The organism is Mycobacterium sp. MS1601 (assembly GCF_001984215.1).
In the GTDB taxonomy this organism is placed as follows: Bacteria; Actinomycetota; Actinomycetes; order Mycobacteriales; family Mycobacteriaceae; genus Mycobacterium.
Map to the genome: position 1 here is coordinate 1,367,693 of NZ_CP019420.1, position 57,671 is coordinate 1,425,363.

A 57,671-nucleotide genomic window follows, 5' to 3' on the forward strand; every position below is an offset into this window, starting at 1 on the left:
TGTGTCCCAGGGAGCTTCGCAGTCCATCGAGGACGCCGCAGTACTCGCCGAGGAACTGGCCGCCGTCGATGCCGCCGGCGTCTCCACCGCGCTGGAGGGCTACGTCCAGCGCCGGGCCGAACGCGCCCGTGCCGTTCAGATCGCCGCGATGGACAACCGCGGAGTGTTCCACCTCCCCGACGGGGACGCACAGCGCGAGCGTGACGCAAGGATGCGCGCGGTCGCCAAGAACGTCGACAGCAAGCTCGACTGGATCTACCAGGGCACGCCGCTGGGCGGGCTCGCCGCTTCCGCCCGCTGAAACCTCCACCTTCTGAAAGGCACAACCATGAACGTTCGCAGAACCCGCGCAGCGGTTGCTCTCTTCGCCATCCCGCTGCTGATGACCGCCGCGTGCGGGTCCAGCTCCTCGGAGGAGGAGACCGCCGGCAGTGATTCCCCCGTCGTCAAGATGGACGGCGTCGTACCCGACCCCTTCGGCGTCGTGCCGGTGTTCGTCAAAGAGGAAGGGCTGGACAAGAAGTACGGCTTCACCCTCGAGTACACCGAAGGCGACCCGGCGGGCGGCACCACCCCGTTCCTGCAGGGCCAGGTACAGCTGGGCCCCGGTGACGCGGTGTCGGCGGCCATCGCCAACGGCGAAGGCCATGACACGGTCGCCTACTACCCGCTGATGTCCCAGACCGCAGGCATCATCGCCAGCGGCGCCAGCGGAATCAAGAGCCCGGAAGACCTGCGCGGCAAGCGGGTCGGCCACTTCGGCAACGACTCCGGCACCACGCAGGCCATCACGCTGACCCTCAAGGACGGCTGGAACATCGACGTCAACAAGGACCTGACGCTGGTGCAGTCCTCGCCGGAAGCCCTGCCCGCGCTGCTGGCCCAGGGCGAGGTCGACGCGATCTTCAACTTCGAGCCGTTCGGTGACCGCGCCGTCCAGATGGCCGACGGCACCCGCGTTCTCGAAGTCACCAAGTACTGGCAGGACAAGGAGGGCTGGGCACCGCCGCTGGCCATGCTGTGGTCCAACCGTAGCTGGCTCACCGAGAACCCAGAGCTGGCCAACAATGTCGTCGCCGCCTACAGCGAGGCAATGCAAACCATGATCGACGCCAACTACGAGACCTTCAAGGAAGAGCCGTACAAGTCGTTCCTGGACGCCGAGTCCGACGAGGAACTCGATCGCCTGGTGACCTACTGCCAGGATCTGCCCTGCTACACCAACTCGTGGACCGAGGAAGACGCCACCGCGATGAACGACTGGGTCAAGCGCATGGTCGACGACGGCATGCTGCCGAGCTACCCGGAGAACGCCCCGGCGGCCACCCTCGACTCGGTTCTGGCCAAATAGTCGTTCCATGTTGAGCAGACGGACCCAATCGGCCCTGTACTCGGTTGCCGGCGCCGCCTCCATCATCGCCCTGTGGGCGTTCGGCGGCGCCGGCAGCAACTTCATCGCCCCCATCGGCGAGGTGTTCGGTGAACTGCCCACGTTCCTGGCCGACCCCGACGTGTGGGCCAGCGTGGGTGAGACCTGGATGCGGGTGCTCATCTCGCTGGCGCTGGGGCTGGCGCTGGGCATCGCCGTGGCGGTGGTGATGTGGAAGTCGGATTTCTGGGGCCGTTTCGCCGGCGTGTACGTCGCGGTGTTCATCACCGTCCCGAGCACCATCACCGCGCTGATGGCGGTGTCGTTCTTCCGCAATGTCGAGCTGGGTGCGGTGGTGGTGCTGGTGGCCACCATCTTTCCGTTCGTGGCGCTGGTGGTGCTCTCCGCGCTGCGAGGAGTCGACCCTGGGCTACTGGAAATGGCCGCGTCCTACCGCTATTCGCGCTGGCAGTACGTCAGGGAGATCCTGGTGCCCCACACCGCGGGGGCGGTGATGACGGCGATCCGCAACGAGCACGCCCATCTGTGGAAGGTGGTCGTCGTGGTGGAGATCTTCCTCGTCAGCAGCGGCATGGGGTTCCAGTTCGACCGTTCGTTTTCCAAGTTCAATCTCGTTGACGTGATGCTGTGGCTGATCGTGTTCGCGGCCATTCTGCTGGCCACCGAGTACCTGGTGATCCGGCCTCTGGAGAAGAAGGCCCAGCATTGGACAGGAGTGTCGTCATGACCGTTCACCTCGAACCTCCGGCCACCGAAGAGATGAGTTTTCTCGATCTGTCGGGCATTTCGATCAACTACGGCACCAAGACCGCCGTGCGTGACATCGATCTACGGATCGGCGCAGACGAGTTCGTGTCGATCATCGGACCCAGCGGTTGCGGCAAGTCCACGCTGTTGCATGTGCTGGCCGGCCTGAAATCGCCTGCGGCGGGCCAGATCACCTACCGCTGCACGGATGTCACCGCCGACGTGGGCAAGCGGCTGCGCACCGGATACGTCTTCCAGGATCACCGGCTGCTGCCCTGGCGCAGCGTGCGGCGCAACATCGAGATCGCGATGCGCAGCGCCGGGGTGCCGAAAGAGGAGTGGGCGGGCCAGATCGAGCGGTACCTGTCGCTGCTGCAGGTGCGAGACCACATCGATGCGTTGCCGATGAACCTCTCCGGCGGGCAGCGCCAGCGTGTGTCCATTGCCAGAGCGCTGGCCGTGCGACCCGATCTGGTGCTGATGGACGAACCGTTCAGCGGCCTCGACGAGGTCACCGGTCGCACCATCCGGGTGGAACTGGACCGGATGCGGGAATCCTCGGCCACCCCGACGCTGTTCGTCACGCACTCGATTCGCGAGGCCCTGTTCTTGTCCGACCGCATCCTCGTGCTCAGCCGGGGACCGGCCACGGTGCTCAAGGAGATCACCATCGACCTGCCCCGGCCCCGCGCCTACGGCGATCCCCGCCTGGTCAAGCTGGAAGAGGAACTGGTCAACGAAGTGCTGCAGGTGTGGGAACCCACTGCGGACAACGCCCCGGAGAAAACACCGTGACCACGCTGGACACCCCGGCCGTCGCCGAGCTCACCTCGACCCCGGAGCCGAAGCGAAACATCGCGTGGGTCAAGCGGTTCGGTGCCCCGGCACTGGCGATCCTGGTGGGGCTCGGCGTCTGGGAACTGGCCAGCATCACCTCCGACGGCTGGGTGCCGTCCATTGCGGACCTCTTCGAGGCCACCGGATCGGTGTTCTCGTCCGACACGCTGGTCTCCGATCTGCTGATCACGCTGCGACGGGTGCTGCTGGTATGGGCGGGGTCGGTGGCGGTGGGCCTGATCCTGGGCGTGGCAGCGGGTTTCAGCTGGCAGTTGCGAGCGTTCCTGCGCCCTGTCCTGGCGGTGGCGCTGGCAGTGCCCGACGTCGTCTACATCATCATCGTCATCCTGATCCTCGGCACGGCGGAGAGCTCGGGCATCGTCGCGGTGATACTGGCCATCGCACCGCTGGTCATCAACGTGACCATGGCCTCGGTGCTGACCCGTGACATCCGCCTGGACGAGATGGCCGCCGCCTACAAGTTCGGGCCACTGACCTACATGCGGCACGTGCTGTGGTACCAGCTGCGCCCTGCCGCCGAGGCCGCGGCGCGGACGTCGTTCGCGTTCTCCTGGAAGCTGATCGTGCTGTTGGAGGCCATCACCTCCCCCGACGGCATCGGCGCCCGGATCATCCAGGAGTTCAAGTTCTTGCGGCCGGCCGAGATGATCGTCTACGCACTGCTTTTCACGGCTTTGATGAAGGCCGTCGAGGTGCTGGTGATCGACCGGTTCCTGCGCACCAAGCCCGGCCCGGTCGCGTGAGCTCAGCCCGTCGTCGACTCCCTGACCACCAGTTCGGTGGGCAGCGTGGTCGACGACGTCGGCAGGCCGTAGAGCACCGCCAGCAGGGTCTGCACCGCACGCACACCCATCTCCTCCATAGGGCTGCGCACCGTGGTCAGCGGGATCATCAGCTCGCCTGCCACCGGGATGTCGTTGTAACCGGCCACCGCAACGTCACGACCCGGCCTGCGGTCCAGTTCGCGCAGGGCACCCATGGCGCCGATGGCGGAGAAGTCATTGACCGCGAAGATGGCCGTCGGTGGTTTCGGTTGCGACAGCAGTTGCAGCGCGCCGGTGTGGCCGTGGTCGGCGTCGAAGCCCAGCTCCAGGATGTTGGTGGGCTTCACCTCGACACCCGCGGCCGCCAGAGCATCGACGCAGCCGTTGACACGGTCCACGCTGGTGCTGGCCCACATCGGGCCGGCAATGATGCCCACCTCGGTATGGCCAAGGGCGGCAAGGTGTTCCCCGATCTGGCGGCCGCCGCGGTAGTCGTCGCCGCACACCGACAGATAACCGGGGCTGCGGCGGGACACCAGGACAAAGCGGACCTTGCGGCGTTCCAGTTCGGCGAGGTTGGTGCCGTCCAGGTGCGCGTCACCGAGGATCAGGCCGTCCACCCGGCGGCCGAGCAACAACTCGAAACGACGGACCTGTTCGGCCGGTTCGTCGTGGGTGTTGGCCACGAAGGTCTCGTACCCGGCCTTGTCGGCCTCGGATTCGATGGCGTCGTACACCAGCGACAACACGATGTCGGTGAGATGCGGCACCAGCACCCCGAGGGCGGTGGACCGGTTGGTGGTCAGGCTCGCGGCGTTCGGGTTCGGGGTGTAACGAAGTTCCTTGGCCAGAGCCACGATTCGAGCATCGGCTGCGCTGACCTGGGCGCCTGGAGTGGCCGCGCGACGCAACGCCCGCGACACCGTGGACACGTGCACACCGGCGGCATCCGCAATCGTGCGCAACGTGACCGGACCATCGGGTGTCACCACACGCAATCCCTCCCTCAGCTGTCCCCCGCAATAGAGCACACATCATAAGCAACCGTTCGCGCAATTCGTTGCGCAAAACCCGACCCACGACGAAAGAGGAGAAATGACTGCAGATCTGACCGGCGTCGACTTGGTGAAGCTGTTCGCCCGCGAGTTCGAGCTGTGCAAGATGTCAGAAGGCGAACATGTCATCGTGCTCACCGAACCCACCAGCCGATCCGACTATGTGGCGGCCGCCTTCGGTGCCGCCCAACAGCTCGGTGCGCGTGTCGCCACCATCACCGCCCCGTCCGGCACCCCGATCCCCGAGCCAGCCACCCACACCGGCTCGGGTCCCGGGCTGCAATCCGTGCTGGACAACCGCGTCATCCAGGAGACCCTCAAGGCCGCCGACATGGTGGTGGATCTGACCCACGAGGGCTTTGTGCACGCCCCCGTGCAGTCGGAGATACTCGCAGCCGGCACCCGCATCCTGTTCGTCTGCGACGCACCGGATGTGCTGGCCCGCAACCTGCCTTCGGTCACCGACACCGCACTCGTCGAGTCGGCACGAGACCTGATCACGGCGTCGTCGGTGATGACGGTGCGCTCCGAGGCGGGCACGGACTTCACCATCGACCTGGTGGACAGCCATCCCGGCTATCAGAAGGGTTTTGTGGACCAGCCGGGCAAGTGGGATCACTGGCCGTCGACCATGGTGGTGTGCTGGCCGATGACCTCCAACGGCACCATCGTGCTGACTGCGGGCGACATCCTGCTGCCCTTCAAGGAATACGTCTCCAGCGACATCCGGCTCGACGTGGCCGACGGCCGCATCGAGGGAATCTCGGGTGGGCCGGACGCCAAACGGCTCCAGCAGTTCTTCGACGATTCCGACGACCATTGGGCGCGTTCGCTGTCGCACATGGGTTGGGGTCTGATGAAGAGCGCCAACTGGTTTGCCACCGCGATGTACTCCAAGCACGAGATCATGGGCATGGACGCCCGCGCCTTCGCAGGCAACTTCCTGTGGTCGACCGGGCCGCACCCGTTCCTCAAGCACGATTCGTTCGCCCACCTCGACATCGCCATGCGCGGGTGCACCATCGTGGTGGACGACACCCCGGTGACCAAGGATGGTCGGCTGCTGTGAGTGATCTCCTCGATCAGGACGCCTGCGCCCAGGCCACCGCGATCCAGGACGGGGTGGTCTCGGCCCGAGAGCTCGCCGAGGCCGCGATCGCGCGCATCGAAGCCGGAAATCCCGAACTGAACGCGCTGAGCTGGCAGCGGTTCGAGCAGGCCCTGCAGGACTGCGAACGGGTCAATCCCGCCGCCCCGTTCGCCGGGGTTCCGATCCTGCTCAAAGACCACCGCTGCACGGCGGCCGGTCAGGAAACCCGTTATGGAACAACTGCCTTGGCGAACACCACGGTGGCAGGCACGGTCGACAGCAACATCTACCGCGCCATCATCGACGCCGGCTTCGTGGTGCTCGGCCGCACCACGGTGCCGGAGTTCGCCACCGCCTTCGTCACCGAGTCCGAAGCCGCCGGGGTGACCCGCAACCCACGTGCCCTCGACCGCACGCCCGGCGGCTCCAGCGGCGGCGCCGCGGCGGCCGTGGCTGCCGGCTGGGTGGCCGTCGCGCACGCCACCGACGGCGGCGGCTCGATCCGCCAGCCCGCCAGCTGTTGTGGTCTGGTGGGGCTCAAGCCGTCACGCGGGCGCATCAGCATGGGACCCGAGGCCGGTGAATCCTGGGCGGGTGCCACTGTCGAGGGTGTGATCACCCGGACGGTGCGGGATGCCGCAGCGGTGACGGCCGCCCTTGCCAAGCCGTTCCTCGGCGACCCGTATTCCCTTGTCACACCGGCGCTTGCCCCCACACCCGCCACGGTGGGTCCGCTGCGGATCGGTGTCATGTCACAGCACCCGTCGGGCACCCCGTGGCCGTCCGGCGATGTCGGCGCGGTGTTCCAGAAGGTCGCCGCCGTCCTGTCCGACCGCGGACACCACCTCAGCGACGGATTCCCCGCTGCGCTCGCCGAAACCGAGTATCAGGGCCACTACGACACGATCGTCGACGTCGACGTCGAGCTGCTGTCCCGCAAGGTCGAAGCGGCGCTGGGCCGTCCGGTCGAGGACGCCGAGCTCGCGCCGCGCAATGCGCAGAAGCGCGCCCGGGCGCGGGCGCTGGATGCGCCGGCCTATCTGGAGTCCCGGTACTGGCTGGCCGGGTGGACCTACCGCCTGCAGTCGTGGTGGTCGGACGTCGATCTGCTGATGACGCCCACCATGGGTGACCTTCCAGCCTCAGCGGATGGGTCCGCCCACGACGCTGACGCCGGCATCGTGTCCCGCTCGACACAGATGATGGCGATGACGAACTTCGCGAACATCGGCGGCCTGCCCGCTATCAGCCTTCCCCTGGGCCAGACCGACGCGGGCGTGCCCATCGGTGTGCAGTTCGTCGGTCGCCCCGGCGCGGAGAACATTCTGGTGGCGCTGGCGGCGCACTTCGAAGCGGAAGGCCCCTGGGCTATTTGAGTAGTTTCGACATCCGCCGGTCAGCCAGCACCTTGCCGCCGGTCTGGCAGGTGGCACAGTACTGGAAAGACTTGTCGGCGAACGACACTTCCCGCACGGTGTCACCGCACACCGGGCAGGGCAACCCGGTGCGTGCGTGCACCCGCAGCCCGGACCGCTTCTCGCCCTTGAGGGTTGCGGCCTTCTGACCTACCGAGCGGGCCACCGCGTCGGTGAGCACCGAGATCATGGCGTTGTGCAGCGCCGACAGTTGAGCGTCGGTGAGCTTGCCCGCGGTGGCGAAGGGGGACAGCTTGGCGACGTGCAGGATCTCGTCGCTGTAGGCATTGCCGATACCGGCGATCACCGACTGGTCGGTGATCACCGATTTGATCCGGCCGGTGTTGCCGCGCAGCACCGCGGCCAGGTCGTCGGGTCCCAGCGACAGCGCATCAGGCCCCAGCGCCGCGATGCCGGGGACCTTGGTGGGGTCGTCGACCAGCCACACCGCCAGCCGCTTCTGGGTGCCTGCCTCGGTGAGGTCGAATCCCGGCGCCTCTCCTGGTGTCCCGAGGTGCACCCGCAGGGCGATCGGACCCTTGCCCGGTTTCAGCGGTGTCGCGGTCAGCTTGTCCGACCAGCGCAACCAGCCCGCCCGCGACAGATGAGTGATCAGGTGCAACTCCCCCACCTGCAGGCCCAGGTACTTGGCCCACCGATTGGCGCCGGTGACGGTGTGCCCGTACAGCGCGGTGATCGGCGGGTCGAAGGTCTTGAGCACCGAGAACGCCGAGACGTCGATGCGCCCGACCGGCAGCCCCACGGCATGGTTGCGCAGGTAGTCGGCGAGCGCTTCGACCTCAGGCAGTTCAGGCACATGTCCAGTTTGCCGACCATCTGCAACCGTTGTCATCCCTTATCCGCAAAGATGAATCGGTGCGCATTCGCCTACTCGCCGTGCCTCTGGCCGCTGCGGCCCTGTTCGCCGCCGCCCCGACGGCCGCCGCCGAACCCAGCCCGCTCTACAACCTGGTCGACGCGGTCGCCCAGCGGTTGCAGACCGCGGAGAACGTCGCGGCGTTCAAGTGGCTCAACGGCGGGCCCATCAACGACCCGCCGCGCGTGGAGGTGGTGCTGGACACCGTGGCCGCCGAGGCCACCGCCGCGCAGGTGGACGCCATGTACGTGCGGCTGGTTTTCCAGGATCAGATCAATGCCAACGAGGGCATCCAGTACACCCGGTTCGGGCAGTGGAAGCTGGATCCCGCCGTTGCTCCGGTCACCGCGGCGGATCTGTCGGCGTCCAGGGACACCATCAACCAGTTCAACAAGACGATCGTCAATGAGATTTCGCTGCAACGGGATACGTTGCTGGGTCCGACCTGTCAGCAGGCGCTGGAGGGCGCCGAGCAGGCAGTGATTCACAACCGCGGGCTGGACCCGATGTATGTGCAGGCGTTGAACGTGGCAACGGAGAATTACTGCTGACCCGCATTATCGGGCGCAAAGACTAGAACGTGTTCTAGTCTGCCTGGTATGCGTTTCACCTATGCCGAGGCCATGACCGATCCCAAGTACTACATCCCGTTGGCGAAGGCTGCCGACGAAGCCGGGTACCACGGAATGACCATCGCCGACAGCGTGGCCTACCCGGAGGTGTCGGACTCGAAGTACCCGTACACCGAGGACGGCAACCGCGAGTTCCTGGACGGCAAGGCCTTCATCGAGACCTTCGCGCTCATCGGAGCACTCTCGGCCGTCACCACCCGCCTGCAGTTCAACGTCTTCGTGCTCAAGCTGCCCATCCGCCCGCCCGCCCTGGTCGCCAAGCAGGCCGGGTCACTGGCCGCGATGTTCGACAACCGGCTGAACCTCGGCGTCGGCACCAGCCCGTGGCCCGAGGACTACGAGATCATGGGTGTGCCGTTCGCCAAGCGTGGCAAGCGGATGGACGAGTGCATCGATGTCATCCGTGGCCTCACCTCGGGCGACTACTTCTCCTACCACGGCGAGTTCTACGACTTCCCCAGCTTCAAGATGACGCCCGCGCCCACCAAGCCGCTGCCGATCCTGATCGGTGGGCACGCCGACGCCGCACTGCGGCGAGCCGCCCGCAACGACGGCTGGATGCACGGCGGTGGAGACCCGGCGGAGCTTGATCCGCTGCTGGCCAAGCTGGCCAAATACCGTGAGGAAGAAGAGCGCATCGGGCTGGCCGACGAGTTCCAGATCCACGTCATCTCGATCGACGGCTTCACTCTCGACGGCATCAAACGACTCGAGGACAAAGGCGTCACCGACGTCATCGTGGGCTTCCGGATTCCCTACATCATGGGCTCCGACACCGAGCCGCTCGAGGCCAAGATCCGCAACCTGGAGTGGTTCGCCGAGAACGTCATCGCCAAAGCGTGATTGCCCTTCTCCTCAGCGGCCTCGCCCCTCACCCGCATCGCTACCGTTCCGAGTCCAGCATCGCCATGTGCGCGGCGGGGTAACGCTCACCGGCAATCTGGTCGGCGGGCAGCGCCTTCTCCAACAGTGCGAGTTGCCCCTCGGTGAGCCTCACCTGAGCACCCAGCGCCTCTGTGAGCCGCACCCGGGTCTTGGCGCCGATCAACGGCACCACATCGTCGCCGCGGCTGGCCACCCACACGATCGCGGCCTGCGCCACGGTTACTCCGAGGTCGTCGGCCACCCCGCGCAACGCCTCCACCAGTGCCAGGTTGGCGTCCAGGTTCTCGGCCGCGAACCGTGGCGAGGCGGCACGGAAATCACGTTGTCCACCACTGGTTTTGGTCCAGTGCCCGCCGATCAGGCCGCGGGCCAGCACGCCGTAGGCGGTGATACCGATGCCGAGTTCCCGGCAGGTGGCCAGAATCTCTGTTTCGATCCCGCGCGAGGCCAGCGAGTACTCGATCTGCAGATCACTGATCGGGCGTACGGACGCCGCCCGCCGGATGGTCTCCGCACCCACCTCGGACAGGCCGATGTGGCGCACGTAGCCGGCGTCGACGAGTTCACCCAGGGCTCCGATGGTGTCCTCGATGGGCACGGTCGGGTCCAGCCGGGCAGGCCGGTAGATGTCCACATGGTCGGTGCCCAGGCGCTGCAGCGAGTACGACAACGAGGTCTTCACAGCCGCAGGGCGCCCGTCGAAGCCGATGAACGCGCCGTCGGGCGCCACCTGGCCACCGAACTTGACGCTTAGCTGATAGGTCTCCCGGGGGACCCCGCGCAGGGCCTCGGCGAGCAGCATTTCGTTGTGTCCCATGCCGTAGAAGTCGCCCGTGTCGAGCAGTGTGATGCCGGCCTCCAGTGCGGCATGGACGGTGTTGATGCTCTCGTCCCGATCGGCGGCACCGTAGGCGCCGGACATACCCATGCAGCCCAGACCCATCGCCGACGTCGAGAGTGAACCCAGTTTCTTCGTTTCCATGCCAGCCAGTGTTCGACGATGTCGGCCCGGCAACTAGGACGCGCGCAACCAGGGATCTCGAGTCCCTGTCTGGAACCGCGCTGTCCGGCGACAATTGCTTGTATGGATGGGCTCATGGACCGTGTTGCGCTGGCTGATTTCCTGCGCCGCCGCCGCGAGGCCATCCAGCCGGCCGAGGTGGGTCTGCCTGACGGGGTGCGCCGCCGCACCGCGGGGTTGCGCCGTGAGGAGGTGGCTCAGCTGACCGGGATGTCGGTGGACTACTACGGCCGCCTGGAGCAGGCCCGCAGCACACAACCCTCACCACAGATGCTGCGTGCTCTGGCCCGGGCACTGCGGCTGTCCGACGACGAGACCGCTCATCTGTACCGGCTGGCCGGACATGCCGTGCCCGACCGGACGGGACCGTCCACCCACGTGCGGCCCGCACTGCTGTTCGTGCTGGACCAGATGCGCGACGCTGCCGCCTTCGTCTGCTCGGACACCTATCTGGTGCTGGCGCAAAACGACGTGGCCAGACTTCTGATGGGTGATCTGGTTTCCGACGACACCAGCTTCCGGGCCAGCCTGGCCTGGCAGTGGTTCACCGATCCGGCGGCCCGCACGAACGTGCCCCTCGAGCGGTGCGGCGAGCACAGTCAGATCACCGTCGCCGATCTGCGGATGGCGTGGGCGCGCCGCCGCGGTGACGCCGACATGACCGAGTTGATCGACAACCTGCTGGCCCACAGTGCCGAGTTCGCGCAGCTGTGGGAGCGCCATGAGGTGGCGGCGCGGCGGCTACAGCAGAAGTCGTTCGTCACCAAGGTCGGACCCATCACGCTGGACTGCGAGGTGTTGGCCACCGACCACAACCAGACCTTGGTGGTGCTCACCCCGCCCGCGGGGTCCACGGCGTTGGACGATCTGCGGCTGTTGCGGGTGGTCGGCCAGCAGGCGGTGGATCAGCGCTGATCGACGACGCGGGGAAAGAAGTCGCCGACGTCCGCCGGCCCGCTTCGAACACCACCCCGGCGTCGCCGGTGTCCAGATCCACAGCCGCCACGGCACGACATCGCGCGGCGTCGCTTGATTTCGACGCTGCGACCTCCTAATTTGCTTTGAAGCAACCGGTTGAACATCCAGCCGCCTTCTTTTTCCGAGTTTCACGAAGGACGACTGGATGCCATACGGTGATGACCCCGCGTCGTTTGCGGCTGGGTCACCGCAGCTCCGCGCGGGCTGGTTCCGCTACTTCCAGGATGATCGCCGCTGGGAATGGTCACCGGATTCGCAGCCTGATGACCGTGAACGCGTGACCCGCCTCCTCGACGGCCACCGCACCGTCGACCAGCCGTTCAACACCCGAGACCGCGTCATCGATACAGGTGGCGATGTCCACGACGTCACGATCGTGGGCTATCCCCTGAGCCATCTCGCCGGAGAGCCGGGAACCCAGGGGTTCTACATGGACCTGACGGCCAGAGACGCCATCCGCCAGCAGACCATCAGCGCAGCCGTGGCCGAGATCGCCGAGAACCGCTCGGCCATCGAACAGGCCAAGGGAATGCTGATGCTGATCTACCGCCTGGATGCCGACCGTGCCTTCGCGCTGCTGAAATGGCGTTCACAGGAGACGAACACCCGATTGCGGAATCTGGCCGCCCAGCTGACGACGGACTTCCTGGCGATGGATTATGACGACACCCTGCCCACCCGAGCCCAGTTCGACGAGATTCTGCTGACGGCACATCTGCGTATCCCCGGCACCGGGTAGCCGCCTGCGCGCTACGGTTTTCGCGTGCCCGGATACTCAGAACTGTTCCAAGCCAGCATCACCGACCCCGCGGCATTCTGGGCGAAGGCCGCCGAGGCCGTCACGTGGACCCGTGCCCCGCAGCGCGTCCTCGACGACACCGACCCGCCCAACTACCGCTGGTTTCCCGACGGCGAGCTCAACACCTGCGCCAACGCACTGGATCGCCACGTCGCCGACGGCCGCGGTGACCAGCCCGCCCTGATCTACGACTCCCCCGTCACCGGCACCAAACGGGTGTACACCTATTCCGAACTCCTGGATGAGACAGCACGTTTCGCCGGGGTCCTGCGGGGACTCGGTGTCGGCGAGGGCGACCGCGTGGTGGTGTACCTGCCGATGATCCCCGAAGCGGTCATCACCATGCTGGCGTGCGCGCGCCTCGGGGCGGTGCACTCAGTGGTGTTCGGCGGGTTCGCTCCGCACGAATTGGCGGTGCGCATCGACGACGCCCGGCCCACCGTCGTCGTCACTGCCTCGTGCGGTATCGAGCCCACCCGCACCGTGGAGTACAAGCCGATGATCGACGCCGCCATCGCGCGTTCGGCCCATCCGCCGCAGCACTGTGTGGTGGTGCAGCGCGACCACCACCGCTGCGACCTGATCGACGGGCGGGATCTCGACTATGCGGCCCTGATGGCATCGGCCGAGCCGGTGGACCCGGTGCCGGTAGCCGCCACCGCCCCCCTCTATGTGCTGTACACCTCGGGTACCACCGGCAAACCCAAGGGCATCGTCCGCGACAACGGCGGTCATGCCGTGGCGTTGCTGTGGACCATGCGCCACATCTACGACGTCGCGCCCGGCGAGGTGTTCTGGGCGGCCTCGGATGTCGGTTGGGTGGTGGGACACTCCTACATCGTTTACGCACCACTGCTTCTGGGTGCGACGACGGTGTTGTACGAGGGCAAGCCCGTCGGGACACCGGACCCCGGCGCCTTCTGGCGGGTGATCACCGAACACCGGGTCAAGGTGCTGTTCACCGCACCGACGGCCATCCGCGCCATCCGCAAGGAGGACCCCACCGGTGCATTTGTGGCGCAGTATGACCGGGCATCGCTGAAGTACCTGTTCGTGGCCGGAGAGCGGCTGGATCCCGACACCTTGCACTGGGCGGCCGAGAAACTCGGCATCCCGGTGATCGACCACTGGTGGCAGACCGAGACCGGATGGCCCATTTCCGCCAATCCCATGGGTGTGCAACAGTTTCCGGTCAAGGCCGGTTCGTCGACTCTCCCCATGCCGGGGTATGACGTCCATGTCCTCGACCACGAAGGCAACAACTGTGCACCCGGCACCGAGGGCGACGTCTGCATCCGGCTACCGCTGCCACCGGGCACGTTGCAGGGCATCTGGGGTGACGAGGTCCGCTACCAGAAGTCCTACCTGAGCGAGCATCCCGGCTTCTATCTGACCGGTGACGGCGGCTTCATCGATGACGACGGCTACCTCTTTGTGATGGGGCGCATCGACGACGTGATCAACGTCGCCGGACACCGCATGTCGACGGGTTCCATCGAAGAGGTGCTGGCCACCCATCCGGCCGTGGCCGAGTGCGCGGTGATCGGGGTGCCCGACGAGATCAAAGGCCAGGTGCCACGCGGGCTGGTGGTGCTCAAGGCGGGTGCGTCAGCCGACAACCTGGCCGAGGAACTGATCGCCTCGGTGCGCGCGGAGATCGGTGCCGTGGCGACGTTCCGACTGGTGGACGTGGTGCCGGCGCTGCCCAAGACACGCTCGGGCAAGATCCTGCGAAAGACGTTGCGTGGTATCGCCGCCGGCAAGGACGAGCCGGTACCGTCCACCATCGAGGACCCCACGGTGCTCGACGTCCTCACCACCATCCTGCGGGGTTGAGCTGGCAGTCACATCTTCGTGTAGCGAGCCATCGCGAAGCTGAACAAGCCGTAGGTGATGATGCCCACCGCGGCCGCGTTCACCAGCACCGGGCCGAACGGTTGAGCGGCAAGGCTTTTCAACGCACCGTCCAGCCCGGTCGCCCGACTGGGATCGGAGGTTGCCGCTGCCACCACCACCGCCACCCCGGTGCCGACAATGGCCAGGCCCTTGCCGATGTAGCCCACCGTCCCCAGTTGGCGCACCAACGAACTCGACGTGCCCTTGAGGTCGTCGAGGAAGTTGCGGGTAGCACCTTTGAAGATGTGGTAGCCGCCGACCGCGACGATGACGAGTCCGGCGAGAATGAGAGCGATTGTGCCGCCCGTGGTCTGCAGCAGCCGCGCGCTCATCGTCGAATTCTGTTCGCTGGCCGATTCTCCCGTTCCCCTGGCAAAGCCGAACGTGGACCAGGCCAGGGCGAAGTAGACCGCGGCAAGACCGAGAGCCTTGAGGCGGTCGGAAACCTCCAACAGGGTGCGTTGCGATTTGGGATCGGTGGAGCGGCCCAACACCGTCTCAGCCAGTCGCCACAGCGCCATCGCCAGAAAGCCGCCCGCCGCGACCCAGAGGGCGATACCGCCGCCGCGCCTGGCGGCCACCTCCGCCAACGCACCGGACTGGTCGACATCGCCGCCGGCACCCTGTGCCACCCGGACGGCGAGGTAACCGATGGCGATGTGCAACAGACCGCTCACCACGTACCCGAACCGGGCGAACCGCTCGAAGGCACCGTTCTGCACCATGTCGGCCACGGAGTCGTCAACCATCGCCGTCGATCCTATTGAAGATTGCAGACCATGACCGTCACCACGCTTGCGCACCGGGATGTCGGTCCGGCCGGCGCTCACCTGGCCGCCTATCCTCGACGGGTGACAATGGACGACCCCGTGATCATCCACACCGACGGCGGGTGCAGACCCAATCCCGGCCCCGGCGGCTGGGGAGCGGTGCTGCGCCAGCGTCATCACGTCCGCGAGATGTGCGGCGGCGACCCCGGCGAGACCAGCAACAACCGGATGGAGCTGACAGCGCCCATCATGGCCTTGGAAGCGCTGAAAAGGCCTGTGAAAGTGCATCTTTACACCGACAGCACCTACGTGCGCAACGGCATCACCAAGTGGGTGCACGGCTGGGAGCGCAATGGCTGGATGACGGCGGCCAAGCAGCCGGTCAAGAACGTCGACCTCTGGAAACGTCTGCAGGAAGCCTGCAGCCGTCACGACGTCGAATGGTTCTGGGTCAAGGGCCACTCGGGCGTCGGCGACAACGAACTCGCCGATCAGCTGGCGACGCGGGGACTGCAGGAGGCGGCCGGCGCCGGGGTGTGACAATCGAAGGGTGTCCGGTCCCCACCCCGCTGAGCTCACCGACCTCCAAGGGCTCGATGTTCTGGGCGACGAGGAGTTCAACGCTCTGCACGTCCTGTGCCGGGCTATGCACGTCGCCGACGCCAACCTCGACCAGACCCTGTCGGCCATCCTGGGATCGGCGACATCAGTCATCACCCACGCCGACCATGCCGGCCTCAACCTGCTGGTCCGTGGCCGCTTCGAGCCCCAGGCCACCGTCGGCTCCGCACCGGATCCGCTGGATGCTCTGCAGCAGCGCACAGGTGTGGGTCCGTGTATCGACGCATCACGTGACCAGACCGGCATCGATGTCGACGACATGGCCGACGAGTCACGCTGGCCTGATTTCACCGCCGAGGCACTTCGCCTCGGTGTGCATGCGATCTTCTGCGTACCGCTGTGGGTCGACCACCGGCGGATGGGTTCGCTGAGCCTCTACGCCGAGAAACCACGGGCATTCGACGACACCGCCAAGCGCCTGGCCGCGCTGTATGCCACCCACGCCGCGATCGCGCTGCTCGAAGCCCAGCGCACCGATCAACTGCGCCGGGCGTTGGCCAGCCGGGACGTCATCGGACAAGCCAAGGGCATCCTGATGGCACAGCGCCGCATCACCGCCGATCAGGCGTTCACCCTGCTTGCCCAAGCATCTCGAGCCACCGACGCCAAGGTCGTGGACATAGCCGAACACGTCGCGGCCACCGGAGCGCTACCCGAAGCGAAGAACTGACGTTAGGTTGCGCCCGCACCGGGTACAGACCGCCTACTGGGAAACACCACGCCAGCCCCGCGGGTGCCCGGCTTCACCCTTTTTGAGAGTTGGCAATGCCTCCTGCACGCAAACCCGATCAAGCGACCCCCACCGACAACGATCAGCGAACTCAACGCGGTACTGCGCTGACCACCGCACAAGGTCTACGACTACCTGACACCGACCACTCACTGAAAGCCGGCCCGCGAGGGCCGTCGCTGCTCGAGGATTTCCACCTGCGGGAAAAGATCACCCACTTCGATCACGAGCGCATTCCAGAACGGGTGGTGCATGCCCGTGGCGCCGCCGCGCACGGGGTCTTCGAGTCCTACGGAACCGCCACCCCCTACACACGGGCGGGCTTCCTCGGTCGCAAGGGCACCAAAACCGATGTGTTCTGCCGCTTTTCGACGGTACTGGGGTCACGCGGTTCGGCCGACACCGTGCGGGACACCCGGGGCTTCGCCGTGAAGTTCTACACCGCAGAAGGCAACTTCGACCTGGTCGGCAACAACATCCCGGTCTTCTTCATCCAGGACGGGATCAAGTTCCCCGACGTCATCCATGCGGCAAAACCTCATCCCGATCGGGAGATCCCCCAGGCTCAATCGGCGCACGACACCTTCTGGGACTTCGTCTCCTTACACACCGAAGCCACACATCACGTGCTGTGGAACATGAGCGACCGAGGTATCCCGCGCTCCTACCGCACCATGGAGGGGTTCGGCGTCCACACGTTCCGGCTCTCCAACCGGAGAGGTAGGACAGTCCTGGCGAAGTTCCACTGGAAGCCCGTGGCCGGTGTGCACTCCCTGGTCTGGGAGGAAGCACAGATCGCGGCGGGGTGCGACCCGGACTTTCACCGGCGCGACATGGCCGACGGAATCGAGGCCGGCGCCGCGTTCGAGTACGAGCTCGGCATCCAGGTGATGCCCGACGACGGCACCGACTCGTTCGAAGGCATCGACCTGTTGGATCCGACCAAGCTGGTCCCCGAGGAACTGGCACCCGTGGAGATGCTCGGCAAGCTGACGCTCAATCGCAACCCCACCAACTACTTCGCCGAGACCGAACAGGTGGCATTCCATACCGGCAACTTCGTTCCCGGTATCGAACCGACCAATGACCCACTGATGCAAGCCCGCCTGTTCTCCTATCTGGACACACAGTTGACCAGGCTGGGCGGCCCGAACTTCACCCAGCTGCCGATCAACCAGCCGCGGTGCCCGGTCAACGACATGCTGCGCGACGGCATGCACCAGAGCCTGATTCACACCGGTGTGGCACCGTACCGACCGAACAGCATCGACGGCGGCGAACCTGACGTGGTGGGCGCCGATGACGGCGGGTTTGTCCCGACACCGCGCCGAATCGAGGGTGCCGCCGAGCGCGCACAACCGACGTCGTTCGACGATCACTTCACTCAGCCGGCGATGTTCTACCGCAGCCTGTCCGACGTCGAGAAGTTGCACATCGTCGAGGCCTTCACCTTCGAGCTCGGCAAGTGCTACGAGCAGGCGATCAAAGAACGCACCCTCGGTGTCCTGGCCAACGTGGACGCGGATCTGTGTGTGCAGGTGGCCGCCGGTTTGGGCCTGTCTGCCCCGAAAGGCAGCCCTCCGCAGGATGTTCCGCTGTCACCCGCGTTGTCCCAGGTGTATCGGCAGCCGGGTCCGGTGACCGGGCGCCAGGTGGCCATCGTCGCCGACGCGGGCGCCGACCTCGCCGGCGTCGCAAAGCTGATGAAGGCCGCGCAGGCGCAGGCGGTGGTACCGCTGTTGACGGCCCCTCACGGTGGCGTACTGAAGTCGGGTCGGCGCAGCGAAACCGTCGAACGCACCTACCTGACCGTGCGGTCCGTCGAATTCGATGCCGTTGTCGTGGCGTCGGGCACCACTGCGGGAGACGTCAAGTTGAACCTCTTGCTGCAGGAGGCTTTTCGACATTGCAAACCGATCGCGGCGTGGGGCGACGCCGTGGCGGTGCTGGAGGCGGCCGGCATTGCCGCGGATGCACCCGGTGTCATCACAGCCGGCTCGGTGGACAAGGCTTTCACCGGACGGCTGATCACCGCGCTGGGCTTGCATCGGGTCTGGGACCGGTCCCCTGTGGTGATGGCTTCGCAGTGACGTCGCTGCGACATGTCGAAGTGGTGGTACCGGCGCGCGACGAGGAAGAGCACGTCCAGGGCTGCCTGTCGTCCATCCGGGCGGCGACTCACCTGTTGCGAAGTTTGCACCCCACCGTCTCGACCGGTGTGACGGTGGTGCTCGATTCATGCGCCGACAGCACAGCAGAGATCGTCAGACAGCTCGAAATACACAGCGTTGCCGGTGAATTCGGCTCCGTTGGCGCAGCCCGCCGAGCCGGCATCGCAGACGCGCTGATACGAGCAGACATCCACACCGACTCGCTCTGGCTCGCCAACACCGATGCCGACACCCTGGTGCCCGACACCTGGCTGTTGACGCAACTCCAGCTCGCCGACAACGGTGCCGATGCCGTCATCGGCACCGTCACCCCGGCCGGACTCGAGCCGGAGATCCATCGACTGTGGCGCGAGAAGCACTGTCTGACAGAAGGGCACGGCCATGTCCACGGCGCAAATCTCGGTCTGCGAGCCAGCGTCTACGCCGCCGCCGGCGGATTTGCCGATCTCACCGTGCACGAGGACCGGGACCTGGTGCGCAGGGTGAGGGCGGTGACGCCGCGATGGGTCGCCACCCACCGCACCACCGTGACCACATCGGGGCGTACACACTCGCGTGTCGATGGTGGATTCGCCAGCTATGTCGCCGATCTGGCCCGGGATTCCACGTGCGTGTAGCGATTCTCGGGCCGTCGCGCCACCCCGTCGGTGAGCCCTACCAGGGCGGACAGGAGCGCTTCACCGCAGACCTGGCCCGCGGCCTGAGTCGGCGCGGGCACCACGTCGAACTGTATGCGCGCACCGGCACCGACACCTCGGTGGCCGAATGTGTTCACCTGATGCCCGAACTTCCTCCGTTGTCCGAGATCACCTCGGGCGATCCCACGCTGCCCGAACCCAGCTTTCTGCACGACCAGACATTTTATGTGTCCGCTCTCCGAGAGATCCTTCGCCGCAACGATTTCGACGCGGTGCTGAACGAGAGCCTGCACCAACTGCCCCTGGCGATGAGTCCCCTGCTCGACGTGCCGATGGTGACCACCCTGCACACACCTCCCTTTGCCTGGCTGGAGCTGGGCGCATGGCTCTCCGGCGAGCATGCTCAGTTCGTCGCGGTCAGCGAGGCGGTGCGCCGCCAGTGGGCCGGTGTCGCCCCGGCCAGGGTGATCCACAACGGCGTCGACCCGGACCGGTTTCCCGTCGGCCGCGGTGGCACGGCCTTGGCCTGGGTGGGACGGCTGACTCCGGAGAAGGGTGCGGACCTGGCCATCCGGATCGCCGCCCGGACCGGGCGGCAGCTGCGCATCGCCGGGCCGGTCAGCGATCCCGCCTGGTTCGATGCGGTCATCCGGCCTGCGCTCGGTGCCCGGGTGACCTATGTGGGCGCACTCGGTGGTGTCGAGCTGGCGTCGCTGTACGCCAGTAGTGCGGCCACCTTGGTGACACCACGATGGGAAGAGCCGTTCTGTCTCGTCGCGGTGGAATCGCAGATGTGCGGAACACCGGTGGTCGGCATACGTCGCGGCGGACTGCCCGAAGTGGTCGACGGTGTGGGTGGCCGACTCGTGCCGACGGCGGGCGATGGTATCGGCGGGCTCGCCGAGGCTGTCGAGGCCGTGGTGTCGAACAACCGTGACGTGATCGCCCAGCGTGCGCGACGCGATTTCTCGTTGAACCGGATGGTCGCGGACTACGAACAGTTGCTGTTCGCACTCGGAGCCCATCCCACCGCGGCACTGGTGGAGCGGCTTCGAGCGTGATCGGCTACTACGTGCATCATCACGGGCGCGGGCACGTCACCCGCGCGTTGGCCATCAGCATGCACGTCGACGAGGACATCGTGTTCATGTCGTCGCTGCCGCGCCCGGCGGGAATCCGCCCGCGCGATCGCTGGGTTCGCCTGCCCATGGATGGCCCTGCCGCAGAGGATGACGCCAGTGACCCCGATGCTCGTGGTCACCTGCACTGGGCGCCTCTTCGCGTCGACGGACTGATCCGACGGTCCGCCGAACTGCTGAGCACCCTCACGCAGGCTCGGGTACGGCGTCTCGTCGTCGACGTCTCGGTCGAAATCGCGGTGCTGGCAAGGACGGCAGGTGTTCCGGTCACGATCATGGCGATGCCGGGAAATCGCGCGGATGCCCCGCATCAACTGGCGTACGGCCTCGCCGATCAGATCATCGCGCCGTGGTCCGACGAGGTGTATCAGCCGCGGTGGCTGGCCGATCATGCCGAGCGCACCCACTTTGTGGGAGCCATCAGCAGGTTCGACGGCCAAGCACCCGGCCGGCGAAACACCGACGGCGCCGACGCCGTCCTGTTGATCGGCGCCGGCGGCGCCGACGTCCCGGCCGATGCCGTCGAGCAATTGCAGGTCGCACTGCCGCGGTACCGGTGGGTGGGTCTCGGCGGTAGGGCATGGATCGACGATCCCTGGGCCATACTGCGTTCGGCAGCGGTGATCGTGACGCACGCAGGCCAGAATGCATTGGCTGATGCGGCGATGTCCGGTGCCGCCACCATGGTGTTGCCTCAACACCGGCCGTTCGGCGAACAGCACGCGTCGGCGTCCGCGCTGGCGCGCGCCGGCGTGGTGGTCTCCGTCGATCACTGGCCGGTGCCGCATGCTTGGCCCGGACTGCTCGATGTGACACTCGATCTCGATCCGGACAGCTGGCACAAGGTCCGAGTCGTGGGAGCCGCCGCCCGTGCGGCACGGGTACTCGCGGCATGACCAGGAGCGCGGTGATCACCGTGGCCCACGGCCGCCACGCCCATCTGGCCTGCCAGGAAGCCGGACTGTCTCGCATGCACGGCAAGCCTGACACGCGCCTGATCGTCGCCCTCGATGATCCGCATATTCGCAGTGTGGCCCACCCAGGGAGCACTGTCGTCGAATGTGACTCGAAGACAGATGCTTTGGCCATCGCGCGGGCGCGCAACAGAGGAGCACACCACGCTCTCGACGGCGGCGCGGAGGTGTTGATCTTCCTTGACGTCGACTGTATTCCGTCGTCATCTCTGGTCGACGACTATCTCGAGGCCCACCGCCGCGCCGGCGGGAACACCTTGCTGTGCGGCCCGGTCACCTATCTGGCGCCGTCCCCCGGCGGTTACGCCCTCGACAGCATCGAGGAATTGACGGACCCGCACCCCGCGCGCCCGTTACCCGCACCGGGTGAACTGATGGCGGGCACCGACTACGACCTGTTCTGGTCGCTGAGCTTCGCAGTCTCCTCGCAGACATGGACCCGGCTCGGTGGATTCTGTGAGGAGTACACCGGTTACGGCGGTGAGGACACCGACTTTGCCGCCATGGCGCAAGCCGCCGGCGTCCCGCTGACGTGGATGGGCGGCGGCCACGCCTATCACCAATACCACCCGGTGTCGAATCCACCGGTCGAGCACCTTCACGACATCGTGGCCAATTCCGCTGTGTTCCGGCGGCGTTGGGGCCGGTGGCCCATGGCGGGGTGGCTGGACTGCTTCGAACGCGACGGCCTGCTGGTGCGCGACGGGGATCAGATCATCGCACGGTAGGTCAGCAGTCAGCGCACTCCGTAGAACGCGATCTGCAGGCAAGCGTCGATGTGCTCCGGTTCCAGCGACATGCCGTGCAACAACCGGTACTCGATGAACCCGTAGAGCACGTCACGCAGTGTCGTCACATCGGCGTCGGCACGTATTTCACCCCGGGCCTGAGCCAGCTCCACCCGGGCACTGAACTGGTTGATACTGGGTTCGATGATCTGGTCGAAGACGGCCTGCATCAGATCGGCGTCGGACTGGCAGGCGGCGATCAGCCCTTGATAGGCCGGGCCGAACCCGGTGGTGGTGACGACCTCCAGGATCTCGGTCATCTGGGCTCGCAGGTCGGCGACGAGATCGCCGGTGTCGGGGAAGGCGACCACAATGTCGAGGCTCTGGGTCGCGGCCTCGAGGATCACTGCGCCTTTGGAGGGCCACCACCGGTAGATCGTCTGCTTGCCCACACACGCCCGCCGTGCGATCGCCTCGATCGACACGTTCTCGTAGCCGGCCTCACCGATCAGCGAAATGCACGCGTCGAGAATGGCTCGCCGCGACTGCTCATTGCGCCTCCCGGGGTCTGGAGGGTTGGCAGACATGACAAAAACCCTAAGAGAAACCGTGCGACATTCAAAACGATCCGGTCCGTCTTGACGCGAGACGGACCGATTCGTATCGTAATTGTGATGACCAGTTCTCCGGTGGACCGCGGATGGCCGTCATTGCGCGTTGACGAGTGGGAATCGACTCGCCGAACACTGCACATGTGGACCCAGATCGTCGGCAAGGTGCGACTGGCACACGCGCCGCTGGTCAATCATTGGTGGCAAGCGCCGCTGTATGTCTCCCCGCGAGGCTTGACGACGTCGGCCATCCCCGTGGACACACGGCTTTTCGACATGGAGTTCGACTTCATCGACCATGTGCTGGCGGTGCGGGTCAGCGACGGCGGCTCCGGGCGCCTGGATCTGCGCGAGCGATCCGTTGCGCAATTTCACGACGACACGTTCGCGCTACTCGACCGCCTGGGCATCTCGACGCGAATCACCAAGCAGCCCAACGAAGTCGACCCCGCCGTCCCGTTCGCCGAGGATCCGCACCTGGGTTACGATCCTGCCGCCGCCCATACCTTCTGGCAGCAGCTGGTGCAGGCTGACCGGGTGATCGGACGATTCCGTTCCGGGTTCGCCGGCAAAGTCAGTCCGGTGCACTTCTTCTGGGGTTCCTTCGACATGGCGTGCACCCGCTTCTCTGGCCGCCCCGCGCCCCGCCATCCCGGCGGAACGCCGAACTGCGGTGACTGGGTGATGGTCGAGGCCTACTCCCACGAACTGAGCAGTTGCGGATTCTGGCCCGGCGGCGGCGACGAGGGCGCGTTCTACTCGTATGCCTATCCCGAGCCGGAGGGGTTCGCCGACTTCCCCGGCCGCCCCGACGGCGTGTTCTACCACCCCGAATTTCGGCAGTTCCTACTACCGTACGAAACTGCCCGCGCAGCAGCAGATCCGGATCAGTGCGTGATGGACTTCCTCGAGTTCACCTACAGTGCGGCTGCCGATCTGGCGAACTGGGACCGTGCTGCACTGGACATCAACCCCAACCGGTGGAAGACGGCCTGAATCGGGCCACCGAGAAAACCCTACCGCGGCGGGTCACCGCGCCAGCTGAAGCTGTTGACGTACTTGCCCATGTCAAGTGCCAGTTGAAGATTGGCGCCCGACGGTTTACCGGAACCGAAGTCCGGTCCGAAGGCGCGGTACGGCCCCACCGCGCCCGCTACCAACGCCAGGTCGTTCTTGACCGCCACCATCACGATGATGCGCATCCGAGTGGAACTGCTCATCGCGCCCTGAGGCCAGACATCGGCAGCCAGCCCGTACCCGGGTTGATAGCCGACCATGGTGTTCGGTATCTCGTAGGCAATCTTGTTGTCCGGGTAAGTCTGGTTCAACAGATCGTAAGCGACCTCCCGCGCGGTGCGTCCGCCCGCAGGGCGGCTGACCAGTTGCATGGTGCCGCCGTCACCGGCCTGCAGCACCGCGGTGACGCCGTCGTCATGCTGGGTGACGGCATAGGCAGATCCCGCCGCCGGGTAGGACACCGAGAATCCTCCGTCGAGGGAGGTGAACCGGGGATTGACCTCCACCGCGCGGCTCATCGGCGGGCTGCCGCATTCCGGCGGGCAGATGTACTTGGGGGCCGGACGGGAGATCAGGCCGGACACCCCCACCAACCCGCCGGCGACCACGACAATCGCAACCCCGATCACCAGCGCCACGGTGCGGAACTGCGTCGTCGTCGTCGTGGGAGCCGACTCGAAGGTGCCGGAATGGATCGAGTAACCGGGCACCAGACCAACTTTGATGTGACCGGTCGGAGGTTCCTGGGAGATCTGGATCGGGCGTTCGTCGCGCCGGGATCGGCGAGACTCCCGTGAACACGCCCGCATGGCCGCGCCGCAGTTGGCGCAGAACGGCGCATCGGGCACCACGTGGTTGCACTCGATGCACAGGATGGGCTCGTCGATGCGGATTTCGTCCTGTGCTTCGTGCAGCAGCGCCAGATGCAACCCTATCCGCAGTGCGAACAGCGCCAGCGCGGTGAGTGACAGGTGCACTGCCAGTTGCCAGAACTGAGGCAGGTGGGCGACGTCGATCACGCCCAGCGATGCGTAGATCACGATCACCACGATCGCGACCAACACGAGCACACCCCGGACGAATCCGCGATGTTGGTGCTGTTTGGTCGGCGGTCGGGTGAACCAGAGCGCCGTGCCGATGAGGCCTCCGACGGCGGCGGCGGTCAGCGGCATCGCGATCCCACGGATCCCGGCCTCGACCAGGAGACCGTCCAGCGGGCGCACGCGGTTGACCAGGCCGGTGGTGAATTGCGGTGCCAGCCGGGTCAGCGTGGCGGCCGCGGTGAAGGTCAGGGCGCCCAGCGCGCCGATGGCGTAGCCGTCCAACGACTCCCGGTTACCGCCTCGCCAGGTGAACCGCGCTGCCAGGGCCGGAACCAACATCAGCAGCATGCTGCCCACCGGCACCCCGATCCCGTCACGCAGAATCCGTTCGCCCGCGATGCCCGCACCCAGTGGCACTCCATACGCGCGGGCCACAGCGGCCCCGGTCAGCACCGCCCACCCGACGCCAAGCAGAATCCCCGACGAGGTCGTCAGCACCAACGTGCTGCGCGGAATGTCCTGGGATACCCCGGATTCCCGGAGGTACAAGACAAACAGCAGCGGCAGGCCCAGCGACGCCACGGCGATCAGCGCCGCGGGCATCCGCAGGACGGTCACGACAGTCAGGGCGGCCGCCAGCAATCCGAGGCCCATCAGGAACACCCTGCGGGCTCGCGGTGTCAGGTGCGGGAACAGTGAACTCGTCAACGACGGGGTGAGCAGTCGCTGCCCGGAAGCGGCGCTGAAGGCGCGTGCGCGCAACCAGTGCGGGCCGTCCCCGCCGTGGTGCTCAGCCAGCGGCACGCCGCACTGACCGCAGAACTCGCCCGCCGGGACATCCATCTGGCAGACCTGGCATTCCATCATGCCCGGGGCACTCATCAAGCCTGCACCCTCTGCGCAATCGCGATGTTGCGGACCAGATTGTCGACATCCGGGGTCCCGAGTCCGGTCACCAGGTCATAGCCGGGGCCGGCGCTGTCGACGGCGTTGCCTCCCAACGTGATATCGCGGTAGGCGGGTCGCGGCGCACCCTGGGCGATGAGATAGAGCAGCGGGTTGATGTCGCCGATCAGATAGCCACCGTTCTCCAGCAGAAACTGGTCCATCAGGGCGGTCAACCCTGCCCAGATCGGTGCGGACTGTGAGGTGCCACCACCGACGAGCACTTGACCGTCGAGCACGATTTTCATGCCGGTGAACGGGTCTGCCACCGCCGAGATATCCGGAGTCATACGTTTGCCGGTATTGCGCTCCGGTGGCACGGCTTCCGCGGCAACACGTTGCCAAGGCGGCAAGTCGAACAGCGCCGAGAGACCACCGCTGGTGCCCTGGGACAGCGGCACGTCGAACCAGGTCTGCTCCGACACCCATTGCCCGGCGGCGTCGGTGGACAACGTGGTGCCGCCGACACTGGTCATTTCCGGAATCGATGCCACGGATCCGAGGCCGGCGTCCTGCTCGCCCGGAGGAGACGACCAGTCCTGACCACCACGGCATTCCATGCCGGCCAGGTCGCCGCTGGCGCTGAAGGCGGTGGTGCCCTTCGCCTGGGCGGCACGCACTGCCGAGCGGACGGGAGCCAGATCGGCAGCAGTCAGCAACTTGTCGCACCCCCAGCCGATGGAGAAGCTCCACACCGCACCGGGGTATCGGCGATCGGTGTCCTCGAGCATCTCACCGATCTTGCGGTAGCCCCCACCGTCCTCGACGGTGGGATTGGCATTCACCACGACCTTGCGGGCATCGGGTGCAATGGCATGGACCAGTTGAAGATCCATAGACAGCTCGCTGCGGATTTCGTCGGGCACCCCGCCGACGACCTCAGGTACCAAGGGCGGCAACGCGAACATGGTGGTGAAGGCATCCAGGTCGGATTGGCGGAATCCGTCGAACGCGAAGATCACCACGGTGATCCCCTTGCCGGTGAAGCCACCGCGAGCCAGATCGTCGCCGTTGTAGGCGCGCAACAGCCCCTCCGGTGACAATCCGCCGTCGGGTACTGCACGAGGGAAGACATCGGGCCGCATCATCTGGCGCGGTGTGTAACTGAGGATTCGGCCCAGCTCGAACACCTCGGCACGAAGGTGCTCGGGCACCACCGGCTGATGGGGTGAGGCGTAGAAGAGCTGGCCTCGCCGCCCGCGGTAATCCCGCACGGATACACCGAAGGCCCGTTCCACGGCGACCGGTGGCCCCTCGACCACCGCCCAATCGTCACCGGGGCGCCACCGAACCGACAGGGATTGGCCTTTCGCCCAATCCATCAGCCTCGTGGGCTCGGACGCATGGGTCAGTGCGGCGGTGAACTCGATGCTCTCTTCACGCGCCGGCCCCAGGTCGGTGGACGCCTCCAGCAACGAGGCGTAGGGACCCCCGATCAGCTGGCCGTCGGTGCGGGGCTCGCCCACGGACAGACCGATGGCCGCGAGCCCCGCACCAACGAGGACCAAGGCGATCAACGAGCGAAAGGGCGCCGTCCTCATCGCCTTGCCCCTCACCAGTGGATTAGTCGCCGGGAGAGGGATGCTGCAGCGTCGGCTGCGGCGCCACCACCGGCGGCGTGAAGACACCCGAGACGTTCGGGTTGGGCATGTTCTCCGTGGGGCTTACCGTCGGCTCCGACGTGGTCGTCGTGGTCGTGGTCGTGGTGGTGGTGGTGGTCGACTCCTCTGGGGTGCTGCTCTCACTGCTGCACGCCGCGGTGAAGCCGATCATCGCGAGGATCGCACCCCCACCGATAGCCGCCGCAAGGCGGCGACCCGGACGATTCAGTGGCCGCTCGAGGTCGGTCTTCGACATGCTGGATTCTCCTTCGGCAAGGCACAGGTAAAAGCGGCGTGCTGGACCGCAGACCCGAAGCGGGGCACCACAAGTACGTTACGAGTCGGTCCGTCTCGCGTCAAGGCAGAGCGTGACGTTCGAGCGCGACGACAGTCAACCTGCTTATGGACGGCCGCTGAGGCCCGCGCCGAAGATCGACAGTCATGTTGTCATCCCCCTCAGCAGAAGCCCAGACCCGGTTCGTCGACGGGCCGAGCGCACGCTTCGCCTACCGCCGGTTCGGCGCACACTCGGACGTCCCGCTTGTGCTCGCCTTGCGCTTCCGCGGAACGATGGACCACTGGGATCCTGCGTTCCTCGACGAGTTGGCCTCCGAGCGCGACGTGATCATCTTCGACAACATCGGCCACAGCAAAACCACTGGCACCGCACCGACCACGATGGATGCACTCGCGGGCGGTCTCGTCGAATTTGTCGACGCACTGGGTCTTTCCGAAATCGACCTGCTGGGATGGTCGCTCGGCGGCATCGTGGTCCAGGCGGCCACCCTGCAACGTCCCGACCTGGTGCGCCGACTGGTGATCGCAGGCAGTTCTCCCGGCGGTGGTGTTCCCGGTATGCCGCAACCGGATCCCACGGTCTGGCAGGTGGCCACCAAACCGGTCAACGACGACGACGATTTCCTGTACCTCTTCTTCCCGGAGGACGGCGACGGGCACGCACTCGGAGTGAAGTCGCTGAGCCGACTGGCCTCCCGCACCCAAGCCGACGATCACGCTCCGGTGTCGCCGGAGACCATGCAGGCGCAGCTGGCCGTCATCGCGTCGACCGGCTCGAGCGTGTGGGATCGCTTGGGCGAGGTGCGGATTCCGGTCCTGGTGGCCAACGGCGCACATGACCGCATGATCGACGCCTACGCCACCTACGCGATGGCCGGCCGTCTACCCGACGCCAAGGCGATCCTCTACAGCGACGCAGGTCACGGCTTCCTGTTCCAGCACATCGACGATTTCACCGCGGAGGTTCTCACCTTCCTGTTGTAGCCGCGAAGTCGAGGACCACCCGGAAACGCGCGCGGCCCGACATCATGCGCTCATAGGCGGCCGGCGCGTCGGCGAACGGGAGCGGCTCGATCATCGGTGCGATCTGATGGGTGAGCGCAAAATCCAGGTTGTCCTCGTTCTCGATGGCCGATCCGGTCAGGCTCCCCACCACGCTGCGACCACCGAAGATCAGATCCGAACTCTGCACGGGAATCGGCTCGGGCGAGGCGCCCACCACCACCAGCCTGCCGCGCGGACGCAGCCCTGCGACCAGCCCCGCCATGGACGATCCGTTGGCCGCGGTGGCGACCACCGCGGTGGCCCCACCGAGGTCACGCAGAGCCTGGGCGGTGTCCTCGACCGAACTGTCGATGTAGTGATCGGCGCCCAGACTGCGCGCCAGCGCGGCCTTCTCGGTGCCGCGGGCGATAGCGGCGACGCGGTAACCCATCGCCTTGGCGTAGTGGACCCCGAGGTGCCCCAGCCCACCGATCCCCTGCACCGCCACCAGGGTGTTCAGCGGCGCCTGCCCGGTACGCAACGCGTTGAACACCGTCACTCCGGCACACAAGAGCGGCGCGGCGGTCAGCGCGTCGAAGCCGTCGGGGACCCGCACCAATCCGGACGCCCTGGCGTACACCATCTCGGCGTAACCGCCGTCGACCGTGGTGCCCGGCAGGGGCTGATCCGTGCAGTTCACGAAATCGCCGTAGCGGCAGAACTCGCACTGCCCGCACTGGCCTCCCAGGAAACCCAACCCGACGCGGTCGCCCACCTGCCAGCGCCCGTCGACACCAGGCCCTACCGCATCGATGGTCCCGACCACTTCGTGGCCGGGGACCATCGGCTGCGTCGGATCCTCCCGTTGTCCCTCGACGGCCAGCACATCGCTGTGGCAGACGCCGCACGCCAGGGTGCGGATACGCACCTGGCCGTCTGCAGGGTCGCAGACGTCCAACTCCACCATCTCGAAGTTCCGCTGCCCGGTGACCTGATAGGCCCGATATGTGCTCACGCCATCACGACACCAGCTGATGGGTCACCGCGGTATCGGCATCCTGACCAGTCTTGCGGAGCCGGGCATCACCGCGCGTCCCCCGGGTCCATCTCAGTCACGTGACCTATGCCCGGACCGGCGCCCCCAGCACATCCCGCAATTGGTTGCGGCTGGTGATACCCAGCTTGGGGAAGATCTTGTACAGGTGCGCCGCCACAGTCCGGTGGGATACGTATATCCGGTCGGCGATCTGGCGGTTGCTCAGCCCTTGCGCGGCCATCCGGGCTATCTGCAGTTCCTGCGGCGTCAACTCTGCTCCACGATCGTCGACAGCGGACTGACCCGCTAGCTGCACTCCGGCCGCACGCAGTTCGGCACGGGTGCGCTCGGCGAAGGGCAGGGCTCCTCGGGCCTCGAATGTCCGCAGAGCCGGGGACAACTGAGCACGGGCGTCGACGATGCGACGCCGGCGCCGTAACCACTCCCCGAAACACAGTTGGGTACGCGCGTACTCCAGTGGCGCGTCTGCCGCCGCCCCGCACTGGAGCGCAGCACGGAAATGGTGCTCGGTCTCGCGGGGGTCATTCGACACCAGCGCCCGGCCTCGGTGCACCAGCATCGTGATGTGTTCCGAACCCAGTGTCGCCGCCTGCGAGGCAATCTCCTCGATGAGGTGACCTATCGTGTCGCCGCGCCCGGTCCCGGCCGCGGCCTCGGCCAGATCCGCGATGGCCCACCGGCGCGCGCCGCGGTCGCGCGTCATCTGTGCGAGTTCGGTGAACGCCTCGGCGTGATCACGTCTCACCAACCCCGACACCCCGCCGGCCCAGGCCAGATCGTCTGTCCACATCAGCGGCGTGTCACTGGGCAGATGCTGTCGCGCCACAGCCAGAGCCTGCTCCGCCGACCGCAATTCACCCTTCCACGCGTGGATACGGCACAGCAGGGCGGCCGCGGCGCCGACGCTGACGTCCAGGTTGGCGTCGGTGGCGATACGCAGTGCACCCTGTGCGCTGATCGTCGCCTCCTGAAGGTGTCCGGCAATGATCTGCGCCCGCGCCGCCCCGCGCAGCGCCTCGCACTCGATGGTGGGCGCTCCCACCTCGTGGGCCACGCGGATGGCGTCATCCCAACAGTCCTGCGCCACTGCCAGATCGGACACCGACTCCGCGGCCAGACCCATGGACATCAAGGCGGTGAGGTCGCCGTCCACCCGGGCACGCAGGTCACCGGCACGGGCCCGGAAGTCGCTGGCGTACTTGGTGTCGTCGACGGTGGCCAACGCGATGTCGACGCCGGGGTCGGCCAGCGGAGCCAGCGCGTGCAGGCTCTCGGCCACCGCATGCCGGTCCTGCTCGTTCATCCCGTGCATCCGACACTGGGCAGCCGCGGCACCGAGTAGCCGAACCTGTTGCTCTCGTGCGCCTTCTGCGCCGAGTCGGTTCGCCAAGGCCACCAGGTCCAGCACCCTGGGCGCCGCGACACCCGTGCTGATACCCATGGTGAAGCGGGCAAACGCGAGTTCGAACAGATCCATGGTGTCGGCGGCCAGCGGTTCCACTTCGTCCAGGATGTCCAGGGCATCGGCCGTCAACCCCGCCCGGTAGGCAGGCAGGATCGCTGCCACCAGTCGCCGCACCCTGGGTTCCGGTGAGGGCGTCAACACCGCGGCACGCCGCAACGCCGTCGCCGCCTCGTCATTGGCACCTCGACGTTGTGCATGGCCGGCCACGGCTTCCAGCTCGGCGGCAATGGTCTCGTCGGGACCATAGGCTGCCGCCGCACGCTGCCACACCGCACGCGTCGGGTCGGTGGCCGCCTCGGCGAGAGCCCGATGGAACGCCGATCGCTGCGACAGTGCCGACGACCGGTAGGCAACCGACCGGATCAGTGGATGACGCACGCGCACAACGCCGTTACCGAGGACGATCAACTCGCTGCGCTCCAACGGATCCAGATCGTCCTCGCTGAGCCCGATTGTCTGGGCCGCATCGATCAGCTCGGTCAAAGAAACGTCATCGCCTGCTGAGATCAGGGACAGGAGCCGGCAGCTGGCTTCCGGCAAGGACTCCAACTGCTCGAGAAAGATCCGCTCGAGGCGACGGGTGGTCGGCAACGGCGCCGTGCTGGCCAGCACACTCTGTTCGCCCGCCGCGACCACCGCCTTGGTCAACTCGGCGATCGCCAGCGGATTACCGCCGGCAGCCATGAGGATTCGACGCTGCGTCACCTCGCCGAGGCTGGGCTCCCCCGTGGCTGCCACCGCCTCGGTCAGCAGCGCACGCGAGGTCACGTCGTCGACGGGCCCGAGCGGGAAGCGCGACAACGCGACCAGTCGTGTCGGTGCGCCGTCGGAGCCAGGCCGGTTGGCGCACAGCAACATCACCGGCGCAGTCGCCAAGCGGCGTCCGACGAAGGTCAGTACATGCAGGGATGAGCCATCCAACCACTGAGCGTCATCGACGATGAGAATCAGTGGCCGGTGTGCCGCGGCCTCTTCGATCAGGCCGAGCATCGCCACGCCGATCGACAACGGATCGGGGGGCGGATAGGCCGCCATCCCGAATGCCGCCAGCAACGCTTTGCGCTGATGGGTCGGCAACGCCTCGGCGTGGTTCATCAGCGGGTGCACCAGTTCGTGGACGGCGGCGTAACCCACCTTGGTCTGGCACTGCACTCCGGCACACGACAGGACGGCGAACCCGGCATCATCGGCCCACTGCGCGACGGCATCGAGCATCGTCGTCTTGCCGACGCCGGCTTCACCTTCGATGACAAACGCGCAGCCCTCATGGGTGATGCTGGAGGCCGCCGACGTCAGTGATGCGAACTCGTGGGTGCGGCCGATCAACGGCGCCACACGCCCGTGTCCCCGGGTCATGGACTGACCCTAGCACCCCTGAGTAGGATAATCCTATCCAGAAGATCGGGAGCTGCATGAAGAAGAAGCTGAACGACGACTGCCCCATCGCGCGTGCCATGGCAGTGCTGGGTGAACGATGGTCCATGCTGATCCTGCGCGAGGCCATGCAGGGACGGTCCCGGTTCTCCGACTTCCGCAGCGAACTCGGCGTGGCGCCCGACATTCTGAGCAGTCGGCTTTCGGCACTGGTTGCCGCGGGCGTCTTCGAGGTCGTCGACTACCAGGAGCCCGGTGACCGGCGGCGCCAACGTTACGAACTGACCGAGGCCGGTCACGAGGCCAGCACAATCCTTGTCGCGCTGGGACAGTGGGGCCGGACCCATCTGCCGTCGGACACCGACAGTGGCTACCGTTTCGTCGAGACCGCCAGCGGCAAGCCGGTGCGGGCGGTGTTGAGCCGCCGCGACGGCCGGATCATCGAACCCACCGAGGTGCTGCTGGCACCGCGCCCCGGTGAAACAGTCAGCCAACCTATACCGCCCGACGCACCCAACTGAGAACCTGAGCGCCATGAGCACCCTGGTTGACGAGGTCTTGGATGCATACGGCGGAATGGCGCGGTGGAGGAACGTGGAGACCATCCGCGCACACAAGCGGTTCGGCGGTGCCATCTGGTATCTGAAGCAGGTCACCGGCATTGTCGACGAGGGTGAGATCACCGTCTGGATCCAGCAGCAGCACACCTCGCTGCACCCCTTCACCGCCGCTGATCGCAGCAGCGACTACCGGCCACAGCGCGTGGCGATCGAAACCCTGGACGGCGGATGCGTCGACAAGCTCGACGACCCGCGCTCGTCATTCGCAGGCCACGATCTGCACACACCTTGGACTGCACTGCAATTGGCGTACTTCACCGGCTACGCCATGTGGACCTACCTGGCCGAGCCGCTGAATCTCACCCTGCCCGGCGTCACCCTCACCGAGGGGTCGACGTGGACGGAGGACAATCAGAGCTGGCGTCGGCTCCACGTCGACTACCCGCCGGACATCGCCACCCACTGCCCGTCACAGGTGCTCTACATCGACCAACAGGGCTTGATCCGGCGGCGGGACTACCAGGTGGACATCGCCGGCCAATCACCTGCGGCACACTATGTCTCGGACTTCGTGACCGTCGACGGCATTGTTGTTCCAGCCAGGCGGATGATCTACGTGCGCGACGAGTCCGGGCACCCCGTACTCGATCAGCTGGTGGTCTCCATCGAGCTGACGGACATACAGGTCGGGTGACACCGGCGAGTCCTGACGGCGTGCACCTTGTTGCAGCTACCGCAGTTACTCCCACGCCACCTCTGACGGCTCCTTGTCCGGCCGCAGTCCCCGCCAGCTCGGCTGCCGCAGGCGACCGTCGGAGGTCCGCTCGCTGTAGCGCACCTCCCCCACGTACACCGGGTCCACGAAGGTGACACCCCGGGCGTCGGGGCCGACGAGCTCTGTACTGAACGGGGATTCATCAACGGGAGTGAGCATCTTCTTGAGCTTGGTCAGGTCTTTTTCGGTGAATCCGGTGCCGACGCGGCCGGCGAAATCCAGCCCGTCGTCACCGGGAACCCCCATCAGCAGCGCGCCGATGCCACTGGACCGGCCGCCCTCGCCCTGGCGCCAACCGCCGATCACCACCTCCTGGGTGTTCCACAGCTTGTCCTTGATCCACGACGCCGACCGCCGCCCCGGTTGATACGTCGAGTCCTTCTTCTTGGCCACCACCCCTTCGAAGCGGTGTGCGCGCGCATACTCCAGCGCTTGCGACCCGTCGCCGGGAAGCTGTTCGGGGACGATCAGGTCGGTGCCGTCGGCGAAGGCCTCCAGTAGACGACGGCGGTCGGAGTACTTGGCGCGCAACAGGGATCGACCATCCAACAACAACAGGTCGAAGGCCCAGAACTCGATGCGGGTGGAGCGCGCCCGGTTCTGCAACTCTCCGAAACTCGGCACCCCGGTGGAGTCGAGTGCCACCACCTCGCCGTCGAGCACCACATGATGGTCGGCGAGGTCGGCGGCAAGAGACTGCAATTGGGGGAACTCACCGGTGACATCACGGCCGCTGCGGAACCTCAATCTCAGTGTCCCGTGGTCGGCTTCCACCAGCAGCCGGTAGCCGTCCCACTTGCCCTCGAACCCCCAGGTGCCGGATTTCAACTTCGCCACCGATCCATGGCTGGCGAGCATCGGGGCGAAGTCGCCGATTCCTGGCTGGGCCTGCTCCTTCATCCGGTGGGCGATCCAGTTCTTGCCGTCGGTCTGGATCAGCGCGTACCGGCCGGTGATCTTGCTGCCGTGCAGCGTGACGATGACTTCACCCTTTTCATGACCCTTACCGCCCTTGCCGATCGGCCCTCCGTCGACGCCGGCATCCCGGAACTTCTCCGCCTCGTAGGTTCCGGAATCCCAGATGATCACCTTGCCGCCGCCGTACTCGCCTCGCGGGATGTCCCCTTCGAAGGTGGCGTACTCGAGCGGATGGTCTTCGGTGTGGACGGCCAGATGGTTCACCGACGGCGTCTCCGGCAGGTTCTTCGGCACGGCCCAGGACACCAGCACACCGCCGCGTTCCAGTCGGAAGTCGTAGTGTAGCCGCCGCGCATGGTGTTCCTGGATGACGAATGTATTGTCTTTGCCCACTCCAGGTTTCGATGAGGGCACCGGCTCCGGCGTCTTCTCGGCGTCGCGCATGGTGCGGTAGGTGGTGAGCTTGTCGGCCACCGGTGCGTCGGGATCCAGGGCCTCCAGAAGGTCACCGTCGGAGGCGACACGAGCGAGCACCTCGTCGAACGTGAGGTGCTCCAGGGATTCCGGGGCGTCCAGTTCCTCCCAGGTGCGCGGCGCCGCGACCGTCGGCCGCTCGCGGCCGCGCAGCGAATAGGGGGCGATGGTGGTCTTCGACCCGCTGTTCTGGCTCCAGTCCAGGAACACCTTGCCGGCGCGTTGACTCTTGCTCATCGACGAGGTGACCTTCTTTGGCATCACCTGTTCCAGCTGCTGTGCAACACGTTTGGCCAGCACCACCGCACCGCGCGAGGACACCGGGTCCGCGAACCGCGCGTACAGGTGCATGCCCTTGCTGCCGCTGGTCAGCGGGTAAACCGTCAGGCCGACGTCGGCCATCAGGTCACGCACTGCGCGAGCCACCTCGCACAACTGGCTCATCGGTACGTCGTCGCCGGGGTCCAGGTCGAATACCAGCCGGGTCGCCGGTCCCGCCACCCCGGATTCGAAACGCCATTGCGGTACATGCACTTCCAAAGCCGCCTGCTGCGCGATCCAGGCGAGCGACTCCTGGCTGTCGATGATCGGGTACGTGATGCTGCCGGACCCGTGTTTCACGGTGCCCCGCGAGAGCCAGTCCGGCGCGCTGGAGGCCAGCTGCTTTTCGAAGAACGACGGTTGTTCCACACCGTTGGGCCAGCGCTTGCGGGTGGCGGCCCGGCCCGCGGTGTGCGCAACCATCACCTCGGCGATCGCGACGTAGTAGTCGAAGACCTCGGCCTTGGTCGTTCCGGTCTGCGGATAGAGCACCTTGTCGGCATTTGTCAGCCGGACACGTCCCAAGCGCTCCATGACAGCACGGTATACCCGTTGTCGATCACCCCACCCGGATCACCCGGTGGGCCACCCTGGCCACTGCTTCCTCATCGTGGCTGATGAACAACACGCTCACACCTGCAGAGGTCAGACGACGCAGCAGATCCAGAATGTCGTCGCGGCTGTCGTGGTCCAGTGAGGAGGTGATCTCGTCGCAGATCAGCAACCGCGGCCCCGGAGCCAACGCGCGGGCCAGTGCCACTCGCTGTGCCTGCCCGCCGGACAGTGTGCCCGTCCGCCGGGTGAGCAGTGCCGGTTCGAGGCCGACCAGCTCCGTCAACCGTCGTGCCGCACTTGCCCGGCGGTCCCGGGACATGCCGGGCACCAGCCGCAGAGCGTGGTTCAGTTCCACTGCGACGGTGCAGCGGGGATTCAGTGAGCGACGGGGATTCTGGAACACCAGCGCGATGGCGCGCAGCTGATCGGGCGTGCGGGCCGATGCTGCAGGCGCCAGCTCCACGCCGCCGAGCAGGATGCGGCCGGATGCCGGGCGGTGCAGTCCGGCCAGGCAGCGCGCCAGGGTGGACTTGCCGGTGCCCGACCTGCCTACCAGGGCGACACATTCGCCGCGCCCGATGCCGAGCGTCAGACCGTCGAGGGCCGGAACGCGCCCGTACCCGATCGTCAGATGGTCGGCGAGCAAGGTTGGTTCCACAGTCGGGTCCAGCCGCGCGGGAGCCGGACGAGGGGTGAGCGTGGCGGGCTCCCCGGAGGTGAGTCGGCCGCCGCGGACCGTGACGACCTCGTCGACGAGGCAGCGCACCGCTGCCAGATCGTGGGTGATGACGACGAACGTCGCACCGGTTGCGGCACGCAGCTTCGCCAGCGTGGCGACAAGAACCTCGGCGGTCGCGCTGTCCAGACCGGTGGTCGGTTCGTCGAGCACCACCACCGCCGGATCGCCGATCAACGCCATCGCAAGGAGCACTCGCTGCTGCTGTCCACCGGAGAGCTGATGGGGATACCGGCGCCGGAACTGCCGGTCGGTGGGCAGATCCACGTCACGCAGCGCAGTACTGATCTCTGCATGGCCCCGCCTTCCGTACACCCGTTGCACCTCCCGGAAGGCAGTCTCGATCCGTAACGCCGGATTCAGTCCCGTCGCCGGGTCTTGCGGCACATACCCCACAGCGCGGCGATGCGCGGCCGGAAGGCGAACAGTCCCTTGCAAACTCAGCCCCGGTGCAACGGCACCCAGCATCGCAAGTGCCAGGGTGGTCTTGCCCGCTCCGGAGGGGCCCACCAGCGCGATGCTCCCGCCCGCGGCCACGTCGAGGTTCACCTCATCGAGGATCCGTCTGCCGCCGGGAGCAGTGACGGTGACATCCTGCATGTGCAGACCGCCGTCGTGTTCGGTCCGGTTGTGTTGTGACACAGTCGCAGAGCTGCCCACCGGTGATCCCCCAACCTGGTCGGCAAGCAGGTTGACCCCCACAACCAGCGTCGTGATGAGCAGTGCGGGAACCAGCACGCTCAGCGGGGCGATACCGATTCCCGAATGGTTCTCGGCCACCATCAACGCCCAGTCCGGTGCCGGTTGAGCAGTGCCGAGCCCGAGGAAACTACTGGCTGTCACCACGGCGACGGTGGCCGACAACCGGATGCCGGCGTCGGCGATCAGCACCGGACGCAGATTGGGCAGGATCTGGCGGGTCGCGATGCGCCACGTGCTCTCGCCGCGCGCCTGCGCGGCCTCGACGAACCCGGTTGACATCAGTTCGATGGTGGCGGTCCGCACTATCCGCGCCACCCATGGGGTGGACACGATGGCCGTCGCGCACATGATCGCCAGTGGCCCCTTACCGACCGCCGCGGCCATCACCGCCACCAGGAGGAACCAGGGCAATACGATGATGACGTCGACCGGTCGCATCAGCCAGCCGTCGGCGCGGCGGCGCATTCCGGCGGTCAAGCCGATCACCACACCCAGCGCGTAGGAGGCGGTGAGCGCCGTCGCCGCGAGGACGATCAATCGGTGGCCACCGTGGAGCACGCGTGACAGGACGTCTCGGCCCACAAAATCGGTGCCGAGCAGGTGGCGCGCGGACGGTGTCTGGAACGGCATGCCGTGGGCCTCGGTGGGTGAATACGGCGCCAGCATCGGCCCCAACGCCACCAGCACACCCAGGGCCACAAGCATCAGCGCCGCGAAGCTCACTGGGATACGGCTCACCGCCGCAACACATTCCGGCCGGATGGGGTGAGCAGCATCGCCACGATATCGGCGATCAGATAGGCGAACACGCCGAAGGCGGCCAGCAGTACCGCTGCAGATTGCACGAACGGCAGGTCACGACCCGAGATGGCCCTCAGCAGTTCGTGTGCCAGGCCGGGGTAGGCGAAGAGCACCTCCACGATGGCGATCCCACCCACCAGCCCCACCACGGCTCCAGCCAGGGGGTGCAGGGCCGCCGACAGCGCGTTGGGTGCCGCGTGGCGCAACACCAGTCGCCGCTCGGGTATGCCGTTGATCCGGGCAGCCGTGATGTAGTCGCTGCTCATCACCTCGCCCATCTGAGCGCGGGCCACCCGGATGGGATGGGGCGCAAGGCCGCAGAGCAGACACAGTACCGGCAGCACCAGGATCTCCGGCCGCTCCAGGGGGCTGGTGCCTCGGGGTACCAGCGAGACAGCAGGGAACCAGCCGAGTCCCAGCGCCAACCACGAGATGCACAACACTCCGATGACAAACGGCGGCACCGACTCCGCGGACAGGGCCACCGAACTGACCACCTTGTCCAAGCGGGTTCCCGGGCGTGCGCCCGCCGCCAGTCCCAGGGTCACCGACAGCGGGATCAGGATCGCGACGGTGACCGCCGCCAGCACCATGGAGTTGCCCAACAGCGGGGCGATGATCTCCGACACCGGTCGTTGTGACAGCAACGAGACCCCGAGATCACCGCCGGCCAGTCCGGCCGCCCATTCGGCGAATCTCTCCAAAGCCGGACGGTCGAGCCCCAATTCAGCCCTCAACATCTCGAGTTGGCGGGGATCGGGCTGTCCGGCTCCCTGCCGGGACAGCAGGATGGTGGCCGCATCGCCCGGCAGCAGTTCGAACAACCAGAACACCGCGGCGGCGACGATCACCACCACCAGCAGCGCGCCGGCCATCCGACGGGCGAGATAACGAGCCACGGGCGCGTCAGCCGCGCAGACGGGTCACTGGAGCACCCAGCTGGTGGAGAAGTTGGCCCAGTCACCGGTGCCCGGCACGCCGTCGCGGATCCCTTGCACATGGTTGCGGACCGCGGTCGGCTGCAGCGCGAAGGTGTGCAGGATGTAGCCGCCTTCGTTCCAGAGCTGTTCCTGCAGTTGGGCGTAGAGCTCCGCCCTGCGTGTGGTGTCCATGGCGGCCCTGGCTTCGGCGAACATGCGGTCCCACTCGGGGTTCTTCCATCCCGTGCCGTTGCTGGGTGCGTCCGACGTCATGGTCTGCCCGTAGAAGTAGTCCAGACTGTAGTTCCACCAGCCCGTTTGAGTGAACGGCCGGTTGCCGGAGATCTGCGAGAAGTAGATGTCGTTGGGCTCGGTCTGCAACTCCACGGTGATACCGGCTTTTTTGGCCTGCTCGGCAAACAGTGTCGCCGACTCCAACTGTCCTGGGCTCACATCGGCGGTGTGCAGTGTGACGGTGAGGTTTTCGTGGCCCGCTGCGCGCAGCAACTCCCGCGCCCTGTCCGGGTCGTAGCTCCGTTGGGGCAGCTCCGAGTTGTAGAACGGCGCGCCCTTTCCGTACAGGTCGTTGCCCTGCTCGGCGAAGCCGTAGAACACCGAATCGACCATCGCTTCTCGGTCGACCGACAATCGGAGTGCTTCGCGCACCCTCTCGTCGTCGAACGGCGCAGCGTCCAGTCGCATCTGGAAGGCGGACATGATTCCCGCCGGCGGCGTGACAAGGTAGATGTCGGGCTGATCGCGCAGGGTGTTCGCCTGCGCGGGGGCCAGTTCGTAGACCACGTCGGCTTCGCCGGACAAGAACGCATTCAGCCTTGGTTCGGCCGCGGCGATCTGCAACATCTCGACAGCGTCCAGACGAGCCGGTCCGTCCCAGTAGCGGTCGTTGCGTATCAGCCGGGCCCGGTCGCCCGGTGACCAGGACTCCGCGACGAAGGGCCCGGTGCCGACGGGCAGGGTGTCCGAGTCGAAAGTCGTGGTGCCGTTCTTGACGACGTAGACATACCAACCGGCAAGTACCGAACCGAAGTCGGCCAGCGGCTCGTTCATGGCGATGGACAGCGTCAGATCGTCGATCATCCGACTGCCGGCGAGGTCGACCATGGACAGGTCGCCCGAGGAGGGTTTGTCGGGGTCGAGCATCCGCTCGAAGCTCCACATGACGTCGCGGGCGGTCAGCGGGGACCCGTCGCTGAACTCCACTGCCGGCCGCAGCCTCACCCGCCACTGAGTGCCGTCAGCGTTGGGTTCCAGTGCTTCGGCCAGGCGGTAGCGCAGCGTCAGGTCGTTGTTGTACTCGACCAGGCGATCCCACACGCTCTTCGACAGTGCTCCGCCCGCGGAATGTCCCACCACGTGAGGGTCCAGCACGTCCGCGGTCGCCGAGGTTCCCGCGAACACAGTCCTGAGCGTGCCACCGGTGACGGGTTCACCCGAGTTCGGTGCCGTGGAATGTTCGCTGCCACAGCTACTCAGCAGAACCGGGGCGCCCAGGGCGGCCAGCCCGCCAGCACCTACGCCCAGCAGGAAACGACGTCGTTCGAACATGTTCGGTTGTCCATCCTCGTGGTGTCACTAACCCACGCAGGCGATCTGGCTCCCTGCTCGCGCTGGACGCAAGCAGGTCACAGTTGCGGGACAGCCTCGGATTCACACCGACGTTTCCCTGCGTGGGACGCAGACCATTCAACCATCACAGGTCGATCACCACATCGGTGGTTGGGCGGGCGCAGCACGGCAGGACGTTGCCTGCCGCGGCCGGCTCCAGCGGTTCGGGGTCGTAGCGGACCTCGCCGGACAGCAGTACGGTCTCACAGGTGTGGCACACCCCGGTGCGGCACGACCACCGGGTTGGCACATCGCAGGCCTCGGCGAAGTCGAGCAGAGTCTCGAAGCGGTCACTCCATGCAACGGTCAGAGCACTGCGCGCAAAGGCGACACCGGGACCGGTGCCGGCCCGGCCCTGCGGTGCGTGCGGCTGTACTGGCGTGGTGGCAGCCAGGCCCGGCGTCAAAGCAGCACCGGCGCCAAAGGTCTCGGCGTGCAGATGTGCGGCGTCCAGCCCGGCCGACATCGCGGCCATGAACCGGTCCGGGCCGCACAGATAGATCTCCGCGGAGGCGGGCACTCCCAGGCCGGCCAGTACCTCGAGGGACAGCCGCCCCGTTCCGTCGAAATCCACGTCACCCGCGCCGGGTGTGCTGTAGACGATGTGGCGGTGACTGTTCGGCAACTGATCGAGCAGGCTCTGCACCTCGGCGGCGAAACTGTGCTCGGCACCAGCTCGGGCACCGTGCACCCACCACACCTCTCGCTCGGAGCGTCTCTTGGCCAACGTGTGCAGCATCGACAACACCGGAGTGACTCCGATGCCCGCCGATAACAACATGATCGGGCTGTCGCCGTCGTCGAGCACGAACGCACCGCGGGGTGCGGCCACGTCGAGGGTGTCACCGACGCGAACATGACTGTGCAGGTACGCCCCTGCCCGGCCGTCGGGCTCCAACTTGACGCTGATGCGGAACTCGGCGGAGCCTGCCAGGTTGGACAGCGAATAGCTCCGTACCACCGCGCTTCCGGAATCCGGTTGCAGTCGCACGGTCACGGACTGGCCGGGCAACCAGGCGGGCAAGCCGTCGGGCGCAGCCAACCTCAGTGACAGGACGTCGCGGCTCTCCCGCTGCAGCCCCACCACCTGCAGCGCGCGGAACCCCGGCCAGGCCGGTGGGGCGCCGGAGGCAACCGAACTCAGTCCGACATTGCCGCGGCCCTCGCCCGCGTCTGCCAACGCCCGCAGGGATCCCTGCCAGCCTGGACTCAAGGCCGGGATCCTCAGTGCCCGTTCCAGATCGTCGCGGGCATGCCCGGGTAGATACAGCAGCGCGTCCATGTCGGCGACCGAGATGTGCTCGGGCCCTGCCGAGATCTTGGTGATCGTGTCGCCGGCCTGCACCAGGCCCTCCTCGATCACCCGACAGTAGAACCCGGGACGCCGATGCGAGACCAGCATCGCAGGCATCCGCGGTTCGCCCAGCCGCAATCCGACCCGGTAGCAGGTCACCCGCGGCTGGGTGACCTCCAGGACCACGCCGCCGACCCGAAACCGGTCACCGATACAAACCTCGTGATCCGCCAGGCCGTCGACGGTGAAGTTCTCCGCGAAGTGCCCCGGCCGCAGATCATCTCGCTGCAGCACCGCCGACCAGTAGTCATACGATTCCAGCTGGTACACCAGGACAGCGCGTTGTTCGCCGCCGTGCCCACCCAGATCACCCTGCCCGTCGCCGTCGATATTGAGGCGGCGCACAGTCTGTGGCCCGGCCACCGGGTACTTGTAGACCGCGGTGTGCACGGTCCGTCCGTTCCAGTCCACATCGGCGGGCAAACCGACATTGACCGAGACCAGGGTCGCCATCTCTAGCCCCTCATGGCGCTGACGATCTCGTCGGTGGAAACCACCGCGTGCGCCAGGTAGGCGAAGTTGATCAGCGCGGCCTGGTAGCCGTCACCGCGCACGGGGTGACGCGGGCCCGCGGTGGCGTCGCGGACCACGGCCACTTCGAAGCCCTGCTCCAGGAGGTCGCGCAGGTGCGATTCCACGCAGATGTTGGCCAGCATGCCGCACAGAACCACCTTCGTGATCCGCCGCTTTCGCAGTTGCAGCACCACGTCGTTGGTCTGCGGGCCCCACACCTTGTGTGGGCTGGCCACCACCGTGGCTCCGTCTTCGATGAACTCTCGGAGGTCGTCGAGCCAGTCCGCGCCGGAGCCGGCGAAACCGTCGAGGGTCAGCGGACCCTGACGTGCGAAGGTGTCGCTGCTCAGTTCGTCGGATTCCAGGGGTCCGTTGAACAACCACGTGTGATCAACCGGATAGAAGTAGTGCGGTGAGACCACCAGTGGGTAGCCGCCCGCGCGGGCGGCCCCCAGCAGTTCGACCAGGTGGGCGACGGTGTTGTTCTCGGTGATGCTCGCCGCCAGCACCTCCCAGTTGCGTCCGGCCGGGCTCAGCACATCGTTTTGTGGATCGATGATCAGCACTGCGGTATCCGAGGGGTGGTAGTGCATGGAGGTCCTCTTCTCTCGATTCCTCCGGATCCTCCCAGTTCCGCCGAGCTATCCGCGGACAGTCCCGCTTATTCGCCCGATTTCGGCAGTGTCAGAGCCGTTCTCCACTTTCCGGGTGGAACAGATGCACCACGCCGTCTGAGGTCTTGCGCAGCTTGACGGTCTCGGCCAGCCGCGCAGGCGTGCGGGGTAGGGAGCGCGCGACCAGCTGCACACCCGGTGACGCGTGGGTGTACAGGTAGGCCTCGCTGCCGAGATCCTCCACCAGGTCCACCACCACCTCGATGGTGCCGGAGTCCGAGAGCTCCAGTTGCTCGGGCCGCACCCCGACGGTGACCTCCGTGAGTCCGGCGTCGTGCAATCTGGTCAGTTGATCGCGCTCCAGTTCCAGCGTGGAGGCATCTCCGATGCGCACCCCGTCGGAGACGATGGGCGCCGTCAGCAGGTTCATGGCCGGAGAGCCGATGAAGCCGGCGACAAAGGCGTTGGCCGGGTTGTCGTAGAGCTCCGACGGCGAGGCGAACTGTTGCAGTTTCCCGTTGCGCAGCACCGCAACCCGGTCGCCCATGGTCATGGCCTCCACCTGGTCGTGGGTGACGTAGACGGTGGTGGTGCCCAGGCGACGCTGCAGTGCGGCGATCTGGGTGCGGGTCTGCACGCGCAGTTTGGCATCCAGGTTGGACAGCGGCTCGTCCATGCAGAACACCTGCGGCTCACGCACGATTGCCCGCCCCATCGCCACCCGCTGGCGCTGGCCGCCGGACAGCTTGGCGGGTTTGCGATCCAGGAACTCGGTCAGGTCCAGGATCTTGGCGGCATCCTCGACCTTGCGGCGCCGCTCGTCGGCCGAGACCCCGCGCAGTTTCAATGCGAAGCCCATGTTCTCGGCGACGGTCTTGTTGGGATACAGCGCATAGTTCTGGAACACCATGGCGATATCGCGGTCCTTGGACGGCACGCCCACCATGTTCTTGCCGCCGATCTCGATGGTGCCCTCGTCGATCTCCTCGAGTCCGGCGAGCATCCGCAGCGCGGTGCTCTTTCCGGATCCGGACGGTCCCACCAGGACCACGAACTCACCGTCGTTGATGTCGAGGTTCAGTGAGTCCACCGCGAGTTTGTCCGAGCCCTCGTAGATGCAGGTGGCGTTCTTGTATGCGATTGAGGCCATTGGAGTTTGGTTCCTTTACTTGATGGCGCCGAAGGACAGGCCGCGGACGAGTTTGTTCTGGGCGAACCACCCGCAGAGGATCACGGGAAGTGCTGACATGGTGGCGGCCGCGGACAGCACGGCCCAGTACTGACCCTCACCGGCGATGAAGCCGACGAGGTACACAGGCATGGTCGAGGCATTGACCGCGGTGAGGTTCACCGCGAAGAAGAATTCGTTCCACGCGAAGATCACGCAGATCAGTGCGGTGGCCGCGATGCCGGGTGAGACCAGCGGCAGGATCACCTCGCGGACCGATCGCCACAGACTGGCGCCGTCCAGCGAGGCCGCCTCCAGCAGCTCACCGGGCACCTCCAGGAAGAACGACCGCATCATCCAGACCGCGATCGGCAGGTTCATCGCCGTGTAGAGGATGACCAGTGCCCAGATATTGTCCAGCAGACCGACATTGGAGACGATCACGTACAGCGGGAGGATCACCGCCACGATCGGCAGCATCTTGGTGCTCATGAAGAAGAACAACGCGTCCTGTGTCTTGCGCACCGGTCGCAGTGACAATGCGAACGCCGCGGGGACACCGAGCAGCAACACCAGGATGGTCGAAAGCCCGGTGGCGAACAGCGAATTCAGCATTGCCGGGCCGATACCCTGGCTGAACACCGCGCTGTACTGATCAAGTGTCGGGGTGAAGATCAGCTTCGGTGGGCTGGTGGCGGCGTCGCCCTCCTGCTTGAAGGACGTCAGGATCATCCAGAACACCGGGAAGAAGAAGCCGAGGCCCACGAGCCAGGCGACCAGTCCCCACGGACTGAACCTGCGTGACTTCTTCTTGTGGACGACGCCCGGATCCGGTTGCACCGCAGTTCTTTCGGCTGTAGTGGTCATCAGGCTGCCTCTTCCTTGCCGGTGAACGATTTGAAGATCAGTCGCAGCGCGAAGTTGGCGATGACGAGCGTGAAGAGCACCACCACCACACCCATCGCTGCTGCCTGGCCCATGTCGAAGCCGAGGAACGCACGCTGGTAGATGTAGAACGGCAGGTTCGCACTCGCGATGCCGGGGCCGCCCTGGGTCATCATGTAGATGGCGTCGAACGTGTTGACCAGATACACCGCGCCCAGCACCACACCCAGCTCGATGAACCTGCGCAGGTGCGGCAGCGTCAGTTCACGAAACGACTGGAACGCCGTTGCGCCGTCGACACCGCTGGCCTCCAGGATGTCGCGGGGCATGGACTGCAGGCCGGCCAGGATCAGCAGCATCATGAACGGTGTCCACTGCCAGATCAGTTCCACCATCACCATGGTGAGAGGGAACTGCCCGATCCAGTCCACCGGCCCGATTCCCACCAGCGACAGCAGCCAGTTCAGGATGCCGTTGGTGGGATCCAGGATGGTGGTCTTCCAGATCAGTGCCGCGGCAACGGGGGTGACCAGGAAAGGGGTGATCAGCAGGGTCCGCACGATGCCGCGGCCGAGGAACGCCCGGTCCAGCAGCAGCGCAAGCAGCAATCCCAGGAACGCGGAGATCAGTACCACGCCGACGATCAGGATCACGGTATTGCCCGCCACCGACCAGAACTGGCTGTCCTTGACCACGGCCAGGTAGTTGTCCAGGCCGACGAACTGCCGGGAACCCGGGCGCACCAGATTCCAGGACAACGTGGAGTAGTAGAGCGTGAACAGGAACGGTATCTGGGTGACGACGATCATGAAGATCAACGCCGGCAGCAACGGTCCCCTGCGTCGCCACCCTTCGGCGCGGCTGACGCCGACGTCCTTGCTCTCCTTGATCTTGCGTACGCGCTCGGCGGTGTCGGCGCCGGCATCAGCGGTGAGTGTCATCAGTTCTCCTGATAGGTCTTGCCGACCACTTCGGCGTACTCCTGTGCCTGATCCAACGCCTCGTCGACGGACTTCTGTCCGGCGATCGCCGCGCTGATCTGCTGGCTCACCCGGGTTCCGAGATCCTGGAACTCGGGGATGCCGACGAACTGAACGCCGGTGTAGGGCACCGGGTCCACCGTTGGCTCGTTCGGCGACGCACCCTCGATCGAGCGCAGGGTCAGTGGCCCGTAGGACTGCGAGATCGCCTCGTACTCCGGCAGTTCGGTGTACGTCGAGGTGCGGCTGCCGGGTGGGACGCGGGCCCAACCCAGCTCTTCACCCACCAGCTTCATGTAGTCCTTGCTGGTCATCCAGGAGATGAACTTCCAGGCGCCGTCGGGGTTCTTGGCACCCTTCGGGATGCCCAGCGCCCAGGTGTAGAGCCAGCCCGAGTTGGGCTTCTCGACGATCGGCGCGGGCAGGTAGCCGATCTTGCCCTGCAGTTCGGGGTAGGAGTTCGGGTCCTCGAGCACCGACACCGCGGAGGTAGCGTCGTACCACATTGCCGTCTGGCCCTGGCCGAACAGGTTGGCGCATTCCTGGAATCCGGTTGACGCAGCGCCGAGTTCACCTGACTCCCGCAGGGTGTCGACGTAGAAGTTCACCGCCTCCTTGACCTCGGGGCTGTTGAGCTGCGCGTTCCAGTTCTCGTCGAACCAACGACCACCGAAGGTGTTGATCACGGTGTCCAGCGGTGCCAGCACCTCACCCCAGCCCGGCTTGCCGCGCAGGCAGATGCCCGCCCGGTCGTCGGTCTTGAGTTGCGCGGCCCAGTCCCGGACTTCCTGCCAGGTGGGCTGGTAGTCGGCGCTCTGGTCGACCTGGATGCCGGCCTGCTCGAAGAGGTCCTTGCGGTACATCAGGAACGACGATTCCCCGTAGAAGGGAACGGCGTACATGTTGCCCTCGTAGGACAGTGAGTCCCGCAGCGAGGAGATGAAATCGCCTTCGTCGTAACCAGGTGTCTCGCGGGCGTATTCGGAGAGGTTCAACAGCCACCCGTCGCGAGCCCATTGTGGGGTCTCGAAGTTGCTGATCATCACGACGTCGAATTCGCTGCCACCCATGGCCGTCGACATCGTGATCTTGGCGCGGGCCTGGTTCTCCGAGAGGGTGATGAACTTCAGTTTGGTGCCGGGGTTCTCGGCCTCGAAGCGCGACGACAACTTCTGGGCGTCCGTCATCTGCGAGTTGGACACCAGCGCGATGGTCACCTCGTTGTCCGAGGCGCCGAGGCTGCCGGCGCCTGAGCACCCGGCGACGAAGGTCAGTGCCACCGCCGAAATGCATGCCGCCAGTCGGTGTAGCGCTCGTCGTTGTGCTTTCACCTTAACCCCTCTCTGGAACTACTGCTCTAAAAGCCAACGTGCACAATCGATATCGCAAACCAGGAAACGCGCCAGACCACCCCGAAGCGCGCCGAGGGTGGCGTGGTGCTTGGTGGCGCCGCTGGACACCAGAATGGTCACGCGGCAGGCCTGGATGTCTTCGAGCGCCACCGACACCGCGCGGCGCTGTAGCTCACTGTCGATCGCGCGGCCGTCGGCGTCGAAGAAGCGGCCACCGATCTCGCCTACGGCGCCCAGGGACACCAGCTCGTCGAGCATCCCGGTATCAAGGAAGCTGCCCTCGAAGAGGGTGGTCGACGTGGACACCGCACCGATGCCGAAGATCATCACCTCGGCGCGGCGCCCGGCCTCCAGCGTGCGCGACATCCCGGAGTCGTTGCGGATCGAGTCGACTGTGGCGGGGTCGGCATACAGGGGCGCAGGCAAGCGGTAGGTGTCGGCATGCAGCACTTCGGCGCAGCGGCTCAAGATGAACTCGGTGCCCGTCTGGTAGGCGGCCGTCGACATCGATCCGTCCAGCTGAACCACGGCCCGGCAGGTTGCCACACCGGCGGGCAGCGCCTGCGCGACGGCGACGTTCTCCGGGCCCCAGGTGAATCCGAGGGTGTCCTCCGGCGCCAGGCGGCGGGTCAGCAGCGCCGCTGCGGCCCGGCCCACGCTGGCGAAGGTCTCCGGGCGCCCGGGCGACCCGATGTCGACGCCGTGTCCGGCAACCACGGCCTCGACCAAACCGAACCGCTCCTCGAGAGCACGTTCCTCCTCGGCGTGCAGATCGTCACGCAGATCCGCGGGCACCACGATCTCGATGCGCACCAGACCGCGGGTTTTCGCCCTGGCCACCAAACGGCCCGCGGTGGGCCGGGAGACCCCGAGCCGTTGGGCGATCTCCGCCTGCGTCAGGCCATCGAGGTAGTACATGGTGGCCGCGCGCAGCGCCAGCCGCAGATCCTCGGGTTTTGCAACGTGACCAGCGGCTACCCGAGCTTCAGGTGCTCTGCCACTGGCCACCGTCACAGATTCCGCCTTTCGTACACCCGTGAGCATTTGCTCAAGGGTGCGTGCACTTGCTCACCACGCTAACATAGAAAATGTGACGCACACAACACTGTTCCTCGGTCCGGTTCTCAGCGGTAACGTCGCGGAGGTGATGTGTTCATGAAACTCAACAGCGAGACCCTGTCCCAACTGCCGGTCGCCAAGCCGAGCTACGACCGCGACCAGATCGAGGTCGGCATAGTGCATTTCGGGGTCGGCGGGTTCCACCGGGCACATCAGGCCTACTACATCGACAAGCTGCTCGAACAGGGGAAAGCGCAGGATTGGGGCATCTGCGGAGTCGGCGTCCTGCCACAGGATCGCAAGATGAAAGACGCCCTCGACGCCCAGGACGGGCTGTACACGCTGATCCTGGTGAACCCCGACGGCAGCCGTGACGTCCGCGTCATCGGTTCCATCGTCGACTACAAGTTCGCCCCCGACGACCCCGAGGCTGTCATCGAACTGCTGGCCGCACCCAGCACCCGCATCGTGGAGCTGACCATCACCGAGGGCGGCTACAACATCGTTGATGCCGACGAGAGCTCGGTGTTCGGCCTGGTCACCGCAGCTCTGGAACGCCGCCGCGAGCGTGGAATCACCTCGTTCACCATCGTCTCGTGCGACAACATCGAGGGCAACGGCCACGTGGCGCAGCAAGCGTTCAGCGATTTCGCCGACAAGTTCCACCCCGGGTTGTCCGAGTGGATGGCCGAGCACACCACGTTCCCCAACTCGATGGTGGACCGCATCACGCCTGTCACCACACCCGATGTCATCGAGACCCTGGCCGAGAAGGACGGTATCGACGACCTGTGGCCGGTGGTGGCCGAACCGTTCACCGCGTGGGCGCTGGAGGACAAGTTCGTCGACGGCCGCCCGCCCTACGAGGACGTGGGTGTGTTGACCGTCGAGGACGTCACCCCCTACGAATTGATGAAGCTACGTCTGCTCAATGCCGGCCACCAGGGCCTGTGCTACTTCGCACACCTGATGGGCTACCGGCTGGTGCACGACGCTGCCGCAGATCCGTTGATCGCCGACTTCCTCATCGACTACTGGGATTCCGAGGCCACGCCCACACTGCTGCCGGTGCCGGGCATAGACCTGCCCGCCTTCAAACGCACGGCCATCGAGCGCTTCGCCAATCCCGGTGTGCGTGACACCGTGGCCCGCCTGTGCGCCGACTCCTCCGATCGCATCCCGAAATGGCTGGTGCCGGTGATCCGTAAGAATCTCGAAAACGACGGCCCCATCCGGCTTTCGGCGGCCATCGTCGCCAGCTGGGCGCGTTACGCCGAAGGCACCGACGAGCAGGGCGAGCCCATCAACATCGTCGACCAGCTCAAGGATCAACTCATCCCGATCGCCAAGTCGCAGAAGGACAATCCGCTGGCGTTCATCCAGAACACCGCGCTGTTCGGCGATCTCGCTCAGCAGCCGCGGTTCGTCGAGGCCTACACCTGGGCACTGGATTCGCTGCACCGCGACGGCGCCCGGGCGACGCTGGAGGCGCTACGTGGCAAGTAGAGCTCTGGTCATCGGCGAAGCGCTCATCGATGTGGTGGAACGCGGCGGTGCGGTGGTCGGCGAACACGTCGGCGGCAGTCCACTCAACGTGGCCGTCGGGCTGGGCCGGCTGCAACGTGACGTCGACTTCCTCACCCACATCGGCGACGACCCGCGCGGACGTCGCATCGGTGAATACGTCACGTCGTCAGGGGTGACCCTGGTTCCGGGAAGCGTCAGCGCCGCGCACACGCCGGTGGCGCACGCCCAACTCGATGACACCGGTGCGGCCACCTACACCTTCGACCTGACCTGGGAGCTCTCGGGGACGCCGGAAGTGGGTCCGCCGCTGGTGGTGCACACCGGGTCCATCGCGACGGTGCTCGAACCGGGCTGCCGTGCGGTTGCCGCGCTGCTGGACACCTATCGGGTTTCGGCGACGGTGAGTTTCGACCCCAATGTGCGGACCGCGCTGATCACCGACGACAACCTGGCGCGCGACCGGATCGAACGTCTGGTGGCCAAGAGTGACGTGGTCAAGGCCAGCGACGAGGACCTGCGCTGGCTGGCCCCTGACGTCGAACCCGAGGAGGTCGCGCGCCGCTGGCTCGCAGCGGGTCCGGCGCTGGTCGCGGTGACCAAGGGCGGTGACGGCGCCTTCGCGGTGTCGCAGGCCGGTGCGGTCACGGTGCCGGCCCGCACCGTGGACGTGGTCGACACCGTCGGCGCGGGTGACTCCTTCATGACGGGGTTGCTCGACGCGCTGTGGTCGCTGGGTCTGCTGGGCGCCGACAACCGCGCCGCGTTGCGTGCCGTGGACGCCGATCAACTGCGGACCGTGCTCGAGGCGGCAGTGCTGAACTCGGCGCTGACGGTGGCCAAGGCAGGTGCCGACCTTCCGGACCGGGCGACGCTGGACGCGGCAGCCTCACGCGTCTGACGTTTGCTCGCAGCGTTCCTGGGCCATACTGGGCTTCATGCGGTCCATCTGGAAGGGTTCGATTGCCTTCGGCCTGGTGAATGTGCCGGTCAAGGTGTACAGCGCCACCGAGGACCATGACATCAAGTTCCACCAGGTGCATGCCAAGGACAACGGGCGCATCCGCTACAAGCGGGTGTGTGAGGTGTGCGGTGAAGTGGTCGAGTACCGCGACATCGCCAAGGCCTTCGAATCCGACGACGGCCAGAGTGTGGTGATCACGGACGAAGACATCGCGACCCTGCCCGAGGAACGCAGCCGCGAGATCGAGGTGCTGGAGTTCGTCCCGGCCAACCAGATCGACCCGATCATGTACGACAAGAGTTACTTCCTGGAGCCCGACTCGAAGTCGTCGAAGTCCTACGTGCTGCTGGCCAAGACCCTGATGGACACCGACCGCCTGGCGATCGTGCATTTTGCGCTGCGCAACAAGACCCGGCTGGCGGCGCTGCGGGTGATGGACATCAACAAGCGCGACGTCATGACCATCCACACTCTGTTGTGGCCCGACGAGATCCGCGACCCGGACTTCCCGGTGCTGGACCAGAAGGTCGAGATCAAGCCCGCCGAGCTGAAAATGGCCGGGCAGGTGGTCGATTCGATGGCCGACGACTTCAACCCCGACCAATTCCACGACGACTACCAGGAGCAGCTGCGCGAGCTCGTCGAGGCCAAGCTCGAAGGCGGCGAGGCGTTCACCGTCGAGGAACAGCCTACCGAGCTCGACGAGACCGAGGACGTCTCGGACCTGCTTGCCGCACTGGAAGCCAGCGTGAAGAAACGCCGCGGTAGTTCCGACGAGGATGCCGAGAAGGCACCCGCGAAGAAGGCGCCCGCCAAGAAAGCGGCAGCCAAGAAAGCGGCAGCCAAGAAGGCTCCGGCCAAAGCGGCCGCAAAGAAGGCTCCGGCCAAAAAAGCGGCCGCCAAGAAGTCCAGCTGAGGTGACGCCGCGGCTGCGAGCTCTGCTCTGCGTCGTGCTGCTCGTAGCGCTGTGTGCCGGCACTCCGACCGGACCTGCCGGTGCCGCACCCCGGACGGTAACGGTTGCCGTGCACACCGTGAGCCCGTTTGTGGTCAGCAACGGTGACCAGTGGACGGGTTTCACTGTCGATCTGTGGGACGAAATCGCCGACCGGCAGGAATGGACCACCAATTAGACTTGCTGTCGCGGATGTTCCCGCGATGCTCACGGCTGTGGCCGACGGTCTCGCCGACGTCGGCGCCAGCGGCGTATCGATCACCGCCGCGCGCGAGCAGAACTTCGATTTTTCCCAACCCATCCTCGACGCCGGGTTACAGATCGTCGTACCCGCACGTACCACGGAGGTGTCCAGCCCTGGCCTTACCGGGTTTCTCGAATTGTTGTTCTCCAAGCTGATGTTGCTGTATCTGTTGGCCGCACTGGTGATCACACTGCTGCCGGCGCACATTCTGTGGGCCGTCGAACGTCGACATGCAGATTCCACGATGGCGCGTGCCTACTTTCCCGGTATCTTCCAGGCGTTTGGCTGGGGGCTGGGAATGCTGGCCGCCCGGGTGAACGCGTCCCCGAGGCACGGTCTGGCGCGGCTGGTTGCAACGCTGTGGGCGTTGGTCAGCGTCATCTTCGTCGCCTTCTACACCGCCAATCTGACCGCGGCTCTGACGGTAGCCAAGCTCGAGTCGCCCATCCGCGGTCCCGCCGATCTGTACGACAAGAGCGTGGTCACGGTGTCGAACACAACGTCGTCTGCTTATCTGCACCGAATGGGGATCACCGCCGCCGAGATGTCCAGTATCGAGGAATGCTACCGCGCATTGCGTGAGAGAAGCTTCGACGCAGTGGTTTTCGACGCACCAGTGCTACAACACTATGTCGCTCACCAAGGCGCAGGCGTGGCAGTGACGGCCGGGCCGATCTTCCAGAAAGAGGATTACGGACTGGTTCTTGCGTTGGGCAGCGACCTACGCAAGCCCGTGGACCAGACCCTGCTGAGCATGCGCGAGGATGGCACCTACGACGTCATCTTCCAGAGATGGTTCGGCGACGACGGCATCAACTGACCCAGCCGCACCGCGGCTAAACCTCTTGTGCCACTTCAGCATCTGTTGCCACACAGCGAGCTTTTGTGTCGGTGGGTCGAACTACTGTTCGAGTTATGGGTGGATCGGCGGTGCAGGACAGGGAGGCGATGCTGGCTGACCTGACGCTGATCGAAGAAGCGACCGCGCGGATGAACCGGTATTCGATTGACGGGTTCACCCATGGGGAATTGTTGGAGCTCCAGCAACGCCGCGAAACCGTGGCCCGTCAGCAGCCGGTGCTCGATCACACGGTCTACCAACGCCTCACAACGGAATGCACCCCGAAACAACTCGGAGCCACAAGCTTCACCAAGGTGCTGGCCGCCCGGTTGCGGATCAGCGACGCCGACGCCTACCGCCGCCTGAAGAACGCGGAGTTGTTGGGCCCGCGGCAGTCGATGACGGGGGAACCCTTGGCGCCGGTGTGGCCCACAGTGGCCCACGGCCAAGCCCACGGAGTGATCAGCACCGACCACATCACCACCATCAAGTCGTTCTTCCGTAAACTTCCGGCGTTTGTTGATGCCCAGACCCGGGAGTCCGCTGAAGCTGAACTGGCCACACACGCGTCCGTGTTGACCGTCGACGAGTTCGTCAGAGCCGCTGACCGGTTGGCGTACCTGCTCAACCAGGACAGCGAGTTCTGCGATGAGGATCGGGTGGCGCGGGCGTACCTGCGGCGCGGCACGCAGCGCCCGGATGGGTTGATTCCGATCGACGGACTGCTCACCCCACATGCCTGGGCACTGCTGGAACCGATCCTGGAAAAGCACGCCGCTCCCGGCATGGGCAACCCCAACGACGACACCCCGTGTGTATCGGGAACGCCGAGTGAGGAGCAGAAACGGGCCGACACCCGCACCCAGGGCCAACGTAATCATGATGCGTTGATGTGGATGTGTCGCCAACTGCTGACCGGCATGCCGATCAGCACCCTCAACGGGCTGCCCGCCACCCTCATCATCGTCGCCAACCTGACTGACCTCGAAAACCGCATCGGGCACGGTGTCACCGCCGGCGGCACCCCACTCCCGATGTCCGACGTCCTGGCTGTGGCCGCCCACTCCCGACCCTGGTTGGCGTTGTTCGACGGTAAAGGGTTGCCGCTGCATCTGGGGCGGTCGCGGCGCACCGCCTCCGTCGCGCAGCGGTTGATGTTGTTGGCTAAACATCGGGGTTGCACCATGCCTGGCTGCACCGCCAGTGCGTATCGGTCGCAGGTTCATCATGCGAATGCCGATTGGCAGCACGGCGGCCAGACCAACATCGAGGATCTGACCCTGGCGTGTGGACCGGACAACAGGTTGGTCGAGACCACCGGGTGGACCACCCGCAACCGCCCCGACGATGGTGTCACCGAATGGACCCCACCCCCAGAACTCGACAGCGGACAACCCCGCACCAACACCATGCACTTCCCAGAACGCACCCTCAACCCCGACAACCAACCCGGTCCGCCGGCTACCGGTGCGGAGGCAGACGACTAGTGCCCCAATGTGTTGACCGCCAGCCGGAACACCGGCGGCAGTGACGCGGCGCTGGGCACGACGGCCTTCTTGCCGAATCGAGTGGCAGTGGCGAGCACCAGGCCGCGGGTCAGCAACCGGTAGCGCCGGGTGATGCGGTGCCAGTCCTTCTCGTAATCAGCGGGCCGGTCGGCGGCGATGGCAGCGACGGCTGCGGCGGCCTGCTTGACCGCCAAGCTCATGCCCTCGCCGGTGAGCGCGTCCTCGTAACCTGCGGCATCACCCACCAGCAGCACTCGGCCGGCCACCCGCCGCGAGACCACCTGGCGCAGCGGCCCGCACCCTCGTTCCTTCGTGTGCTCCGCACCGCGTAGCCGCTCCTGTAGCCACGGGAAGCAACTCAGGTCTGCGCGGTCGGTGCTCAAGATGGCCACGCCCACCAGGTCCGGTTCAACCGGTGTCACATAGGCCTCGCCGTGGGGTGACCAGTGCACCTCCACGAACTCCGACCACACCGGTACGTGAAAATGCTTGCGCAGCCCCACGCGTCGCGGGCTGCCGACAGTCGAGGCGATGCCCACCGAACGACGCACCGCCGAGTGCAGTCCATCGGCGCCCACCAGGTAGCGGGCCCGGATGCCGGCCGCCGTCACACCGTCGGCGTCCTGGATAACAGTGCCAACCTTCGTCGAAACCCACTCGGTGTCCACCTCTTTGGCTCGGGCAGCCAGGGCGGCGTGCAGTGTGGTGCGGCGGATCCCCCGGCCCATCCCGTCACGGAAGCGCGCTTCGGCACGACGTTTCCCGTCGGAGTAGGCGATCCCACGGAACGGCATGCCGGCCGGATCCACACCCAGGGCGGCCAATTCGGCCAGACCACCGGGCATCAGTCCTTCACCACACGCCTTGTCGATCGGTGATTCCCGCGGTTCGGCCACGATCACCGACAGCCCGCGTGCGCGGGCATGCAGTGCGGTGGCCAGTCCACCGGGACCGCCACCCACTACCAGAACATCTGTGTCGAAGCCGCTCATGACCTACTTGGGACGGTGTAACCCAGCGCCTCATTCTCCACCCGTAACCGGACGCTGAGCAACCAGGCATTCGCCAGGGTGAAGCAGATCGCGGTGATCCATGCGGTGTGGATCATCGGCAGTGCGATGCCCTCGATCACCACCACCAGATAGTTGGGATGGTGCAGCCACTTGTACTTGTAAGGTCCCGAGTTCACCAACGGTGCGTCGGGAATGACGATGACCAGGGTGTTCCACCGCTTACCCAGAGTGGTGATGCACCACCACCGCAGTACCTGGGTCAACACGGCGATGACGAACATCGTCCACCCCAGCCACGGGATGAAGGGGCGGTCCAGTGCCCACACCTCGACCACACATCCGACAAGCAGGGCCGCGTGGATGATCACCATCACCGGGTAGTGTTCGCGGCCGTATTCCTTGCCGCCGTTCTCGAAGGCCCACTTGGCATTCCGCTTCGAGACCACGAGTTCGACCAGCCGTTCGATACCGACGGCCAGGATCAACAGGTAGTACACGCCGTCACCAACGCAGCAGCACGAGTTCGGAGCAGAACCCCGGACCCATCGCGATCATCATGCCGTAGCTACCTTCGGCGGGCGGATCGGCGAGGTTGAGCCGCAGCACGTCCAGCACCGACGCCGACGACAGGTTTCCGTTGTCGCGCAACGAGTTGCGAGTGTGGTCCAGTGCGTCAGCAGGCAAATCGAGGACGTTCTGGATGGCGTCGATGACCTTCGGCCCGCCCGGGTGCGACACCCAGGTGGTGATGTCCGTGGTCTTCAAACCGAATTCAGCCAGGAACAGCGTGACGTCCTCGCCCAGGTACTTCTCCGCGACATCCGGCACGTCGGCCGACAGCACGATCTTGAAGCCCTGCGAACCGATGTCCCAGCCCATCACGTTCTCCGTGTCGGGGTAGAGCCTGCTGCGGCTGGCCAGCACCTGCGGACCCTTGCGGGTGCGATTGGCGCCCGTGGCCACCACCGCGGCGGCTCCGTCTCCGAACAGGCTGGAGGCCACCAGGTTTGCCACCGACATGTCGTCGCGCTGCACGGTCAACGAACAGAGTTCGACGGCCAGCAGCACCGCCACCTGATCGGGGTAAGCGCGCAGGTAATCATGCATGCGAGCCACACCGGCGGCCCCGGCCACGCAGCCGAGGCCGAACAGCGGAACCCGCTTGACGTCGGGGCGCAGCCCGATGCGGCCGGCCAGCCGCGCTTCCACCGTCGGAACCGCCAGGCCAGTCACCGTCGTGGAGAACACCACGTCGACGTCCGACGGCTGCAGCCCGGCCTTGTCGAGCGCAGAGAGCAGGGCCCGCTCACCGAGTTCGAGCGCCACCTCGAGGTAGGCGGCGTTGGCTTCCGAGAAACCGGTGAGCGTGGGGTACCTATCCAGTGGCAGTGCAAGGTTCCGGTGATCGACACCGGCGGCGGCCGCGAACCGATGGAATTCCGGCCCGGCGAAGTCGGCCAGCGCTCCTATCACGTCCTTTTGGGCGTGCCGGTTCGGCGGGAATTCCACTGCCGCGGCCGCAATTGCGGGGGCTAAGGCGTTGGTCATCGGCTCAGATTATTGGGAGCGGGTCTCATATAGGGGGCTACGTTCTAGCCCCTCACCTGGTTCAATTCCGGCCGCAGATCGCCAGGATGCAAAAATAGAACAAGTTCTAGAAACCTTCGGCAATGTCCTGCGCAACCGGCGTTGATGTTGTTAGCGTCGGCCGCGATGATCCTCGACAGATTCCGCTTG

The 57,671-nt window shown here is 66.1% G+C and carries 54 protein-coding genes, 1 pseudogene and 1 riboswitch (2 of these 56 running past the window's edge); of the genes and pseudogenes, 30 read left to right on the top strand and 25 right to left on the bottom strand.

The annotated features are described in order from the left end of the window. The 5 genes in view from BVC93_RS06640 to BVC93_RS33505 are tightly spaced (at most 27 nt apart) and all read left to right on the top strand, a layout consistent with a single transcriptional unit that may run on beyond the window. Positions 1-301, top strand: the final stretch of a protein-coding gene (locus tag BVC93_RS06640; RefSeq protein WP_083736467.1) for an FAD-dependent monooxygenase. It extends 941 nt beyond the left edge of the window; 301 of the gene's 1,242 nt are visible here — the last part of the coding sequence; its start codon lies off the left edge, out of view; the stop codon is at positions 299-301. Positions 302-328: 27 nt separating this feature from the next. Further along, positions 329-1,351, top strand: coding sequence for an ABC transporter substrate-binding protein (locus BVC93_RS06645; RefSeq protein WP_083736468.1), 1,023 nt, complete (start codon positions 329-331; stop codon positions 1,349-1,351). 7 nt (positions 1,352-1,358) lie between these two features. Further along, on the top strand, positions 1,359-2,117 hold the full coding sequence (locus BVC93_RS06650; RefSeq protein ID WP_083736469.1) for an ABC transporter permease: 759 nt from the start codon (positions 1,359-1,361) through the stop codon (positions 2,115-2,117). Then, the gene (locus BVC93_RS06655) at positions 2,114-2,932 is read left to right on the top strand and encodes an ABC transporter ATP-binding protein (protein ID WP_083736470.1); all 819 of its coding nucleotides are present in this window, start codon (positions 2,114-2,116) and stop codon (positions 2,930-2,932) included. Before BVC93_RS06650 ends, BVC93_RS06655 begins: the two co-directional genes overlap by 4 nt. Beyond that, positions 2,929-3,738 carry an ABC transporter permease gene (locus BVC93_RS33505; RefSeq protein ID WP_192860217.1) on the top strand — a complete coding sequence of 270 codons (810 nt, stop codon included), beginning with the start codon at positions 2,929-2,931 and terminating at the stop codon, positions 3,736-3,738. Before BVC93_RS06655 ends, BVC93_RS33505 begins: the two co-directional genes overlap by 4 nt. 2 nt (positions 3,739-3,740) lie before the next feature. Here the strand turns inward: BVC93_RS33505 and BVC93_RS06665 are convergent, their stop codons facing one another. Continuing rightward, positions 3,741-4,751 (bottom strand): LacI family DNA-binding transcriptional regulator, encoded by a 1,011-nt coding sequence (locus BVC93_RS06665; RefSeq protein ID WP_083736471.1) that lies wholly within the window; start codon positions 4,749-4,751, stop codon positions 3,741-3,743. Positions 4,752-4,854: 103 nt separating this feature from the next. Between BVC93_RS06665 and BVC93_RS06670 the strand changes: the two genes are divergently transcribed. After that, the gene (locus tag BVC93_RS06670; RefSeq protein ID WP_083736472.1) at positions 4,855-5,883 is read left to right on the top strand and encodes a hypothetical protein; all 1,029 of its coding nucleotides are present in this window, start codon (positions 4,855-4,857) and stop codon (positions 5,881-5,883) included. Continuing rightward, a complete protein-coding gene (locus BVC93_RS06675) occupies positions 5,880-7,280 on the top strand; it encodes an amidase (RefSeq protein ID WP_192860218.1) in 1,401 nt (466 codons plus the stop codon). Before BVC93_RS06670 ends, BVC93_RS06675 begins: the two co-directional genes overlap by 4 nt. Here the strand turns inward: BVC93_RS06675 and BVC93_RS33875 are convergent. Next, positions 7,273-7,761 (bottom strand): zinc finger domain-containing protein, encoded by a 489-nt coding sequence (locus BVC93_RS33875; protein WP_442929072.1) that lies wholly within the window; start codon positions 7,759-7,761, stop codon positions 7,273-7,275. The two genes, BVC93_RS06675 and BVC93_RS33875, sit on opposite strands and share 8 nt — an antisense overlap. Positions 7,762-7,941: 180 nt before the next feature. Beyond that, positions 7,942-8,172: pseudogene (locus BVC93_RS33880) on the bottom strand (DNA-formamidopyrimidine glycosylase family protein); the annotation flags it as partial. Positions 8,173-8,195: 23 nt separating this feature from the next. Here BVC93_RS33880 and BVC93_RS06685 point away from each other — a divergent pair. Both BVC93_RS06685 and BVC93_RS06690 read left to right on the top strand, forming a co-directional pair. Further along, positions 8,196-8,747, top strand: a complete 552-nt coding sequence (locus BVC93_RS06685; RefSeq protein WP_157516804.1) for a chorismate mutase — start codon at positions 8,196-8,198, stop codon at positions 8,745-8,747. 48 nt (positions 8,748-8,795) lie between these two features. Continuing rightward, a complete protein-coding gene (locus BVC93_RS06690; RefSeq protein WP_083736476.1) occupies positions 8,796-9,671 on the top strand; it encodes an LLM class flavin-dependent oxidoreductase in 876 nt (291 codons plus the stop codon). Between the two features lie 40 nt (positions 9,672-9,711). Here the strand turns inward: BVC93_RS06690 and BVC93_RS06695 are convergent, their stop codons facing one another. Further along, positions 9,712-10,695, bottom strand: a complete 984-nt coding sequence (locus BVC93_RS06695) for an aldo/keto reductase (RefSeq protein WP_083736477.1) — start codon at positions 10,693-10,695, stop codon at positions 9,712-9,714. A 114-nt stretch (positions 10,696-10,809) separates the two neighbouring features. Between BVC93_RS06695 and BVC93_RS06700 the strand changes: the two genes are divergently transcribed. The 3 genes from BVC93_RS06700 to BVC93_RS06710 all read left to right on the top strand — a co-directional run bounded on the left by BVC93_RS06700 (position 10,810) and on the right by BVC93_RS06710 (position 14,347). Further along, a complete protein-coding gene (locus BVC93_RS06700; RefSeq protein ID WP_083736478.1) occupies positions 10,810-11,649 on the top strand; it encodes a helix-turn-helix transcriptional regulator in 840 nt (279 codons plus the stop codon). Positions 11,650-11,857: 208 nt separating this feature from the next. Then, positions 11,858-12,451: an ANTAR domain-containing protein gene (locus BVC93_RS06705; RefSeq protein ID WP_083736479.1), complete on the top strand. Its 594-nt coding sequence runs from the start codon at positions 11,858-11,860 to the stop codon at positions 12,449-12,451. A gap of 24 nt (positions 12,452-12,475) precedes the next feature. After that, positions 12,476-14,347 (top strand): acetate--CoA ligase, encoded by a 1,872-nt coding sequence (locus BVC93_RS06710; protein ID WP_083736480.1) that lies wholly within the window; start codon positions 12,476-12,478, stop codon positions 14,345-14,347. Positions 14,348-14,355: 8 nt separating this feature from the next. Here BVC93_RS06710 and BVC93_RS06715 read toward each other — a convergent pair whose 3' ends face one another. Then, positions 14,356-15,156, bottom strand: a complete 801-nt coding sequence (locus BVC93_RS06715; RefSeq protein ID WP_083736481.1) for a DUF1206 domain-containing protein — start codon at positions 15,154-15,156, stop codon at positions 14,356-14,358. 108 nt (positions 15,157-15,264) lie between these two features. Here BVC93_RS06715 and rnhA point away from each other — a divergent pair, with 108 nt between their 5' ends. From rnhA to BVC93_RS06750, 7 genes are all read left to right on the top strand, one after another. After that, positions 15,265-15,717: a ribonuclease HI gene (gene rnhA / locus BVC93_RS06720; RefSeq protein WP_083740865.1), complete on the top strand. Its 453-nt coding sequence runs from the start codon at positions 15,265-15,267 to the stop codon at positions 15,715-15,717. A gap of 10 nt (positions 15,718-15,727) precedes the next feature. Continuing rightward, a complete protein-coding gene (locus BVC93_RS06725) occupies positions 15,728-16,468 on the top strand; it encodes a GAF and ANTAR domain-containing protein (protein ID WP_083736482.1) in 741 nt (246 codons plus the stop codon). Between the two features lie 95 nt (positions 16,469-16,563). Next, positions 16,564-18,618, top strand: coding sequence for a catalase (locus BVC93_RS06730; RefSeq protein ID WP_083736483.1), 2,055 nt, complete (start codon positions 16,564-16,566; stop codon positions 18,616-18,618). Continuing rightward, the gene (locus BVC93_RS06735; protein ID WP_197687532.1) at positions 18,615-19,316 is read left to right on the top strand and encodes a glycosyltransferase; all 702 of its coding nucleotides are present in this window, start codon (positions 18,615-18,617) and stop codon (positions 19,314-19,316) included. Before BVC93_RS06730 ends, BVC93_RS06735 begins: the two co-directional genes overlap by 4 nt. Continuing rightward, positions 19,307-20,398, top strand: coding sequence for a glycosyltransferase family 4 protein (locus tag BVC93_RS06740; protein WP_083736484.1), 1,092 nt, complete (start codon positions 19,307-19,309; stop codon positions 20,396-20,398). Before BVC93_RS06735 ends, BVC93_RS06740 begins: the two co-directional genes overlap by 10 nt. After that, the gene (locus tag BVC93_RS06745) at positions 20,395-21,372 is read left to right on the top strand and encodes a hypothetical protein (protein ID WP_083736485.1); all 978 of its coding nucleotides are present in this window, start codon (positions 20,395-20,397) and stop codon (positions 21,370-21,372) included. The genes BVC93_RS06740 and BVC93_RS06745 overlap by 4 nt, the downstream gene beginning before the upstream one ends. After that, the gene (locus BVC93_RS06750) at positions 21,369-22,178 is read left to right on the top strand and encodes a glycosyltransferase family 2 protein (RefSeq protein ID WP_083736486.1); all 810 of its coding nucleotides are present in this window, start codon (positions 21,369-21,371) and stop codon (positions 22,176-22,178) included. Before BVC93_RS06745 ends, BVC93_RS06750 begins: the two co-directional genes overlap by 4 nt. An 8-nt stretch (positions 22,179-22,186) precedes the next feature. On the opposite strand, the gene BVC93_RS06755 is transcribed toward BVC93_RS06750, so the two are convergent. After that, entirely contained in the window at positions 22,187-22,765 is a 579-nt protein-coding gene (locus tag BVC93_RS06755; protein WP_083736487.1) for a TetR/AcrR family transcriptional regulator, read from the bottom strand. Between the two features lie 87 nt (positions 22,766-22,852). Here BVC93_RS06755 and BVC93_RS06760 point away from each other — a divergent pair, with 87 nt between their 5' ends. Then, positions 22,853-23,785 carry a DUF5996 family protein gene (locus tag BVC93_RS06760; protein WP_083736488.1) on the top strand — a complete coding sequence of 311 codons (933 nt, stop codon included), beginning with the start codon at positions 22,853-22,855 and terminating at the stop codon, positions 23,783-23,785. 20 nt (positions 23,786-23,805) lie between these two features. Here BVC93_RS06760 and BVC93_RS06765 read toward each other — a convergent pair whose 3' ends face one another. From BVC93_RS06765 to BVC93_RS06775, 3 genes are read right to left on the bottom strand one after another with little or no spacing between them, the layout of a single operon-like run. Then, the gene (locus tag BVC93_RS06765; protein ID WP_083736489.1) at positions 23,806-25,731 is read right to left on the bottom strand and encodes a zinc ribbon domain-containing protein; all 1,926 of its coding nucleotides are present in this window, start codon (positions 25,729-25,731) and stop codon (positions 23,806-23,808) included. After that, entirely contained in the window at positions 25,731-27,335 is a 1,605-nt protein-coding gene (locus tag BVC93_RS06770) for a S53 family peptidase (RefSeq protein WP_083736490.1), read from the bottom strand. Before BVC93_RS06770 ends, BVC93_RS06765 begins: the two co-directional genes overlap by 1 nt. A gap of 22 nt (positions 27,336-27,357) precedes the next feature. Continuing rightward, complete coding sequence (locus BVC93_RS06775) at positions 27,358-27,651, bottom strand: hypothetical protein (RefSeq protein WP_157516806.1); 294 nt, start codon at positions 27,649-27,651, stop codon at positions 27,358-27,360. 185 nt (positions 27,652-27,836) lie between these two features. Here BVC93_RS06775 and BVC93_RS06780 point away from each other — a divergent pair, with 185 nt between their 5' ends. Then, the gene (locus BVC93_RS06780; protein WP_083736491.1) at positions 27,837-28,676 is read left to right on the top strand and encodes an alpha/beta fold hydrolase; all 840 of its coding nucleotides are present in this window, start codon (positions 27,837-27,839) and stop codon (positions 28,674-28,676) included. Here the strand turns inward: BVC93_RS06780 and BVC93_RS06785 are convergent. Next, a complete protein-coding gene (locus tag BVC93_RS06785) occupies positions 28,660-29,691 on the bottom strand; it encodes a zinc-binding dehydrogenase (protein ID WP_236950275.1) in 1,032 nt (343 codons plus the stop codon). The genes BVC93_RS06780 and BVC93_RS06785 overlap by 17 nt on opposite strands. A gap of 106 nt (positions 29,692-29,797) precedes the next feature. Further along, a complete protein-coding gene (locus BVC93_RS06790; protein ID WP_083736492.1) occupies positions 29,798-32,554 on the bottom strand; it encodes an ATP-binding protein in 2,757 nt (918 codons plus the stop codon). 56 nt (positions 32,555-32,610) lie between these two features. On the opposite strand from BVC93_RS06790, the gene BVC93_RS06795 reads away from it, so the two are divergent. Next, on the top strand, positions 32,611-33,093 hold the full coding sequence (locus BVC93_RS06795) for a winged helix-turn-helix transcriptional regulator (RefSeq protein ID WP_083736493.1): 483 nt from the start codon (positions 32,611-32,613) through the stop codon (positions 33,091-33,093). Positions 33,094-33,106: 13 nt separating this feature from the next. Further along, positions 33,107-33,826 (top strand): hypothetical protein, encoded by a 720-nt coding sequence (locus BVC93_RS06800; RefSeq protein ID WP_083736494.1) that lies wholly within the window; start codon positions 33,107-33,109, stop codon positions 33,824-33,826. 45 nt (positions 33,827-33,871) lie between these two features. On the opposite strand, the gene BVC93_RS06805 is transcribed toward BVC93_RS06800, so the two are convergent. From BVC93_RS06805 to BVC93_RS06855, 11 genes are all read right to left on the bottom strand, one after another. After that, the gene (locus BVC93_RS06805; protein ID WP_083736495.1) at positions 33,872-36,154 is read right to left on the bottom strand and encodes an ATP-dependent DNA ligase; all 2,283 of its coding nucleotides are present in this window, start codon (positions 36,152-36,154) and stop codon (positions 33,872-33,874) included. A 25-nt stretch (positions 36,155-36,179) separates the two neighbouring features. Then, positions 36,180-38,351 carry an ABC transporter ATP-binding protein/permease gene (locus BVC93_RS06810; RefSeq protein ID WP_157516807.1) on the bottom strand — a complete coding sequence of 724 codons (2,172 nt, stop codon included), beginning with the start codon at positions 38,349-38,351 and terminating at the stop codon, positions 36,180-36,182. Then, positions 38,348-39,313 carry an ABC transporter permease gene (locus BVC93_RS06815; RefSeq protein WP_083736497.1) on the bottom strand — a complete coding sequence of 322 codons (966 nt, stop codon included), beginning with the start codon at positions 39,311-39,313 and terminating at the stop codon, positions 38,348-38,350. Before BVC93_RS06815 ends, BVC93_RS06810 begins: the two co-directional genes overlap by 4 nt. Positions 39,314-39,337: 24 nt before the next feature. Continuing rightward, positions 39,338-40,900, bottom strand: coding sequence for an ABC transporter substrate-binding protein (locus BVC93_RS06820; protein ID WP_083736498.1), 1,563 nt, complete (start codon positions 40,898-40,900; stop codon positions 39,338-39,340). A 30-nt stretch (positions 40,901-40,930) separates the two neighbouring features. After that, a riboswitch (cobalamin riboswitch) is annotated at positions 40,931-41,054 on the bottom strand. Continuing rightward, on the bottom strand, positions 41,046-42,767 hold the full coding sequence (locus BVC93_RS06825) for an MOSC and FAD-binding oxidoreductase domain-containing protein (protein WP_083736499.1): 1,722 nt from the start codon (positions 42,765-42,767) through the stop codon (positions 41,046-41,048). It overlaps the preceding riboswitch by 9 nt. A gap of 2 nt (positions 42,768-42,769) precedes the next feature. Beyond that, positions 42,770-43,420, bottom strand: coding sequence for a cysteine hydrolase (locus tag BVC93_RS06830; protein ID WP_083736500.1), 651 nt, complete (start codon positions 43,418-43,420; stop codon positions 42,770-42,772). Between the two features lie 91 nt (positions 43,421-43,511). Continuing rightward, entirely contained in the window at positions 43,512-44,591 is a 1,080-nt protein-coding gene (locus BVC93_RS06835) for an ABC transporter ATP-binding protein (RefSeq protein ID WP_083736501.1), read from the bottom strand. A 15-nt stretch (positions 44,592-44,606) separates the two neighbouring features. Continuing rightward, the gene (locus BVC93_RS06840; RefSeq protein ID WP_083736502.1) at positions 44,607-45,476 is read right to left on the bottom strand and encodes a carbohydrate ABC transporter permease; all 870 of its coding nucleotides are present in this window, start codon (positions 45,474-45,476) and stop codon (positions 44,607-44,609) included. Further along, complete coding sequence (locus BVC93_RS06845; RefSeq protein ID WP_083736503.1) at positions 45,476-46,435, bottom strand: carbohydrate ABC transporter permease; 960 nt, start codon at positions 46,433-46,435, stop codon at positions 45,476-45,478. The genes BVC93_RS06840 and BVC93_RS06845 overlap by 1 nt, the downstream gene beginning before the upstream one ends. Further along, complete coding sequence (locus BVC93_RS06850) at positions 46,435-47,805, bottom strand: ABC transporter substrate-binding protein (protein ID WP_083736504.1); 1,371 nt, start codon at positions 47,803-47,805, stop codon at positions 46,435-46,437. Before BVC93_RS06850 ends, BVC93_RS06845 begins: the two co-directional genes overlap by 1 nt. An 18-nt stretch (positions 47,806-47,823) precedes the next feature. Then, entirely contained in the window at positions 47,824-48,840 is a 1,017-nt protein-coding gene (locus BVC93_RS06855) for a sugar-binding transcriptional regulator (RefSeq protein WP_442929028.1), read from the bottom strand. 141 nt (positions 48,841-48,981) lie between these two features. On the opposite strand from BVC93_RS06855, the gene BVC93_RS06860 reads away from it, so the two are divergent. From BVC93_RS06860 to BVC93_RS06880, 6 genes are all read left to right on the top strand, one after another. Continuing rightward, positions 48,982-50,391 (top strand): mannitol dehydrogenase family protein, encoded by a 1,410-nt coding sequence (locus tag BVC93_RS06860; RefSeq protein WP_083740869.1) that lies wholly within the window; start codon positions 48,982-48,984, stop codon positions 50,389-50,391. Beyond that, the gene (locus BVC93_RS06865; protein ID WP_083736506.1) at positions 50,381-51,310 is read left to right on the top strand and encodes a carbohydrate kinase family protein; all 930 of its coding nucleotides are present in this window, start codon (positions 50,381-50,383) and stop codon (positions 51,308-51,310) included. Before BVC93_RS06860 ends, BVC93_RS06865 begins: the two co-directional genes overlap by 11 nt. A gap of 37 nt (positions 51,311-51,347) precedes the next feature. Further along, a complete protein-coding gene (gene ku, locus BVC93_RS06870; protein ID WP_083736507.1) occupies positions 51,348-52,289 on the top strand; it encodes a non-homologous end joining protein Ku in 942 nt (313 codons plus the stop codon). A gap of 1 nt (position 52,290) precedes the next feature. Continuing rightward, positions 52,291-52,506 (top strand): transporter substrate-binding domain-containing protein, encoded by a 216-nt coding sequence (locus BVC93_RS34415; RefSeq protein WP_250638134.1) that lies wholly within the window; start codon positions 52,291-52,293, stop codon positions 52,504-52,506. A 25-nt stretch (positions 52,507-52,531) separates the two neighbouring features. Then, positions 52,532-53,392 (top strand): transporter substrate-binding domain-containing protein, encoded by an 861-nt coding sequence (locus BVC93_RS06875; protein WP_250638135.1) that lies wholly within the window; start codon positions 52,532-52,534, stop codon positions 53,390-53,392. 95 nt (positions 53,393-53,487) lie between these two features. After that, the gene (locus BVC93_RS06880) at positions 53,488-54,900 is read left to right on the top strand and encodes an HNH endonuclease signature motif containing protein (protein WP_083736508.1); all 1,413 of its coding nucleotides are present in this window, start codon (positions 53,488-53,490) and stop codon (positions 54,898-54,900) included. On the opposite strand, the gene BVC93_RS06885 is transcribed toward BVC93_RS06880, so the two are convergent. From BVC93_RS06885 to BVC93_RS06895, 3 genes are read right to left on the bottom strand one after another with little or no spacing between them, the layout of a single operon-like run. After that, positions 54,897-55,913, bottom strand: a complete 1,017-nt coding sequence (locus BVC93_RS06885) for an NAD(P)/FAD-dependent oxidoreductase (protein ID WP_083736509.1) — start codon at positions 55,911-55,913, stop codon at positions 54,897-54,899. The two genes, BVC93_RS06880 and BVC93_RS06885, sit on opposite strands and share 4 nt — an antisense overlap. Continuing rightward, complete coding sequence (locus BVC93_RS06890) at positions 55,910-56,431, bottom strand: isoprenylcysteine carboxyl methyltransferase family protein (protein WP_083736510.1); 522 nt, start codon at positions 56,429-56,431, stop codon at positions 55,910-55,912. The genes BVC93_RS06885 and BVC93_RS06890 overlap by 4 nt, the downstream gene beginning before the upstream one ends. A 4-nt stretch (positions 56,432-56,435) precedes the next feature. Beyond that, a complete protein-coding gene (locus tag BVC93_RS06895; protein WP_083736511.1) occupies positions 56,436-57,482 on the bottom strand; it encodes a type III polyketide synthase in 1,047 nt (348 codons plus the stop codon). 165 nt (positions 57,483-57,647) lie between these two features. On the opposite strand from BVC93_RS06895, the gene BVC93_RS06900 reads away from it, so the two are divergent. Continuing rightward, on the top strand, positions 57,648-57,671 hold the beginning of the coding sequence (locus BVC93_RS06900) for an SDR family oxidoreductase (RefSeq protein WP_083736512.1). The gene runs 768 nt beyond the window's last position; 24 of the gene's 792 nt are visible here — the first part of the coding sequence; the start codon lies at positions 57,648-57,650; the stop codon falls past the right edge of the window.

What these genes read in the sequence shown, in the direction of transcription:
- BVC93_RS06645 (WP_083736468.1), top strand. Translation starts at nt 329, where the DNA reads ATGAACGTTCGCAGAACCCGCGCAGCGGTTGCTCTCTTCGCCATCCCG.
- BVC93_RS06650 (WP_083736469.1), top strand. Translation starts at nt 1,359, where the DNA reads ATGTTGAGCAGACGGACCCAATCGGCCCTGTACTCGGTTGCCGGCGCC.
- BVC93_RS06655 (WP_083736470.1), top strand. Translation starts at nt 2,114, where the DNA reads ATGACCGTTCACCTCGAACCTCCGGCCACCGAAGAGATGAGTTTTCTC.
- BVC93_RS06670 (WP_083736472.1), top strand. Translation starts at nt 4,855, where the DNA reads ATGACTGCAGATCTGACCGGCGTCGACTTGGTGAAGCTGTTCGCCCGC.
- BVC93_RS06690 (WP_083736476.1), top strand. Translation starts at nt 8,796, where the DNA reads ATGCGTTTCACCTATGCCGAGGCCATGACCGATCCCAAGTACTACATC.
- BVC93_RS06695 (WP_083736477.1), bottom strand. Translation starts at nt 10,695, where the DNA reads ATGGAAACGAAGAAACTGGGTTCACTCTCGACGTCGGCGATGGGTCTG.
- BVC93_RS06700 (WP_083736478.1), top strand. Translation starts at nt 10,810, where the DNA reads ATGGACCGTGTTGCGCTGGCTGATTTCCTGCGCCGCCGCCGCGAGGCC.
- BVC93_RS06705 (WP_083736479.1), top strand. Translation starts at nt 11,858, where the DNA reads ATGCCATACGGTGATGACCCCGCGTCGTTTGCGGCTGGGTCACCGCAG.
- BVC93_RS06715 (WP_083736481.1), bottom strand. Translation starts at nt 15,156, where the DNA reads ATGGTTGACGACTCCGTGGCCGACATGGTGCAGAACGGTGCCTTCGAG.
- rnhA (WP_083740865.1), top strand. Translation starts at nt 15,265, where the DNA reads ATGGACGACCCCGTGATCATCCACACCGACGGCGGGTGCAGACCCAAT.
- BVC93_RS06730 (WP_083736483.1), top strand. Translation starts at nt 16,564, where the DNA reads ATGCCTCCTGCACGCAAACCCGATCAAGCGACCCCCACCGACAACGAT.
- BVC93_RS06750 (WP_083736486.1), top strand. Translation starts at nt 21,369, where the DNA reads ATGACCAGGAGCGCGGTGATCACCGTGGCCCACGGCCGCCACGCCCAT.
- BVC93_RS06755 (WP_083736487.1), bottom strand. Translation starts at nt 22,765, where the DNA reads ATGTCTGCCAACCCTCCAGACCCCGGGAGGCGCAATGAGCAGTCGCGG.
- BVC93_RS06760 (WP_083736488.1), top strand. Translation starts at nt 22,853, where the DNA reads ATGACCAGTTCTCCGGTGGACCGCGGATGGCCGTCATTGCGCGTTGAC.
- BVC93_RS06765 (WP_083736489.1), bottom strand. Translation starts at nt 25,731, where the DNA reads ATGAGTGCCCCGGGCATGATGGAATGCCAGGTCTGCCAGATGGATGTC.
- BVC93_RS06770 (WP_083736490.1), bottom strand. Translation starts at nt 27,335, where the DNA reads ATGAGGACGGCGCCCTTTCGCTCGTTGATCGCCTTGGTCCTCGTTGGT.
- BVC93_RS06775 (WP_157516806.1), bottom strand. Translation starts at nt 27,651, where the DNA reads ATGTCGAAGACCGACCTCGAGCGGCCACTGAATCGTCCGGGTCGCCGC.
- BVC93_RS06780 (WP_083736491.1), top strand. Translation starts at nt 27,837, where the DNA reads ATGTTGTCATCCCCCTCAGCAGAAGCCCAGACCCGGTTCGTCGACGGG.
- BVC93_RS06790 (WP_083736492.1), bottom strand. Translation starts at nt 32,554, where the DNA reads ATGACCCGGGGACACGGGCGTGTGGCGCCGTTGATCGGCCGCACCCAC.
- BVC93_RS06795 (WP_083736493.1), top strand. Translation starts at nt 32,611, where the DNA reads ATGAAGAAGAAGCTGAACGACGACTGCCCCATCGCGCGTGCCATGGCA.
- BVC93_RS06800 (WP_083736494.1), top strand. Translation starts at nt 33,107, where the DNA reads ATGAGCACCCTGGTTGACGAGGTCTTGGATGCATACGGCGGAATGGCG.
- BVC93_RS06805 (WP_083736495.1), bottom strand. Translation starts at nt 36,154, where the DNA reads ATGGAGCGCTTGGGACGTGTCCGGCTGACAAATGCCGACAAGGTGCTC.
- BVC93_RS06820 (WP_083736498.1), bottom strand. Translation starts at nt 40,900, where the DNA reads ATGTTCGAACGACGTCGTTTCCTGCTGGGCGTAGGTGCTGGCGGGCTG.
- BVC93_RS06825 (WP_083736499.1), bottom strand. Translation starts at nt 42,767, where the DNA reads ATGGCGACCCTGGTCTCGGTCAATGTCGGTTTGCCCGCCGATGTGGAC.
- BVC93_RS06830 (WP_083736500.1), bottom strand. Translation starts at nt 43,420, where the DNA reads ATGCACTACCACCCCTCGGATACCGCAGTGCTGATCATCGATCCACAA.
- BVC93_RS06835 (WP_083736501.1), bottom strand. Translation starts at nt 44,591, where the DNA reads ATGGCCTCAATCGCATACAAGAACGCCACCTGCATCTACGAGGGCTCG.
- BVC93_RS06840 (WP_083736502.1), bottom strand. Translation starts at nt 45,476, where the DNA reads ATGACCACTACAGCCGAAAGAACTGCGGTGCAACCGGATCCGGGCGTC.
- BVC93_RS06845 (WP_083736503.1), bottom strand. Translation starts at nt 46,435, where the DNA reads ATGACACTCACCGCTGATGCCGGCGCCGACACCGCCGAGCGCGTACGC.
- BVC93_RS06860 (WP_083740869.1), top strand. Translation starts at nt 48,982, where the DNA reads ATGAAACTCAACAGCGAGACCCTGTCCCAACTGCCGGTCGCCAAGCCG.
- ku (WP_083736507.1), top strand. Translation starts at nt 51,348, where the DNA reads ATGCGGTCCATCTGGAAGGGTTCGATTGCCTTCGGCCTGGTGAATGTG.
- BVC93_RS06875 (WP_250638135.1), top strand. Translation starts at nt 52,532, where the DNA reads ATGCTCACGGCTGTGGCCGACGGTCTCGCCGACGTCGGCGCCAGCGGC.
- BVC93_RS06880 (WP_083736508.1), top strand. Translation starts at nt 53,488, where the DNA reads ATGGGTGGATCGGCGGTGCAGGACAGGGAGGCGATGCTGGCTGACCTG.
- BVC93_RS06885 (WP_083736509.1), bottom strand. Translation starts at nt 55,913, where the DNA reads ATGAGCGGCTTCGACACAGATGTTCTGGTAGTGGGTGGCGGTCCCGGT.
- BVC93_RS06895 (WP_083736511.1), bottom strand. Translation starts at nt 57,482, where the DNA reads ATGACCAACGCCTTAGCCCCCGCAATTGCGGCCGCGGCAGTGGAATTC.